This is a genomic window from Telluria sp. GW821-FHT07G12 (genome assembly GCF_059418525.1).
This window is the reverse complement of the sequence record NZ_JBWKQA010000001.1, coordinates 737,667-795,337: the sequence shown is the minus strand read 5'-3', so window position 1 is coordinate 795,337 and position 57,671 is coordinate 737,667. Positions and strand designations below refer to the sequence as shown.

The following is a 57,671-nucleotide window of genomic DNA, read 5'->3' as shown; positions in this document are numbered from 1 at the left end:
GCTGACGCCCGCCATCCTTGACGCCGCTTTCCTCGTCGGGTGCCCACCAGCCGGTCTGCGGGCAGGTGCGCCCGGTTGCGGCCAGTTCGCCTAAGGGCAAGCGCGGGCCGGCATCGGCGGACTTGATGGGGGTGGCGCTTGTCGGGCGAACGCGGATGGTGCTGGTGATTTTGTCCCAGACTGCGATGGCTTCTTCGTCAGTGAGGCTGGCCTTGGTGCTGCCAGCGGCGTTATTGCCGACGCCGGTCTGAAACTGGATGTCAGCGTAGGGTTTGTAGGGGTCGTGGGGGACGCCGGTGAATCTGACCTCGAAGTCATGGTAAGAGTGCACGCCTTCCTCATCGGGATTGCGCAAGAGAAGTTCGTATCCGGTTTTCCAGTCATATATTTCACGTGGGCTTTCACGGAAATATTTGATTTGGGCGAGTGCTTTTTTCTCTTCGGGAGTTGCTGGATCTTCGATGACGCGTTGCCATTGCCTCTTTAGTGACGTGCTTTCCGGATCGTGAGGATTCGATGGATGGGTTCGAATTGAAAAATGCGCGTCCGGGAACTCTTTCAGACGAAAGCCAATGCTGATCAGTTCGCCAGGATGATTTTTTTCGTCATCCGGCGAGTCTGGCAAAAAGAAATTCTCTATGCAGTTGCCCGGCTCAGTGGGGATTTCGTTTTCGGCACGTTGGCGCAGACGGCGTGCGATGCTTTTTATGTCTGCTATCGTTCCATCTCTGTCTGGACTCAAGGGTCTTGCGTCAATGACAACGCCATCGTTGTTTATTTTGAAGTATCCATTGATCTTTAGGTCATTGATTGACTGAAAATCTTCGTAGCCGGTCACAATCTTGCCTTCGGGCTCGGCCATATCTTCTACTGCCAGCAGTAAGGGGACATCATCGTGGTTGATGGCCTTGTCACTTTTGAGGTCATCGATGAACTTCCGTGCCAGGCCCTTCACTTCATCCACGCCGTCAGGGTAGACGGTCAAACCCAGCGGAATATCGCTACCACCCCATGCAACGGTGGCGGTTGCCGGAACATCGACTATGAAGCGCCCGAAGCAGACGGTCTTGGTTTTCGCAAACATCGGTTGTAGGCGGGGTGTAAGAGTCGTCATGTTCGGAGTCTTCCATTGTCCGGGATTGCGGTCACAGGCTGTAATCAACACCATCGTAGTCGCGATAGCAACAAGGGACAGGTGCTTCAAGGCGGTTATGTGCATGGGTAATCCTTTCAGCATTTCCAGGTTGCTTTCTGGGCGATGCGCACGATGCTGTACAAGGTCGAGGCAATCGCGCGGGGATCTTTATAGCTGGACTGATGTTCGTAGCCCGTCTGGCGGAACACGCCCTTGAATGCTCCGCTGTGCAGTTGATCGTCGGCGGATCTGGCGGGAACGGTCTGGTCGCCTGGCGCCGAAGGCGGAAGTATCGTCGCATGCAACGCATCGTCAAAGGGCAGGGCGCCGATATTGTCCTCCCGATGCTCGTCCCATGAGGTGAAGTCCAGCCGACCTTGCCGGCTATCGCTGACAATGGTCCAGTTTTGCCAGCCAGTTGGGTTCGCACAGTTCCGGATGTCCCATACCACTTCGCCGAAGCTCTGATGTCCAGGATCGGCGCCGTAGTGCCCGTAACTGTTGGGGTGATATGTGCCGGCAATCTGTCTATGAAAACTTTGGGCCTTGTCGAGATAGTTGCACGTCCGTGCAAACGTTCCACCCCCTTTCCTCTCGGTATAGTTGGAAGGGTTGATCCAGTCTTCCCGGAACAGCGCATACCATTTTCCCCTCACTTTGTAGATTTCCTTGTAGGGATCTCCCTGTTTCGGCCACGCTTCCAAGTCGTGTCCATTGTGCCGCACGCGCAGCCAACCGTTGCCATACGCCTCTGAGGGCAGTAACTCCAATCCACCTCGCGAATTGGCCAGCACCGCCGTAACCTCGTCGCCAAAATTGCCGAGCACTTTCGAAACGACGCTGGCTTCAATAATGCTCTTAGTGGTGTGCATCAGTCCGGGGTCCTCGAATCCCGCCCGCATGCGCTTGTAGGCCGCTGGGGCGCCGATGGCGGGCATTACGCCATGAACGATGCCCAGTATTTTGTCTTGCAAGTTGCCAATCTTTGGATGAACCAACGCCCGTCCGACCAGTCCACCCATGGAGTGAGTCACAATGATCACTTGGTTGCATTCATAGCCGGTCCCGTTAAGCTCGTCGATGACCTTGTTGATGCGAGCGGCGATGATGCGTGCGCTGTCACCGTTCGATTGCAGCCAGTTATAGCCGAAGGCGTACACAGGGAACCAGCAGCCGGTAGCCACCTTTTTGAACTCATCCTCCGTCATGGCCTGCTGGGGTAGTTTCGTTTCGGCGCCCCATGCCTGTGGGTTAACGCCAATAACATCACGCCACTCGGGACGCATTTTGCCTTCGGAGAAAGTGTTATTCAGACGGGATTCGAGGTGCTGGAGCAAAACGCCGTAACTTTTGAAGAAGACTTCACCCCAGCCGCGCGCCCGCGCTTTTTGTACTCGGCTACGCGAATTCGCTTTGACCAGCGGGTCGCTCGCCAACATTGGTGAATTGAAGTTTTCGTCAAGTTCGACATTGCCATGCCGTCTATCGCCGCTGACGTCGGACGGCCCAGAGGGATCGTAAATGTCGACCGTCGTCTGCAATGGATCGAGCCGCAGCTGGCGTTCATCTGGCGGACTCTTCGCATTCTTACTGACATTCGACGCCCCAAGCGCATCCGGCCGCCAAGCAATATTGTCCTTCTGCTTCAACTCCTTCTGCCGCTCCGCACTCATCCGCAGATTCGATCCCATAATCCCCGGCAGAAAAATAATCGGCAGCACCCGTTTGGGCAGCATCCGTGCGCACTGCGGCTTCTTGTCCTGCTTCGGTGTAACAAACCCTTCAGCCTTTCGAGCGGCTCCAGCACTCGGTTGCGCAGGCAAAGAATGTTCGGCAGTCGTCATCAGGTGCTCCCTTTAAAATCAGTCGTCCAGCGCCTCGATGCTGTAGCGGCCAAACGGAATCGCGCTGGTAAAACGCTCTGTCAAGCCATTGGCATCAGTGCGACCCTCGAAGGTGCGCCCGTCTTCGGTGGTGATGCGATAGCGCTGGTTCTTCATAGGCTCATCGGTTCCGATCCAGCGCAGCACGGTTTGCTGATCGTGGGCGGCCTCGCTTTTCGGCAGCGTGACGGCGGCCGGTTTGCCGTCTCCCGGTCCGACATGCGCGAATTTCGACGACTTGATGGTGTGATCGCCGCTGCTTTGCTGTGTGATGGCGCCGCCGCCGATATCTACCTGCGCACCCTGGGCGACAACGCGGACTTTGGGCGCCTGCAGCACGATCTCGTCGGTGGCGGTCAGGACGATGCGTTTGGAAGCGGTGACTTCGATATCGTCGCCGTGGGTTTGTAATTCGAGCTTGCCGCTGGCGGCAATGAGCTTGATGCCGAGCCGGTGGGCAAACAGGCTGATGCTTTCCGACGCACGGGCAAGCAGTTTCCTGCCGACCGACAGCTGGGTATTGCCGATGCTGAGAATATCGACATGCGTTTGCGCGCCGATCGCGATGTTGTCCTGGCTGGTCATGGCGACGCCTGCTGGCGCGGACAGCGCCACCACAGGATGGCCACCGGCGCCTTCCTTTTCGGTATTGCTGCCGGCTTCCCACTGTTTCAGGTAGCCGATCAGTTGCTCGAGCTCCTGGTGGTCGGTACCGTCCGCATGGTGCGTTGACGCCAGTTCAGCCAGTTGCTTCTGCACCCCCTGCAGAGCCTCGGCCAGGCCGAGGAGCTCGCTCCGGTCCAGCTGTTTGCCGCTGGCTTGTTGGCGCGACGCAGCGCTGATCAGGACACCTTGCGCGCCGCGGACCGCAACGGCGTGGTCGCTGCGCAGTTCAGCGCCTTCGCCGCGCGCTTCGCCCTTGCCATCCTTGCGTGGGTGGGTCAGCCAACCCAGGTTCAATTCACTGTGGCCGTGCTGCGAGGACAGCTGCGCATTGATCTGGCCAGGCGTGTCGTCCAGCCGCAGCTGGTTGTAGCGGATGCCGTCTACTTCCTTACTCTTGATGCCGGCCAGGTACTTGTTTCCCGGCAGTGCACCGACGTGATTGAATGCAGGTGGCGGTGCCATGCCGCCATAAACCTGCCCCACGATGATAGGCTTGTCCGGATCGCCGCCCAGGAAGCCGATCAGGACTTCATCGCCCACGCGCGGCAGCGTCATCGTTCCCCACTGATTGCTGGCCCAGGTGCTGGCGACCCGTATCCAGGCGGAGTCCCGGTCGCTGCCGCTGGCCCCGGCGCCTTGTGCATGGTCGTGGTCTTCCATTCGCGTGCCGGGAAAGCGCACCTTGACCCGCCCGTATTCGTCGCAATGCACTTCCTCGCCGGGTGGGCCGACCACGATCGCGCTTTGCAGTTGCGGATGCGGCAGATCGGTACGCGGATCGAAAGCCGGCACGATCGGAATGCTGCGGCGAACGCAGGCAAAGCGGTTCGTATAGCGCATGCCGCGATCCGCGCTTGCTTGCCGCAGGGTGGTGGCGGAATGGACTTCGTTCCATCGATTGAGCGCAAACAGGCGCTGTATCCGATCGTCGAGCGTCTTGGGTAGATTGTTCTCGGCATCGACCTCCAGGCTCGTGATGAGAAATTCCCGCTCTTCCGTCGAATGCATGTCGATTTCGGGATGGCCGCTTAAAGCGATCCATTCGCCGATACAAAGCGCACGCACACTGCCTTCACCGTAAAAGCACTTCGATTCATACTCATGGCGCTTCATGCGCAGTTCGCCAAGATTGCGGTAATCGTCGCCGTCTTCGCCCGCATGGGGGACGTCGATCAGGTAATCGTCGAGGCTGGCGGCGAAACGGTTCCCCATCGTCCCCTGGTCGATTCGCGAAGGTAGATGGCCCGTCATCGGCCGGCCTTGCAGGTAGTCGGAGCTAAGGCGGCTGACATTGCCGGGCCTGAGTCTGCGGACCGGGCTCCATGCGAAAATGGTGTCGCTCTGTTCGGTGCCGTCGTCCCGGTGATAGCGCACTAAACCGGCGGTATTTTGCGGCAGTGTGAATCCATCATCGAACAGCACCAGCGTATGCGTTGGAATGTCCTGGCTCTGCGCTTGACTGGCTTGGCCATGCCGCATGAACCAGGCAATGCCGCGCCGTTTCCACAAGCGGCGCAGGAAATCGGCATCCGATTCGTTGTGCTGCATCGTGAATTCCCGCGCGGGATAGGAACCCGTTAAATGCGACCAGTCCACGTCGAAAGCCTGGGCCAGTACGGGATTATTCCGGCGCCATTCATCGAGGATGACCTGGCTGACTTCCAGTTCATTCAGGTTGCGAAAGACGCGGGTATTGGTGCGGTATTCCATTAGCGACAAAGCATCGCGCAGCACCAGTTCGTAGGTCGCCAGGCCGCCATCGCTTTGTCCGGCCGACGCTTGCGCGACGATGCCGCAGACGGCGCGCATATCGCCGCAGTCGGTGACGAACTGCAGTTCGACCGGCAGAGCGATAAATTCCTTCAAAGGGAGATCGGCGCGGAGCGATACGCATAGGAGCCGGTATTCCAGGGCGCCGCATAGTGCTTCCGTTCCGGTGACGCGCTTGACCAGCAGGACGTCGCTGAGCACTTGCTGACCTTGTGAGAGCCGCACACGAATCGGGCGATTCGCCTCTGTCAGCTCGCCGAAGCCTGCAGCCAGATCCTTGAAATGCATTCAGATTCCCCAGATTACATTGAGCACAAAGCCCAATGCTAGGAACCTGAACATTCATCACATTGATATCAGTAAAAGTTTTGCTTGATACCAATAATGCATTTTTGACGCCGAGTCACAGATCGGGAAGGCAGAAGCTTCATACCAGCCCCTCGAACATCAGCACATCCACCATCTCCCCAGCCTGCACGCCACCCTGCTCATCGTGCAGCACCACCATGCAGTTCGCCTCCGACATCGAGCGCAGGATCCCCGAGCCCTGCGAACCGGTGATCTGCACTTCGGGTAGCCCGTCCGCACCACGCGACAGCACGCCGCGCTGGTACTCGGTACGCCCCGGCTTCTTGCGAATTGCAGCGACCGATCGGGCGCGAAGCAGAGGCAAAGGCGCCTCCGCCCCCATCATGCGCAGCAAGGCCTCGCGCGCGAAGAAGTAGAAGGAGACCATCACCGCCACCGGATTGCCCGGCAGTCCAAACAGGAAGGCACTGTGACCGTTGGAGGCGATGCGGCCGAAGGCCAGCGGGCGGCCAGGGCGCATGCCGATCTTCCAGAAGGTGACGTCGCCGAGGCGCGCCATGATCTGCTTGGTGTAGTCGGCGGCGCCGACCGAGACGCCGCCCGAAGTGATGATGGCGTCGGCGTTTTCGCAAGCCTCGCGCAGCGCGGCTTCCAGGGCGGCGGGGTCGTCGCGCACCACGCCCATGTCGATGATGTCGCAGCCCAGGCGCTGCAGCATGCCGTAGATGGTGTAGCGGTTGCTGTCGTAGACGCAGCCTTCGTCGAGCGGCTGGCCGATCGAGCGCAGCTCGTCGCCGGTCGAGAAGAAGGCGACGCGCAGGCGCCGCTGCACCGGCACCTCGGCCACGCCCAGCGATGCCAGCAGGCCCAGGTCGGCAGGGCGGACGATCTTCCCTTTGCGCAGGGCGGTGCTGCCGGCCTTCAGGTCTTCGCCGGCGAAGCGGCGGTTGTCGCCGGCGCGGATGGTGCCGGGGGCCATGAAGATGAGGCCGTCCTCTTCACGAACGAATTCCTGCGGCACCACGCTGTCGCAGCCGGCCGGCATCACGCCGCCGGTCATGATGCGCATGCATTCGCCTTTTGCAGGAACCGCAGAGGATGCACGGCCCGCATACACGGTATCGATCACGCGCAGGCGAACGTCGGCATCGAGCGATAAATCCTCGCCGCGCAGCGCATAGCCATCCATCGCCGAATTGTCGTGTGCCGGCACGTTGATAGTCGAGACGATGTCCGCCGCCAGCACGCGTCCCAGCGCAGCGCGCAGCGCCACCTGTTCCGTCGCGCGCACGGGCGCGACGAAATCGCGGATGATCTTCTGGGCGTCGCGCACCGGCAGGGCGTCCGGGTCGTAGGCGGAAAGGCAGCTCACGACTTCGGCCAGTTTCAGGGGCCGCGCGGGATCCAGCGCTTGCAGCTCGTCGCGGGTATTGATATTGCGGAAGGCCGCGGCATCCTCGAACAGCACCTCGGCCACCTTGATCTGCGGGTACCAGCCATCCATGCGGCGTCCGCCGGCCGCAAGATACGCCGATAAAACTTCCGCCTTGTCCGCCTTCACCAGGCAGAACACCGGATGCGGCTGGCGCAGGCCGTTCTCTTCGGTCACCGCCAGCGCCAGGTCGGCGCCGGCCGACTGCAGTCCAGCCAGCAGACGCTCGGCCAGGTCGACAGGCAGGAAGGGCGAATCGCAGGGCGCAGTCAGCAGATACTCGGTGCCGCAGCGGCGCAGGCCCGCTTCCAGTCCGGCCAGCGGACCGGCAAAGCCCGGCGTATCGTCCGGCCACACCGGTACGCCAAAGGCGCCGTAGGCATCCAGGTTCTGGTTGGCGTTGATGGCAACGCTGGCCACCTGCGGGCGCAGGCGTTCCAGCACGTGCGCCACCATGGTCGAGCCGCCGAAAGCCTGCAAGCCCTTGTCGACGCTGCCCATGCGCGTGCCGCGTCCGCCGGCCAGGACCAGGCCGCTGATCGATGCAGTGTTCATTTTATTTATTAACCACCGATGTAAGACATTTCGATTTTCTTCGCAGCGCCGTCGCGCGACAGGCCTTCCGTGTTGATCGTGCGCGTTTCGGAGTAGCGGTCCGCGCGCCGGCTCCACAGCTGAGCGATGGAAGACTGGATCTCGAGGTCGCTACGGCCCTCGCGCAGCAGGGCGCGAAGGTCGTGGCCGCGGGTCGCGAACAGGCAGGTGTACAGCTTGCCCTCGGTGGACAGGCGGATGCGCGAGCAGTCGTGGCAGAAGGCCTGGGTCACGCTCGAGATCATGCCAACTTCGCCGCTGCCGTCCACGTAACGCCAGCGCGCCGCGGTCTCGCCCGCGTAGTTGGCGTCGATCGGTTCGAGCGGCATCTCGGCGGAAATGCGTCGCACCACTTCGCTGGACGGGATCACCTCGTCCATGTTCCAGCCGTTCGAGGCGCCCACGTCCATGTATTCGATGAAGCGCAGGATGGTCGGCGAGCCCTTGAAGTGGCGCGCCATCGGCAGGATCTGGGCGTCGTTCATGCCGCCCTTGACCACCATGTTGACCTTGACCGGGCCGAGGCCGGCGGCATGCGCGGCATCGATGCCTTCGAGGACGTCGGAGACCGCGAAGTCGACGTCGTTCATGCGCTTGAAGACGTCGTCGTCGATGGCGTCGAGCGAGACCGTGACGCGGTCCAGGCCGGCGTCCTTCAGGGCTCTGGCCTTGCGCGCCAGCAGCGAGCCGTTGGTGGTGAGGGTCAGGTCGAGCGGTCGGCCGGAGGGCGTGTCCAGCGTGCGCAGTTGCGCAACCAGGCGCTCGAGGTCCTTGCGCAGCAGCGGTTCGCCGCCGGTCAGGCGGATCTTCTCGACGCCGTGGGCAATGAACAGGCGCGCCACCCGCGTGATCTCTTCGAAGCTGAGCAGCGAGGAGTGGGGCAGGTAGGCGTAGTTCTTGTCGAAGACTTCCTTCGGCATGCAGTAGACGCAGCGGAAGTTGCAGCGGTCCGTGACCGAGATGCGCAGGTCGTGCAGGGGCCGGCCGAGCGCGTCGGCCAGCAGCCCTGTCGGCGCCTGCAGATCCGCCGGGATCGGCATCGCCGGAGAGCGGGCGTCGCCGAGCATGATGATTTTTTCAGACATGCCAATACGATAGCACGAGGCCAGCCAGCGCACAGGCGAGGATCAGCGGGATAGTGCCGACCTTGTAGCGCAGCAGGGCGACCGTGGCAGTAATGCCGATCGCGATCGCCTGCCAGTGCGGCTTGCCGCCCGCCAGGAAGACCTGCCCGCCGAAGAACACGGCCAGGCTCGCAATCACGCCGACCACCGCCGCCGAGATCGCCGTCAGCGGCGCCGTCATGCGCACATTGCCGCGCGTGGACTCGACCAGCGGCCCGCCGGCCAGGATGAAGACGAAGGACGGCAGGAAGGTGAACAGGGTCGCCACCGCCGCTCCCGCCGCGCCGGCGGCGAACAGCGCATCCGGTCCGAACAGCGCATGGGTCCAGCCGCCGACGAAGCCGACGAAGGCCACGATCATGATCAAGGGGCCGGGCGTGGTTTCGCCCAGTGCCAGGCCGTCGATCATCTGGCCCGCGCTCAGCCAGCCGTAATGGTGAACAGCCCCTTGCACGACATAGGGCAGCACCGCGTAGGCGCCGCCGAAGGTCATCATCGCGGCCTTGGTGAAGAACCAGCCCATCCGGGCCAGCGCACCCGTGGGGCCGTAGAGCGCCGCCAGCAGCAGCCAGGCCGCCAGGCCGAGGCCGATGCCGGCCAGCGCCACCCGCGTCAGCCCTGCCCAGGAAAAGCGGGCGTGCGCGGGCGTGGGCGTGTCGTCGTCGATCAGTGCCGGCCCGTAGGACTTGCCGGCGCCGGCATGCGCGCCGCCGAGCTGGAACAGGGCGGGGCGCAGCCGTCCGCCAATCAAACCGGCGAGCGCCGCGCCCAGCACGATCAGCGGGAAGGGCAGCTCGAGCACGGCGATGGCGACGAAGGCGCAGGCGGCAATCGCGGCCAGCAGGCCGTTGCGGATGGTGCGGCTGCCGATGCGCCAGGCCGCGCCCAGCACGATGGCGACCACCGCCGGCTTGATGCCGTTCATGATCCCGGCGATGGCGGGCAGGTGACCGTAAGCCATGTAGGTCCAGGACAGCGCGATCAGGATCAGCAGCGAGGGCAGCACGAACAGCACGCCGGCCGCGATGCCGCCGGCCGTGCGATGCAGCAGCCAGCCGATGTAGACGGCCAGCTGGGTTGCCTCCGGACCCGGCAGCAGCATGCAGTAGTTGAGCGCGTGCAGGAAGCGCTGCTCCGAGATCCAGCGCCGCCGCTCGACCAGCTCGGCGTGCATCATCGCGATCTGGCCGGCGGGACCGCCGAAGCTGATGAAGCCGAGCTTGAGCCAGTAGCGCAGGGCGGTGCGAAAGGTGGGAGCAGGTGGCACGTCGATATGGATGAGCGTTAGGGTTGCTTATCTTACACGCAAAGAAAAGGGGAGCCGAAGCTCCCCCTTTCTCACAAGCTGCACGGCGGCAGCTCGAACCAGCTTACTGACGCGTCGTATCGACCTGGATCAGCGGCTCCTGCGCCGGCGGCGCCACAACCTTGCGGGCGCGGCCCAGACGGACCGGCTGCTGGGACTGGGCAGCCGCTTCCTGTGCGGCGCGCAGTTTTTCCGGATCGGTGGCAGCCAGTTGCAGGCCGGCCTGGGCGAGCACTTCACCCAGATCGGCGGCCGGCGCCTGTGCAACCGGCGCAACCGGTGCCGGCATCACGACAGGCTGCGGTGCCGGAGCGGCAACCGGAGCAGCGGCTTCAACCGGCGCCGGTGCAGCTGGTGCAACCGGAGCGGCGGCAACTGGAGCCGGAGCGGCAGCAACCGGAGCAGGGGCCGGGGCGACCGGAGCAGGAGCCGGAGCAGCCGGAGCAGCCGGCGCCTGAGCGGCAGCAGCACGGGCAGCGGCATCGGCCACCGACTGCGAGGTCGGGAACGGCCACGGACCCTGGCTCGATGCGGTCGCGATCTCGGCGGCAGCTTTTTCGGCAGCAGCTTGCAGCGCAGCGGCGGCAGCTTCCTCGGCACGCGCCTGGACGGCGGCCTGTTCGGCGGCAGCCTTGTCGGCAGCGGCTTTATCGGCAGCGGCTTTCACGGACGCAGCGGTCGGGAAGGGCCACGGACCCGGCGTGGCAGCCTTGGCCGGCTTGGCGCCCCTGGTCTTCGCAGCCTTGGACTCGGCCTGGAACTTGGCGGCTTCCTCGTCGGCCACCGGCGCGAAGGCCGGTGCGCCTTCTTCACCGCTTTCGTTGTCGACGATATCGTTGCCGTCGCGGTCGCGGCGGTTACGGTTGCGGCCACCACGACGACGGCGGCGGCGCGGCTCGTCGCCACCTTCGGCGTCAAGCTCCTCGCCGCTCGGACCGGTCGAGGCGACAGTCTTCATGGCTTGATCCTGAGCGGTTTCCTGCTCGCCGGTCGGGCCGGTCGATGCGACCGCGACGCCGGTGGCGGCGGTCGCCTGGACCACGTTCAGTTCGTCGGTTTTCACCTCGGCAACCGGCGCGCGCTCGGCACGCTCACGCGGCTGGCGCGGCTGGCGTTCGGCACGCTCGGCGCGTTCCGGACGCTCGGCTTTTTCCGCACGCTCGGCGCGCGGCGCCAGCTGGGCTTGCAGCTCGGCTTGTGCCTGATCGCGGGTCTCGCGCGGCTCGCGGGCTTCGCGCGGTTCACGCGGCTTGCGCGGCTGGCGTGCCGGCTTGCCTTCGGCGTCGACCGGCTTGGCGGTCTCATCGACCGGTGCGCCTTTCGCGACCTGTTCGCGGTCCTCGCGCTCACGGCCCTTGCCGGTGCCGGTGCGGCCGCCACGGCCGTTGCGCTGGCCACGGTTGCGTTCGCCACGCTCGGCTGCCGGTGCCGGTTCGGCCGGCTTGACCGGCGCTGCGGCCGGGGCCGGCGGCGGGGTCATGGCAACCGGGGTGCCGAAGAAGAAATTACGCAGCTTGGCAAAGAAACCTTGTTCCGCCGGCGGCTGCACGATAGGCGCGGCCGGAGCGGCGGCAGCGGCAGGGGCTGCCTCGGCCTTGACGGCCTGGCGTTCGACCACCGGCGCCGGCTGGGCCGGGGTGATGGTCTTGACCACGGCTTCCTGGCGCGGCTTGGCTTCTTCCTTCTGGCGCTTGGCGTAGGCCATGTCGGTATCGGCCGACTCCGCCATCGTGTAGCTGGAGGCGGCGTCTTCCAGGCGCGGATCGTCGTGCTTGATGCGCTCGAGCTTGTAGTGCGGGGTCTCGAGGTGCTTGTTCGGGATCAGGATGACCGTGATGCGGTGACGGTTCTCGATCTTCAGCACTTCGCCGCGCTTTTCGTTCAGCAGGAATGCGGCGACGTCGACCGGCACTTGCACGTGGATCGCGGCCGAATTCTCCTTCATCGCCTCTTCCTGGATGATGCGCAGGACTTGCAGGGCGGAGGATTCGGTATCGCGGATGTGGCCGGTGCCCGAGCAGCGCGGGCAGGTGACGTGCGAGCCTTCCGACAGCGACGGACGCAGGCGCTGGCGCGACAGTTCCATCAGGCCGAAGCGCGAGATCTTGCCCATCTGGACGCGTGCACGGTCATGGTGCAGGGCGTCCTTCAGGCGCTGTTCGACTTCGCGCTGGTTCTTGGCGACTTCCATGTCGATGAAGTCGATCACGATCAGGCCGCCCAGGTCACGCAGGCGCAGCTGGCGGGCCACTTCGTCGGCCGCTTCGCAGTTGGTGTTGAAGGCGGTGGTTTCGATGTCCGAGCCGCGGGTCGCGCGCGCCGAGTTGACGTCGATGGAAACCAGGGCTTCGGTGTGGTCGATCACGATCGCGCCGCCCGACGGCAGCGGGACGGTACGCGAGTACGCGGTCTCGATCTGGTGTTCGATCTGGAAACGCGAGAACAGCGGGACATCGTCGGTGTAGCGCTTCACGCGGTGCGCCATGTCGGGCATCACGTGGCTCATGAACTGCTGGGCCTGGTCGAAGATCTCGTCGGTGTCGATCAGGACTTCGCCGATGTCGGGCTGGAAGTAGTCGCGGATGGCGCGGATGACCAGCGAGGACTCTTGATAGATCAGGAAGGGGCCGGGGGCCGATTTGCCGGCGCCTTCGATCGCGCGCCAGAGTTGCATCAGGTAGTTCAGGTCCCACTGCAGTTCTTCGACCGTGCGGCCGATGCCGGCAGTGCGGGCAATCACCGACATGCCTTGCGGCAGGTCCAGCTTGTCCATGGTCTCGCGCAGTTCCTGGCGCTCTTCGCCTTCGACGCGGCGCGAAACGCCGCCGCCACGCGGATTGTTCGGCATCAGGACCAGGTAGCGGCCGGCCAGCGAAATGAAGGAGGTCAGTGCCGCGCCCTTGTTGCCGCGCTCCTCTTTCTCCACCTGGACCATGATTTCCTGGCCTTCGCGCAGTGCCTCCTTGATGGTGCAATTGCGGACATCGACACCATCACGGAAATAAGAGCGGGCGACTTCTTTAAAGGGGAGGAAACCGTGGCGGTCTTCGCCGTAGCTGACGAAGCAGGCTTCAAGGGAGGGTTCGATGCGGGTAATGACACCTTTGTAGATATTCGATTTGCGCTGTTCGCGACCAGCGGTTTCGATATCGATGTCGATCAGTTTTTGGCCGTCGACAATCGCTACGCGCAGCTCCTCTTGCTGCGTAGCGTTAAACAACATACGTTTCATTTTTATTAACTCCGCGGCCCGTAGACCGTTGTAATTGCTAGAAACGTACGCGGGGAGGGGAGTGTTGGCGGTGGTATGCCCGGGGTGTGGCACGGCATTGCCGGCCACAGGGCGCAAATGGCATCGAACGTCATTGTCGCGCGCACGCCGCAACCTTGTTCGGCCGGCGCGGCCCGGTCAGGGCGGCGCAAGGGCCTGGGGGGCGGGTGCTAACAGCGACCTCAGCCAGACCGCGAGGCGGCCGGATCGGGAACCTGGACCAGGCGATCTATCAGCCTTGGCCTGCGGGTTCCTCGAGGGCACCTTACAGCGGGTCCGGCGCAAACGACAAGCGTTATCGACGCCATCACCCGGCGAGCCGAAAAAGCCGGCTTGCCGGTACTTATCCTTAAGATTCCAAACAATCCAATCCTGCAGTCCTGTGCGCTACCCGATTACAACTGCGGTGCAACCCTGATACTCACAAGACCGTGCGTACACTTTTTCTTCATCGAATTCGCATTATTGCGGGGCCGACGAAGGCGCCCCTGTGTAAAATATCGTTTTAATTCTTACACCTGCAGAGGTTTGACCGCCGCCTGTCGATTATATATTCAAAATGAAGGACTTAGAGAAGAATTCTGTCCAGCTTGTAACGATCGCCGAAGAAGAAGCTGGACAGCGCATCGACAACTACCTGCTGCGCGTCTGTAAAGGTGTCCCGAAAAGCCATATTTACCGCATCCTCCGCTCCGGCGAAGTGCGTGTGAACAAAGGACGTATCGATCAGTTGTACCGCCTGCAAGCCGGCGATGTGGTGCGGATTCCGCCGATCCGCATTGCCGAGAAGGCTGCCGGCAGCGTCCCCGTGCCCGGCGCCGAGTTCGCCATCGTCCATGAGGACAGCCACCTGCTCGTCATCGACAAGCCGGCCGGCGTTGCCGTGCATGGCGGCTCGGGCGTGTCGTACGGCGTCATCGAACAGCTGCGGGCGGCGCGTCCGCAGGCCAAGTTCCTGGAACTGGTGCACCGCCTCGACCGCGAAACTTCGGGATTGCTGTTGCTGGCCAAGAAGCGTTCGGCCCTGACCCACCTGCACGACCAGATGCGGGAAGGAACGACCGACAAGCGCTACCTGACCCTGGTGAGCGGCAACTGGACCAATCCGCGCCAGCACGTCAAGCTGCCCCTGCACAAATTCACGACCGCTGACGGCGAGCGCCGCGTGGTGGTGCAGGCCGGTGGCCAGGAAGCACATACCGTGTTCAACCTGCTGCGCAAGTGGCAGGACTTCGCCCTGCTCGAAGCCGAGCTCAAGACCGGGCGCACGCACCAGATCCGCGTGCACCTGGCCTCGAGCGGTTTCCCCATTCTAGGGGACGAGAAATACGGCGATTTTGCATTGAACAAGCAGCTTCAGAAGGCAAACGACGCGCGCGGCGCCCTCAAGCGCATGTTCCTGCACGCGTACCGGATCACCTTCCAGCACCCGGAAACCGGCAAACCGATGACCCTGACGGCGCCGCTTCCGGCGGAGTGCGAGCGTTTCTTGGTAAGCTTGGGGCAACCAACAGGCAAACACTCATAATGTCACGCAAGCAATTCGATCTGATCGTCTTTGACTGGGACGGCACGCTGATGGACAGCACCGCCACCATCGTCAAATGTATACAGTCGGCCGCCAAGGACCTCGGCCTCGGCGTTCCCAGCGATGCCGCGGCCGCGCATGTGATCGGGCTCGGCCTGTCGGAAGCCATGCAGGCGGTCATGCCGGACATCGATCCGGCCCTGTATCCGCGCATGGTGGAGCGATATCGCTACCATTTCCTGACAAAAGACCACGAACTGGTCCTGTTCAAGGGCGTGCCGGCCATGCTGGAAGAGCTCTCGCAGCTCGGCTATTTCCTGGCGGTCGCGACCGGCAAGAGCCGGGTCGGCCTGAACCGTGCGCTGAACGCTTGCAGCCTGCTATCGACCTTCGATGCGACCCGTTGCGCGGACGAGACATTTTCCAAGCCCCATCCTGCAATGTTGCAAGAATTGACAAGGGAACTGGGGCAGGACATGCGTCGTACCGTTATGATCGGCGACACAACGCATGACTTGCTCATGGCCAACAATGCAGGCGCTGCCGGCATCGCGGTCGAGTACGGCGCGCATCCTGTGCAGCAACTGCAGGCATGTCACCCGATCTTCACGGCAAAGAACGTGCCGGAACTCCATCAGTGGCTGATCGAGAACGCATGAGCGAGGCGAGCGAAGTCTTCATCTGCGGCTCCGATGCCTTGGTCGACGGCGGCAATGGCGTGCGCTTTCCCGTCCTCGCGTATGGAGATGAAGCGACCGGTTTCGTGGTGCGTTATGGCGGCAAGGTCTATGGCTACCTGAACCGTTGCGCCCACGTTCCGATCGAGCTGGACTGGTTCAAGGGTGAGTTCTTCGAGTCGAGCAAGCTGTACCTGATGTGTTCGACGCATGGCGCGATTTATGTGCCCGAAACCGGCGTCTGCACCGGTGGGCCATGCAGGGGCGGCAGGCTGCGCCCGATCGCCGTGCGCGAAGCGGGGGATGGCGTCTATTGGCAGCCGGACCAGCATTTCCAGCCGCCGAAGTAAATCAAGCAGACATTTATGAGCGAAAACAACAGCAACGAGAATCAGAAAGCCAACGACGGCCCGGGCACCGTTCGCAACTGGGAGCGCGAAACCCTCGAACGGCTCGTGTTCGCCACGGTGCGGGAGCAGCGGGCTGCGCGGCGCTGGGGAATCTTCTTCAAATTTTCCTTCTTGCTGCTGGCATTGTTCGCGATCTGGGCCTATTTCGACTTCAACACCGGCTCCGACATCGAATCGCTGGGCCGCCACACCGCCCTGATCGAGATCGACGGCACCATCGACGATGAAGGCAGCGGCGCCGCCGACACCGTGATCCCGTCCCTGAACAAGGCCTTCTCCGATGCCGGCTCGGCCGCGGTGGTGCTGCGCATCAACAGCCCGGGCGGCAGCCCGGTGCAGGCCGGCATCATCGTCGACGAGATCCAGCGCCTCAAGAAGGGTTATCCGAACAAGCCGCTGTACGTGGTGGTGGACGAGATCTGCGCCTCGGGCGGCTATTACATTGCGGCGGCGGCCGATAAGATCTATGTCAACAAGGCGAGTATCGTCGGCTCGGTCGGCGTGCTGATGGACGGCTTCGGCTTTACCGGCCTGATGGACAAGCTGGGCGTCGAGCGCCGCCTGCTGACGGCCGGCGAGAACAAGGGCTTCCTCGATCCGTTCAGCCCGCAATCGGACAAGCAGAAGCAGCACGCGCTGGCCATGCTGAACGAAATCCACGAGCAATTCATTTCCGTGGTGCGCGCCGGCCGCGGCAAGCGCCTGAAGGAAAACCCGGAAATCTTCTCCGGTCTGTACTGGACCGGCGCCAAGGCGGTCGAGATGGGCCTGGCCGACGGTTTCGGCACGGTCGACACCGTGGCCCGCGACGTGGTCAAGGCCGAGGACATCATCGACTACACCGCCCACGAAGGCCTGCCTGAGCGCGTGCTGAAAAAATTCGGCGCTTCGGTCGGCGCGGGCGCAGTGAAGTCGGTTTACCGTGGAGCTGTTCCCAGCCTGCGCTGATCAATCAATATTCGCCTTGAAACTTCGGGAGTGTCGTCTATAGTTGTTTTGTAGCTTACAACTACAGACCCGCATACGTGCGGTATCGAGTGAACTTCATTCCTCAGGTTGGATCCCGCAATGGGAGGAAACGACGGCGAAAGCCGTCGTTTTCATTTACTCAGCATGAAAACCGCCATCCTCGAGCCAGGCCTGGAACTGGCGCTGGGCCTGGGCATACCACGCGGCACGCATGGATATGTGTCGGGTGGACGAGAAGACATGCGGGATGTCGCCGCCCCGCGTCCAGCGCGCAAGGGCGAGGCGGGTCGGAAACACGGCGGCGTACTCTTCTGCGGGCCGGTAATAGCGGCTCGGGCTCGTCCTCAGCGGGTAGGGTTCGCGGTTTGGATGCTGATCGATATGCACTTTATCCTCATTTCTCTTATGTAGTCGTAGTCCTACGCTTAAAATTTGTAGGTCGATTCCTAATGAGGTTTCAGTGTAACAACAGGATTCGCGACGCTCTTGAGCTGTGTCAAACGTGTTCTTGCCGCTGATTCAAACTGTGGAACCAACTGAGCTTTGCCATACACATCGGTTCTGTTAAAGTCGCGGCCCATGAGCAAATTATCCCTAGACCGCATCCTGCAATCGCAAGGCTTCGGTACGCGCAAATACTGCCGCGCCCTGATCGAGGACGGCGACGTCGCCATCAATGGCGAAGTCCTGGACAATTACAAGACGACGGTCGAGACCGACGGCCTGGTCCTGACCGTATTCGACGAGGAATGGGTGTACCGCGAACGCGTCTACATCGCCCTCTACAAGCCGGCCAACTTCGAATGTTCGCGCAAGCCCAGCCACCATCCGGGCGTGCTGACCCTGTTGCCTGAGCAATTTACCTGGCGCGAAGTGCAGCCGGTCGGCCGCCTCGACCACGACACCACCGGACTGCTGCTGATGTCGGACGACGGCCCCTTCATCCACGCCCAGTCCTCGCCGAAACGCCACGTGCCCAAGGTCTACCAGGCAACGACCCAGGAGCCGGTGACGCAGGCTCTGGTGGACCAGCTGCTGGGCGGCGTCCAGCTGCACGACGAGCCGGCGCCGCTGGCGGCCGTGACCTGCATCCAGCGCGGCGAGCACCAGCTCGAGATCGTGCTGGAGCAGGGCAAGTACCACCAGGTCAAGCGCATGCTGGCGGCTGCGGGCAATCATTGCCTGGCACTGCATCGTTCGCAGATCGGCGGCCTGACGCTGGAGGCGCTGGGCTTGAAGGAAGGGGAGTGGTGTTTCCTGGAGCAGGCGCAGCTGGATCTGCTGGTGCCAGCATAAGTCACGCCGGAGGCTGCCGTGCGACGTAGTTGAGGCATTTCCGCGACACTCGTCATCTCAGTGCTTGTCACCAAGATAACGACTCATGCCTACGAAATCATATAAATATCTCTCCGTTTTAACACTCCTCGTCATCAATCCGGCCCTGGCCCAGCAGGGCGCTCCCGACATCTCCGGCTGCGCACGCATCGCGGACGCCGTCGTGCGCCTTGCCTGCTATGACCGCCTGGCCGGGGTCAACACGACCCCGGCCACCGATGCGGCAACGGCGCCCGCGGTCGCCAAAGTTGAGGTCGATCGCGAAGTCCAGGCCTCGCTCGACCTGTCGCCGGAAAAGATTCGCGGCTTCAGCCTGGCCGACCACTGGGAGTTGGACCAGGAGCACCGACGCGGCGTCTTCAATTTCCGGCCGCACAACGTGAACTACCTGATGATCACGCGCACGGCGCATCCGAACAACGAGCCTTACCGGCCCTTCCGCGACCTCGCCGACTTCAACACCGACCTGGCGCACAACGAACTGGTGTACCAGCTGAGCTTCAAGGCCAAGCTGGTGGAAGGCATCGCGAAGAAGCCGGTCGACCTCTGGTTCGGCTACACCCAGAACAGCTTCTGGCAGGCCGGCAACCGCCAGGCTTCCAGCCCCTTCCGCGAAACCAATTACCAGCCCGAGCTGATGGCGGTGACGCCGCTGAACTTCGACGTGCTCGGCATGCACGCGAGCTTCCTCAACCTCGGCGTGGTGCACCAGTCGAACGGGCAGGCGTCGACACTGTCGCGCAGCTGGAACCGGTATTACGCCCAGGTCGGCCTGGAACGCGCCGGCTTCACGGTGCTCGGCCGCGTCTGGAAACGGGTCAACGAATCGGCCAGCGAGGATAACAATCCGGATATCGTCGACTACATGGGCCGCGGCGACCTGAACGTCACCTATCGCAACAATGGCCACGATTATTCGGCCCTGCTGCGCCGGAACTTCTCGACCAACCGCGGCGCCGTCCAGCTCAGCTGGGCATTCCCGCTGGCCGGCCACTTCAAGGGCTATGCGCAGTACTTCTCGGGTTACGGCCAGAGCCTGATCGACTACAACTACTACCAGAACGTGGTCGGTATCGGCCTGCTCGGTACATTCTGAGCTGCATTACAATGGCGAGATGAAACTTGCCACCATCAAGGATGGATCGCGCGACGGCCAGCTGGCCGTCGTCTCGCGTGACCTGAAAACCGCCCATATCGCCGACGGCATCGCGCCGACCCTGCAAGCCGCCCTCGACGACTGGGCCTTCATCGCCCCGCAATTGCAGGCGCTGTACGAGGAGCTGAATGCAGGGCGCACCCGCCGTCCCTTCGACTTCGACCCGGCGCGCTGCATGGCGCCGCTGTCGCGCGCTTACCAGTGGGCGGACGGATCGGCCTACGTCAACCACGTCGAACTGGTACGCAAGGCGCGCGGCGCCGAGATGCCGGCCTCGTTCTGGGAAGACCCGCTGATGTACCAGGGCGGCAGCGACGACTTTATCGGCCCGACCGACGACATCGTGCTCGCGCACGAGGAGTGGGGCATCGATTTCGAGGCGGAAGTGGCGGTGATCACCGGCGACGTGGCGATGGGCGCGACCCCGGATGAAGCGCACCAGCAGATCCGCCTGCTGATGCTGGCAAACGACGTCTCGCTGCGCAACCTGATTCCGGCCGAGCTGGCGAAGGGCTTCGGCTTCTTCCAGTCGAAGCCGGCGACCGGCTTCTCGCCGGTAGCGGTGACGCCGGACGAACTGGGCGATGCCTGGAAGGGCGGCAAAGTCCACCTGCCGCTGCGCTCGACCTGGAACGAGCGCCTGGTCGGCCAGCCGGATGCCGGCGTCGACATGGTCTTCAACTTCCCGCAGCTGATCGCCCACCTCTGCAAGACCCGCAACGCGCGCGCCGGCAGCATCATCGGCTCGGGAACGGTGTCGAACAAGGACACATCGCGCGGCTACTCGTGCATCGCCGAACAGCGCTGCCTGGAGACGATCGAGTTCGGCCAGCCAGTGACGCAGTTCATGCGCTTCGGGGACACGATCCGCATCGAGATGCTGGACGAGAAGGGCAAGTCGATTTTCGGGGCGATCGAGCAAAAAGTAAAACGTCTGGAACGCTAATGTAGGGTGGGCACCCCGTGCCCACGCGATTCACTCCAAAACTCGCCGCTCACTTCTTCGCCCCGTAAATCCACCTCCACTGGCCGTGAAATCCTGCGCGCCGCATCCGCGATGCGCAGCGTCCCATCCGGCTCGTGCACCCGGTACCAGAGGAAGGCCACGCCGGACAGTCGCAGTTTCTGCCCCGTGAACAGCGAATCCTTCACGATCGTCATCCCCTCCAGCCGCAAATCGAAATCCAGCAACAGCATGCCCTCGGTGCGTGCCGCATAGCCCAGGTAGCGCGCGGCGTTATATAAAGGGCTACGATCACCGGTCTCGCCGGCATTGAGCGAATCGATGAAGGCGTCGACGGTCTTCAGCAGCGCGCCGGCGCCCGACGCCACCGCCGCCAGCTCGCGCTTCTCCTCGCCCTTGGTCGCATCCGCCAGGCGGTCGACGGCGCCGATCCGCTGCGCGAACTCGCCGCGCTGAGCCGCCAGCGCACGTACGCGCGAGAGCAGGGAGGTGTACTGCCTGCCATCCAGCTCACCCAGGTAGCCCGCGCCTAGTCTATTGATCTTGCCTGGACATGCACGCGCCAATAGGGTCGCGAACAGGCTCCTCGCGCCCTCGCCATAGGCCATGCCCTGCACGGACACATCGCTCTTGAACAGCGAGGACAGGTCGGCGCCCGCTTTGAGCGTGGCCGGCACCGCCGTAAGCAGGGTAAAGGCGATGGCGGCGCTGCTGCCCTGCGGCGTGTGCGCCTCGATCACCTGCTGCAGCGCCTTGTTCTGCTTCGTCAGGTCATCCTTCAGGCGCTCGATGGCATCGACGACCTGGCGCGCGGCCAGGATGCCCTGGGTGGCGGCGGGTTCATAGATGGCGGTCTTGCGGTCGGCGGGGAGGGCGGTGCAGATCTCGTGCGCCAGGTCTTTGGCCAGATCGAAGGCCTGGACCAGGCCGGCGGCGCCGAACTGCTTCGTGTCGATGCTGCCCTGGAGCGGCTTGATGGAGGAGGGCGGCAGGCGGGCGAGGAGTTCGGCGCGTTCGGCTTCGGCGATCGCGGCTCGGGCTTCGGCGTTATCGCTTGCGCCATATGCCGAGTGTGAAATTGTTGCAAATGCTAGGCAAATCGAAATAAATTTCTTTATATCAGATCGTCTATTCATATTAATTAGATTTCAACGTATGTGGTGTTCTGTTAATTGGAGTGTGATTATGGTAATTGTTCACAATCTCACCAAAAGTCACGCGGTGTTGCATCTGCAGGTTCAATCTATCCATAGGTAAACAAAGAGTGTTTTGCGCTCTTGCCAATCCCCCATCGAAGGGGTATTTCGATTGTGGTGAATATGCCGAATTCCACATCCATGGCGACGAATTGAGTGGAAACGGAGACAACAAAAGGGTTCCTATCCCCATTGCCCTCGGGTAAAATGGCAGGCTGTTTGAATCGCGTCCACGCCCCATCCCTTCCAAGACCAATGTTCAAGTTCAACAAGAGTTTTACAGCCGCCGCGCTGGCAGTGACCGCTATTACCGCTTCTGCACAGGAGGCCAGCAAGGCCGATATGTTTAGCCAGGAGACGCCCTCGTCCGTTGCTGACTCGGCAGTCGCGCCCGCGTCTGCGGCGCCCCGCAAGCTGTCGATCACCAACACGGCGGCAGGTCTGGCAAGCGGTCAAGCTCAGGGGCAAGGCCGTGCGGCAGCGAATGGTATGAACCAGGCCGGCCGTTTTGAGGCGCCGGCCAATGGTGTGGATGCTCGCCAGCTTCAGAAGCAAATGGCTGAGCAAAACGCGCCCTTGAGCGAATTCCAGAAATTCATCGCAGATAATACCGGCAGGGTATTGCCGATTTTCGGTTCCGAATTCTTCGCCAATGCGCCGTCGACTTTCGCGCCTATCCTGAATTCGCCGGTCCCCAGCGATTATCCGCTGGGTCCGGGCGACGAATTGATGATCCGCGGCTGGGGTACGATCGATATCGATTTCCGCGCCACCGTCGACCGTAATGGCACGATCAATATCCCGACCATCGGTTCGGTGGTGCTGGCAGGCGTCAAGGCCGGCGATGCCGAAAGCGTGATCCGCAATGCCGTGGCGCGCTTGTACAAGGGTGTGACGGTCAGCGTCAATTTCGGCCAGTTGCGCGCGATCACCGTGTACGTCGTGGGCCAGGCCAGCCGTCCGGGCACCTATACCGTGTCGAGCCTGTCGACCCTGGTGACCGCGCTGTTTGCAAGCGGCGGTCCGAACGCCAACGGCAGCATGCGCCGCGTGCAGGTCAAGCGCGGCGGCAAGGTCGCGGCGGAGCTGGACCTGTATTCCTTCATCGCCAAGGGCGACAAGTCGGCCGACATCAAGCTGCTGGACGGCGACACTATCTACATCCCACCGGCGGGCGGCTATGTGGCGCTGGTCGGCAAGGTCAACAGCCCGGCGATCTACGAACTGAAGAACAGCAGCGACAGCGTCGCTTCCCTGCTGGATGTCGCCGGCGGCTTGCCGGTAGTGGCCGATCCGCGCCGTGCCTACCTCGAGCGCATCGATCCGACCAGGAGCCATCCGCGCAGCGTGGAAGAGTTTGCGCTGAACACTGAAGGCCTGCAGCGTCCGCTGAAGAATGGCGACGTGCTCAACGTGACCTCGATCACCCCGGATTTCTCGAACGCCGTGATCCTGCGAGGTAACGTCGACCAGCCGGTGCGCGCGCCGTTCAAGCAGGGCATGCGCGTCAGCGACTTGATCCCCAGCCGCGAATACTTGATTACCCGCGAGTCGACCAGGCGTCAGAACAATGTGGTGGCGGCCGGCGACCTCGAAAAGGACACGACCGAAGACGCGGAAAAGATCGCTTCGCGCATCGGCAACCTGATCGCCCCGATCAACTGGGATTACGCCGTCGTCGAGCGCGTCAACCGCGCCGACCTGAGCACCAAGCTGATCCCGTTCAACCTGGGCGCCGTGTTCAGCAACCCGAACGGTGCGGACAACGTCCAGCTGCAGCCGGGCGATACTGTGACCATCTTCTCGCAGGAAGATGTGGCGGTGCCGATGGACAAGCGCCAGGTGTTCGTGCGCGTCGAAGGCGAGGTCAAGGTGCCGGGTGTGTATCAGATGACTGCCGGCGATACGCTGCAGAGCCTGATCGCCAAGGCGGGCGGCCCGACAGGCAATGCCTACCTGTTCGGTACCGGCTTCTACCGTGAAGATGTGAAGAAAGAGCAGCAGGCGAACCTGCAGCGCGCGGCAGATCGCCTGGAAACCCAGCTGCGCAGTGAACAGTCGCGCCAACTGGCGAACTTGCGTGGCGCGAACTCGGCCGAGGCTGCGGCCCTGACCGCCCAGTTCGAAGGCGAGCGCCGTACTGCCGAAGAGCGTATCGCACGTTTCCGCAAGCTGCAGCCGACCGGCCGTATCGCTTTCGGTCTCGATCCGAAAGAGCGCTCGTTTGCCCGTCTGCCGCAGGTGACACTGCAGAACGGCGATCGCCTGGTGGTGCCGTCGAAGCCGGCGTTCGTGCATGTGTTCGGTGCCGTCAATGTCGAAGCTTCGCCGCTATGGAAGCCGAATAGCCGCGTCAAGGATTACCTGAAGCTGGCCGGTACGACGGCGGATGCCGACATCGACAATACCTTCGTGCTGCGGGTCGACGGCACCGTAGTGTCGGAGGACTCGCAAAGTTGGTTTTTCGGCAAGATCGGTGGTCTTGAGGTCATGCCGGGAGACACGATCGTGGTGCCTGAGAAGCTGGACAAGCAGACTGCCTGGACGAAATTTACGCAAGGTGCGCGCGAGTGGACCCAGATTCTTGCGAACTTTGGACTTGGCGCAGCCGCAATTAAAACGCTTCGCAATTAACCCGATTAGCCCAATCAATTACGGCATCTATATAGCATGAATCAAATAGGTAACATGGATCGTCAACACGATGCTTCAGCGCTTGAAGGTGAGAGCGCGATGATCGATTTGCTGATCGCTCTGGCGAAACACAAGAAAGCAATCATAGCCGTGACCTTCGGCGCCGCGGTTCTTTCCGCGGCCGTGAGTATGGCGCTGCCCAATGTCTACAAAGCCACTACTAAACTTTTGCCACCCCAGCAGAGCCAGTCGAGCGCAGCCGCCCTGTTGTCTCAATTGGGTGGTGTTGCCGGTGCGGCAGCGGGCGCTGCTGGTGTAAAAAACCCGAACGAACTTTACGTCGGCATGTTGAGGAGTAGGACGGTTGCCGATCGCCTGATCGCGCAGTTTTCCTTGAAGAAAGCTTACGACACCGATTCGCAGGAAAAAGCGCGAAAGTTGCTTGAAGCAGGTACGAGTATCACGACCGGAAAGGACGGGTTGATCGTCATTGAATTCGAAGACACCAACAGGCAACTGGTCGCACCTTTGGCGAATGCGTATGGGGGCGAACTGTTCCGCTTGATGAAGCTGATGGCCGTAACCGATGCTTCGCAGCGGCGCCTGTTCTATGAACGCCAGCTTGAAACCGCCAAGGATAATCTTGCGAAAGCCGAGATGGCGTTGAAAGGCAGGCTCGATACACGCGGTGTGATCAGTGTCGACATCGAGAGCAAGGGCATCGTCGAAACCATCGCCCGGCTGAAAGCGCAACTGTCTGCGAAAGAAATTCAGCTTGCTTCGATGCGTGCGTTCCTGACTTCTAACAATCCGTCATATCGTCGGGTAGAGGAAGAGTTGAACGAAATGCGCGCTGAACTTTCGAGGCTCGAAAACGGCAGTGGTTCCGAGTTGACCACCTCGGAGAAACAAGGCGGGCTCGAAAACATCAAGCTGCTGCGCGACCTGAAGTATCAACAGATGCTGTACGAGGCGATCGCAAAACAATACGAAGTTGCGCGCCTCGATGAGGCAAAGGATCCTTCGATCATCCAAGTTCTGGACACTGCTGTCGAACCGGAATTTAAAACAAGGCCAAAACGTGCTTTGATGGTTCTGCTGGCCACGCTGACTGCCGTGATTGGTGCCATGTGCTGGGCGCTGGTGGTCGAGGCCAAGAAAAAGGCACTCATCTCGTCTAAAAATGCTGCGAAATGGGCGGAATTGAAAACCCAACTCGGACGCGTAAAACGCTGAAAAGCCGGGAGTTTACAGTATTGTCAACAGAGTGCTGCGATGTGAAATCGAGCGCATAAAGAAGAAAATTAGCGGCTTTAAATATGAAAATCGCCATTGCCGGTACCGGTTATGTAGGTCTCTCAAATGCCATCTTGTTGGCGCAGCATAATCAGGTTGTTGCGCTCGACATCGTTCCCGAAAAAGTTGCCATGCTCAACAGGCGGCAGTCGCCGATCGAAGACAAGGAAATAGAAGAGTACCTGGCTTCTAAAAACCTCGATCTCCGAGCTACGATGGACCAGAACGAGGCTTATGGCGGGGCAGACTTCGTCATTATTGCCACGCCTACCGACTACGATCCGGAAACCAATTTCTTCAATACTAAATCGATCGAATCGGTGATTCGCAGCGTTCTCGCTATCAATAAAACGGCAACGATGGTGATCAAGTCCACGGTTCCAGTCGGCTACACGGAGAGGGTGCGGCAGGAATTCGGTGTCGATAATATCATTTTCTCGCCTGAATTTTTGCGGGAAGGCAAGGCTTTGTTGGATAACCTTCACCCTTCGCGTATTGTGGTGGGTGAGCGCTCCAAGCGGGCACAGGTTTTCGCAGCGTTGCTGCAAGGCGGTGCAATCAAGCAAGACATTCCAACGCTGTTCACCGACAGTACCGAAGCCGAGGCAATCAAGCTGTTCGCCAATACATTCCTGGCGATGCGCGTAGCCTACTTTAACGAACTCGATACGTATGCATTGACACACGGACTGGATACTCGCCAGATTATTGATGGGGTCTGCCTGGATCCTCGCATCGGCAGTCACTACAATAATCCCAGCTTTGGTTATGGCGGCTATTGCCTGCCTAAAGACACCAAGCAGCTCCTCGCAAACTACCAAGACGTTCCGCAAAACCTGATTCACGCCATTGTCGAGTCGAATACGACGCGCAAGGATTTCATCGCGGCGGATATCCTCAGGCAAAAGCCAAAAACCGTTGGAATTTATCGTCTGGTAATGAAAACCGGTTCGGACAATTTCAGAGCCTCCAGTATCCAGGGCGTGATGAAGCGATTGAAAGCCAAGGGCGTCGAAGTCATCATTTTCGAGCCGGCTTTGCAAGAGGACAGTTTCTTCAATTCGCCGGTCGTGCAAAATCTGGGTGCTTTCAAGGAACGAGCGGACGTGATTATCGCAAACCGGCAAACAGACATGCTGGACGATGTTCAGCACAAGGTTTACACCCGCGATTTATTCGGCAGCGACTGAGACGACATCGCAGAATCGCGATTTGTCAGTTCGAAAAAATTTAATAATTGAAAGGACGTAACATGCTTAATTTTGCTCTCGTGGGTTGCGGCAGGATCGCCAAGAGGCATTCTGAATTGCTTGGACTGGGACAAATCGAGGGAGCGCGTCTCGCTGCCGTGTGCGATCTTGTCGAGTCGAAAGCCAAGGCGATCGGCGAACAGTTCTCCGTGCCTTATTACACCGACATGCACGAAATGATGTTGGCCGGCGGTATCGACGCCGTGGTGGTGCTGACCGAGAGTGGAAATCACGCCAAGAACGTTGTCGAACTGGCCCGGCATGGGAAACACATCATCGTTGAAAAGCCGATGGCGCTCACGCTGGACGATGCCGATGCGATGATTCGCGCCTGCGACGATGCCGGCGTCAAACTTTTCGTCGTCAAGCAGAACCGTTTTAATGTGCCGGTCGTAAAACTGCGCAGCGCCATGGAAGAGGGCCGTTTTGGCAAACTCGTGCTGGGTACCGTGCGCGTGCGCTGGTGCAGGACGCAGGAATACTACGACCAGGCTCCTTGGCGCGGTACCTGGGCAATGGACGGCGGCGTGCTGACGAATCAGGCCAGCCACCACGTCGATATGCTCGAGTGGATGATGGGCGAAGTGGACAGTGTTTTCGCGCGCAGTGTTAACGCCTTGGCCCGCATCGAAGCGGAAGACACGGCTGTGGTCACGCTCAAGTTCCGTAACGGTGCCCTTGGCGTCATCGAGGCCACTACTGCTGCACGACCGAAAGACCTGGAAGGATCGATTTCCATCCTCGGCGAGGGCGGGACGGTAGAGATCGCCGGCTTTGCGGTAAACAAGATGAAGACCTGGCACTTCGTCGAGCCGCAAGCTGGCGATGAACACGTCATGGAGCAATATTCGGTCAATCCGCCGAATGTATATGGCTTCGGGCACCAGGCGTATTACGAACATGTGGTCGACAGCATCAGCAATAATAGCCGCCACCTGGTGGATGGTCTCGAAGGCCGGAAGAGCCTCGAACTGATCAACGCAATTTACGAGTCGATCGAAACCGGCAAGGAAGTCCACCTCCGTTTCCGTCCTCAGCATTGCAAACTGGGGGGGAACAATTGACCGCGCCGACGATTCGCGAGGCTGGCATCCATAACGTCTCGTTCGGCGAAAACGTTACCATCGTTAATCCAGTCAACATGTACGGATGCTCGATCGGCAACAACGTCTTCGTCGGTCCGTTTGTCGAAATCCAGCGCGACGTGAGCATCGGCGACCGGACCAAGTTGCAATCGCATGCGTTCATCTGCGAACTCGTGGATATCGGCAAGGATTGCTTTATCGGGCATGGCGTCATGTTCATCAATGATTTGTTCGCGACAGGTGGTCCTGCACGCGGTAACAAGTCGCTCTGGAAGAGCACGAAGATCGGCGACAACGTGTCCATCGGCAGCAACGCGACCATCCTGCCGGTCACGGTGTGCAACAACGTAGTAATCGGTGCCGGCGCTGTCGTCACTAAAGACATTAACGAAGAGGGCGTCTACGCGGGAAACCCGGCACGTCTGATCAGGAAAGCTAATTGGTAAATATATGAATACTTCAGTTCCTTTCGTCGACCTTCACGCTCAATATCTGACCATCAAGAGCGACATCGATGCTGCAATCAGCGACGTCATCGAGAAATCCTTGTTCATCCGCGGCCCATATGTGGAAAAGTTCGAGCAGATGTTCGCTCAGGCCATGGAGCGCAAATATTGCGTCTCGTGCGCCAACGGCACCGACTCGCTCTACATCGCAATGGTGGCGCTCGGCATCAAGCCTGGAGATGAGGTCATCGCTCCAGCCCATTCTTGGATTTCGACGACCGAAACGATTACCCAGGCGGGCGGCAAAGTCGTGTTCTGCGATACCGATCCGGACACGATGACGATCGACCCGCGAGCGATCGAAAGCAAGATCACGAAGAATACCGTTGGCATCATCCCGGTGCACCTGTACGGTCAAGCGGCAGATATGGGCGCTATCATGGATATTGCCAACAAACACAAGCTGTGGGTTCTGGAAGATTGCGCCCAAGCCCACTTGGCTCGCTACAAAGGCCAATTGGTAGGCACCTTCGGCAATGCCGCGTCCTTCTCTTTCTATCCCGGCAAAAACCTCGGCGCCATGGGCGACGCCGGTGCGGTCGTGACAAACGATGTAGCGTTGGCGGAAAAAATGGCGATGTTCGCCCGGCATGGTGGTTTGAAAAAAGGCGATCACCAAATCGAAGGCATCAATAGCCGGATGGACGGACTTCAAGCGGCTATCCTCTCGGTCAAGTTGCCGCATCTCCCGGCATGGACCCGTGCCCGTGCAAATCTGGCGAACAACTATACCGAAGCACTTTCCAATACGCCTGGGTTGACCACGCCTTATGTCGCTGAGGGCCGCGATCCAGTCTGGCACCTGTACGTCATCCGCCACGAAAAGCGCGACGAATTGGCGAAGTTCCTTGGGGCCCGTAGTATCCAAACTGTGATCAATTACCCTGTCGCGCTGCCGTTCCTTCCGGCGTACAAGCACTTCGGGCATGTGCCTGATGATTTCCCGAATGCGCATCAACATTCGTCGGAAATCCTGTCGCTTCCGATTTTCCCGGAACTGACGATCACCCAGTTCGACACGGTGGTCAGCGCGGTTCGCGAATTCTGCAAGGATTGCTAAGTCGTCGCCCGGCCTATGATTTCTATACTCTCTTATGGTTGCGGGAACATCAGCTCGATCGCCAACATGTTTCGTGTATTGGGTATCGAGACGCGTATCGTCCAGACGCCAGAACAGGTACTGCAAGCCGACAAGTTGATCCTTCCCGGTGTCGGAGCATTCGACTATGGCATGGGGCGTCTCGATGAAGCAGGCCTGATCGATGCTTTGAACAACGTAGCTCATCAGAAGCGTATTCCAATCCTGGGAATTTGTCTGGGTATGCAATTGATGTGCCGCATGAGCGAGGAAGGAAAACGGCCGGGCCTGAACTGGATCGATGCTGAAGTAAAGCGCTTTGTTTTCCCTGAACAGCAACAGCACCTCAAGGTGCCGCACATGGGGTGGAACAATCTGCAAATCGCCCGTGAAAATCCGATCGTTGTGCCGGAAGACGAGCGTCAGCGTTTTTATTTTGTGCATTCGTACTTTGTCCGCTGCAACGACGCAAGCGACGTTTTGGCGACGTCTCACTACGGCCATGATTTTGTTGCTTCTTTCAAAAAAGAAAATTTGTACGGCGTACAGTTCCATCCTGAGAAGAGCCATCGTTACGGTCTCGCACTCATGAAGCGTTTCGGAGAACTTTGAACATGCTTCGACAAAGAGTAATCCCGAGCTTGTTGCTCAGCCGTGGCGGCCTCGTCAAGACCAAGAAGTTCGCGAATCAAAAGTACGTCGGCGATCCGGTCAACGCGATCCGAATATTCAACCAGAAAGAGGTCGACGAACTGATCGTGCTCGACATCGACGCGAGCAGAACCGGAAAGGGCCCGGACTACGCGCTGATCGAGCTGTTCGCAGCGGAGTGCTTCATGCCGCTTTGCTACGGCGGCGGTATCGCAACGGTCGACCAGGCGCGCATCCTGTTCGAGATGGGGGTCGAAAAAGTCAGCATCCAGACCGGCGCTTTTCAGGATCTGAATCTCATCGGCGATATTGCGAGCCGCTTCGGCAGCCAAAGCGTCGTCGCCTCGATCGATATCAAGAAAGACCTGTTCGGCAGGTTGCGCCTTTACGAAGCCAGTACCGGCAACGTGCGGCGCCAGAACTGGCAAGAACACTTGAAAGCGGTTGAGCAGGCTGGCGCCGGCGAAATCTATCTCAACTCTGTGGACCGCGATGGCATGATGGCCGGAATGGACACGCAATTGATTTCGACTGCCACCGCCCAGTCTTCTGTCCCGATCATCGCGTCCGGTGGGGTGGGAAGCCTTGCCGACATTTCTGCAGGTTTGCGAAGCGGCGCGAGTGCGGTCGCGGCAGGTGCGTTTTTCGTTTTCCATGGTCCGCACCGTGCGGTACTTATTACTTACCCGAGCCCCGACGAAATCGATAGTGTGCTTGGAATCTCATAATTCATAATGAATCAACATTACAAGATGTGCACTCGCTGTGTTATGGACAGTACAGCGAGCGATATTCAATTCGACACCCAAGGGACTTGTAATTACTGCAGCGAGTTCGCATCCAGCGTTCACGGCATGCTGACCCGCACTCAACAGGACCAACGGGCGGTCTTGGACCAGTTTGTCGCTACGGTAAAACACGAGGGGCGCAACAAACCCTACGATTGTATCGTCGGGGTATCCGGTGGCCTGGATAGTTCCTGGACGCTGGTGCAGGCCAAGCAACTGGGCCTGCGTCCGCTTGCGGTGCACATGGATAACGGCTGGAATTCCGAGCTGGCACAGAGCAACATCGAAAATCTCGTTAAAAAACTCGGTGTCGATCTTTACACACACGTGATCGATTGGCACGAATATCGCGGCCTGATGCAGGCATTTTTCGACGCTGATGTGATCGATGTCGAACTGCTTTACGACAATGCAATGCTGGCAGTGAACTACCAGCAAGCCTTGGCTCACGGTGTGAAATACATCTTGGCCGGCACCAATCAGTCCACAGAAGGCCTGCGGATGCCCTCGGAGTGGAACTGGTTCAAGTTCGATGCGCGTAACATTCACGGCATTTCGCGGCAGTTCAATGGTCCGGCGCCGAAAACCTTCCCGTCGCTCGGGGCATTTAGGCATTTCTGGTACCAGAGCATCCGGCGTTACCGCTGGGTATCGTTCCTCGACTTCCTTGACTATACCAAGGCGGGGGCGCTGGCAGAGCTGCAGGCGAATTTCGGCTACAAACCGTACCCATACAAGCATTACGAGTCGGTTTTCACCCGCTTCTACCAAGGCTACATCTTGCCGCGCAAGTTCAAGGTCGATAAGCGGCGCGTTCATCTCAGCGCTCTGGTAGTAACTGGCCAGATGTCTCGCGACGACGCCATCAAGATGCTGGAAGAGATTCCGTATCCTTCCGAGGCCGATATGGCAGCAGACGTCGACTATTTCCTGAAAAAGATGGGTTGGACCCGCGTCGACCTGGACGAATACCTGCGGCGCCCGGTGAACTCCCACGCCGGCTACCCTTCCGAACGGGAAGCCTGGAACTCGTTCGCGAAGCTGTACGGCCAAATGAGGCAAGTCGTCCGCAAAGCCCATGCGTAATACCTCTGCGAATCACTAATGGTCTTTGTTAGACGCCTTTCTTCGTTTCGGCAGATGCTCAAAGGGGCACCAGCCATCTTTCTTGGCGCCATCTCTGCGCAGGCGATCGCGTTCCTTGCCAGTCCGGTACTGACACGCGTATACGCGCCTGAACAGATGGGAACGTTCGCAATCTACACGTCTGCGATTGCGGTTCTCGCGCTCGTGTCGACGGCCCGCTACGACTTCGCCATCATCAGCCCGAACACCGATGCAGTCGCTCGTGCCTTGGTTGCCGTCGTCAACGGCGTCGCATTGGCCATGTTCGCAGTAAGCATGACGGTTGTGACGGTCGGTTTGGGCGTCGGATTCTGGCGTGGCGACGCGCTTCAGCATCTCTGGATGCTGGCAGTCCCGGTCGGCGTATTCTGCACGGCCGTTCAACTCGGCTACTCGGCTTACCTAATGCGGCACGTCCGGACCGGAGCAATTGCTATCGTTCGCATTTCGACGGCATTATGTTCCTCCGTCCTGGCAATCGCGTTCGGTCATTTCGGCTTCGGCACGTGGGGCCTGCTTTCCTCGTCTCTTGTCGCGCTTGCGATCGCAGCCCTGCTGGCGTGGAGCATGTCCGGACTGAGCATTGGTGCGGATATCCCGCAGCACCGCGTGCTAAGTGCCGCAAAACGCTACCTGGACTATCCCAAGGTCGATCTGCCTTCCTCGCTGTTCGGCGTGGTTGGTGGCCAATTACCGACCTTACTGCTCGGCAGTTTCTTCGGAACCTCGTTCTTGGGATTTTATGCACTTGTAGACCGTGTGCTGGCAGCCCCCCTCAATATTATTGGCAGCGCCATCGGTTCTGTGTACCGGGTACGGGCAACCCAAAGCAATGCGGCAAACGGGAATTTTCGTAAAGAATTTCTCCGGACCTTTTTCCAGCTCTTACTTGCAGCATGCTTGTTTTTTTTGCCAATGATGATTTTAGGGGAAGAAATTTTCAGTTTCGTTTTCGGCGCCAAATGGCGCGTTGCCGGAAAAATTGCACAAATGCTTTCGCCGCTTTATTTCATCAGGTTCGTTGCCTCACCTCTTTCCATGAGCCTTTATGTTCGCAATAAGATGAAATTCGACATGAGGGGGCAGATGGCGCTATTGTTCACGGCTGCGATATCGATGCTGGCTGGATGGAAGCTCAACAATCAATGGCTTGCATTGAAAACCATGGTTCTGCTTAACAGCATTTTGTATCTCTTGTATTTAGTGTATGCCTACCGGCTTTCTGGCGGTGAGATGAAGGAAATTTAAAATGGGAATCAAGCGTAAAATCGCCGATCTGTTGACCTTCATCCCCATCATACGCGCCGTACTGGAAACGCGAGAGACCCATACGCCGGTCACTTTGCGGATGTGGGTCATTCAAAAGCTGTTCGGTGAGAATCGCAGCGCATATTGGCCAGTGCACCATTCCAGTATGGTTACGTCACCTCACCGCATACTCGCCGGTATCGAGACCTCGCCGGGTATTATGCCCGGCTGTTACATTCAAGGACGCGGCGGAATCCTCATCGGCGATTACACGCAAATCTCGTGCAACGTCGGTTTGATCAGCGCAAACCATGATGTGTACGATTGCCGAATTCATCATGAGGAAACATTTCCAAGCGTGGAAATCGGTTCGTACGGCTGGATCGGTATGAATGTGATGATTCTTCCCGGCGTCACTCTTGGCGACTTTACGGTCGTTGGTGCCGGCTCCGTGGTCACCAAATCCTTCCCTGAAGGTTATTGCATCATTGCCGGAAATCCTGCAAAAGTCATTAAAAAGCTCGATCCGGAAAAGTGTGTCCGTTATCGAAGCCAGCATGAGTATCGGGGCTATATACCTGAAGCCGAATTCGATGAGTTTCGCCGGAAGAATCTGGAAATTTGATGGTAAAGAATGCGTTATCGGGGTTGTCCCAAAGCAGGTCACTTGACTTCGCCTCGGCACTTCAGGTCTTCGTATTCGTCGACCTGCTGTTCCTGCCTCGCCTCCTTTTTGCATTCGGCATTCCGCTGTCGTTGCTTTTCGTCATCTTCAGTCTGGCAAAAGGAAAAATCCCGGTGCCGCGGCTGCTTTGCGCCTTGCTTCTGTTCGCAATCATGACTGCAAGCGCGCTTTATGGCGCCTACAGCGGAAAAAATGTAGTTCCCGAGGAAAGCCTGAAACGCGCCATTCAGTTGTTCTGTATTCTCCTTTATTCCTTCCTGCCGATTAATACGGAGGTGGTTCGCCCGGTACTCGTAAAAGTTTTCAGGGCCTTTTATTTCTGGGTTTTCCTCACGATGCTGGTATTTTTCTTCCAGCCTGCGCTTTTTGGTGAACTCGCCGCACGAATTTATCCGGAAACGCTCGATATGCTCGAGGCTACTCTGGAAATTTTCCGGTTTGCCTACCTTTATTCGGATCCTAATTCCGCAGGTTACATGATTTGCCTGACGTTGGTCGGATACCTGTTCCTGGAATACGAGTTCCGCTGGTCTGTAATTTGCACCACATTGGCGATCGCGGTCATTTTGGCCACGCAGTCTCGTGGCGCGTATATCGGTGTCGTTTTTATTCTGCTTTACCTCTGCTTCGTTTCGAAAGCATCGGTTTTCAAGAAAAGCATGGTGCTGCTCGGCTTCGCAACAGTATTGGCGGGTTTGGCGGCCTATTACAGCGAAGACATCGACCAGGCATACACGGTCTTCGAAGCGCGCTTCGATCAGGAAGAAGACCTCGGCGGTGGTCGCTCTGGCAAGTATAAATACATGTTCGAAAACTTCAACCTGCTTCCTTTCGGTACCGGCTATCATTTGAGGCGGGGCGGCGAAGAATTCAGACCGCACTCGGATTTCATTCGTATCAACCTTTCGTATGGAATTCTCGCATTCCCTCTGCTCATGTATTTTGTGTTCCCTAGGCATAGACGACAACTTCTGTTGTTTGCGGTGTTCCTGATTCCGTTCCTGATCAATACAGTAATTGACGACTTCCGCTTATTCGGACTATATTTGCTCCTTTTCGAGATATTGGCACAGCCTTCCTTTGCCATGCCGAGAACTGGTCAGACCTCTCCGGCTCAGGTTGTAAGAAACGAAAGACAACTCGACCATGAATAACTTCGATTCAAGCCGGCAGGGCGTTGTCATATTAACGATCAGCGATTGGGATGAGCCCAAGCGTCTTCGCAAACAATTGGCGGAGGTTCTTGCGCTCGACATGAATGTGACCTATGTAACCCTTCCGATCGGGTTTCGTAATCCGCAGGTCGATTCCGACCGCATGGACGGGAACATTCGCGTTATCAATCTCGCAGGGCCACATATTCCTTTTCGTTTGCTGCATCGATTCGGCGTCGTACGCTGGTTGTATGAACGCCTGCTTGCCCACCGTCTGAGCAGCTTCCTGAAAGGGAGCTCCGTCGATTCGGTGTTCTGTTTCACCCAGATGCATCCAGGCTTGGTGGCTCTGTTCCCACGCGAGAAGGTGATTTATGTCGCGAACGATGACCATGCATCCATGGCGCCGAACGAGCGTGTCGCAAACCAGATCGCCCGCGACGAAGCTCGCGCCATCGCGTCGAGCAGCCGTGTCCTGAGCGTTTCTGAAGTCATTGCACGACGACTTTCGCAGTTCGGCAGACCGGTGCATGTGATGTATCCAGGCCACGATAGCGATGTCCTTCCGCTTGCGCGATTTAAGTCCGACGTACGCTTGCCACGTTCGGCATGTTTTTTCGGTTACATAGACTGGAGAATCGACTTCGATCTGTTGGCAGAAATGCTGGAAGCCGGGTGGGTAGTCAGTCTTATTGGCCAGGTAGTGTCCACGGGCAAACAGATTGCAGAGCTGGCGTCCAGGTTTCCGCGACAGTTCGAAGTTCATCAACCGGTGCCGAGTGAACTGGCGCCGGAGATGCTTGCACGTTACCAAGTTCTGATCATGCCTTATCGCTATCGGAATGCGGCGCAGGCGGCGGTCATGGAACTTCCGAACAAAACCTTCGTGTACTTGTGTGCCATGCGTCCTGTTGTTACGACTTGGATGCCGAATCTCAAGCTGGTAGAGCCTGGCCTCATTTATCGCTCGAGAACGCACGAGGAATTCATCGAAGCTTGTGAGCGCGCGGTCCGGGAAGATAATGAAGAGCATGCGATCCGTCGCAGCGAAATTGCGCGTCAAAATCGTTGGGATGGACGTCGATCGTTGTTGAAGGATCTTGTGGATGGCAAGGCCGTCGTATTTGGAGAGGGTGCCCGATGAAGTCCGTATTCATCGGCCACTTTTCGCCTGCTGAACAGGCCGGCGGGAACGCGAGTTCCGCCGCAGGTAACCAGGTCCAACGGCAGATTCTGAAAGAATTGCGAGATCAGGGCGAAGACGCGCTTTGCTATGCAATGCAACCCCTGCCGGCCTGGCCCAAGGGGCCGTTCCTGGCGAAGTCCTTGCGTGAACAAGGTACTGAATTCATCGGGTATATCAATGTTCACCTGATCAAGCATATCGTGTTTTCGCTGTGTGTCCTGGCGCGGCTCCTGGCAACGCGTCCGCGCCTGTGTGTGCAATACAACTCATACTTGTTCGAGAATCTGGCGCTCTTGTTGTTCCGGATCTTGAGCCCTCGTGCTTTCCTTGTCATCCTGATACAGGATATTCATGCGGAAATCACGGCTTCGTTGTTGTCCAGGCGAAGCATGCGTGGATTGTCGGAGCGTCTCTCGATTTTCCTGTCGCGGGAATTCGATCTTGTTGTTCCGATCAGTAATGCGATTGTTAGCGATTTTGGCTTTGCACCGAAAAAATGCATTTTGTTCCAGGGCGGGGTGACTGCGTTCGCCGAAAAACTCATATCCGCCGAGCCTGTGCCGCTGGAAAATATTGGCGTGTTTGCAGGCGCGTTGGAGCTGCATAACGGTATCGACCGTCTTGTCGACCAATGGATCGCCTGCGGCACCGAGCACACGCTGCATGTGTTCGGACGCGGCTCGCTCCAGGAGCATGTGGCTAATGCTGCCAAACGTTCGCAGCGCATCATCTATCATGCGCAGCAGCCGGAAGAGATCATCCTGCAATGGCAGGCCAGAGCGAAATGGAATTTCTGTCTTCGCTACAGCGCGGGTCTCAACCAGCAATATTTTTTCCCGTCAAAAATGTTCAATGTCGTCTGCGCACCAGGCACCGTGATCGTGAATGACTTTTACGCACTTCCAGACGCGCTTCGCGAGTATCTTGATATCGTGGCAGACGACCTGTCCGATCTTGGCAGCGTGCTGGAAAACAGTAAGCAGAGATGGGCGATCGAGCGTGTAAGGAATCGGCGCGAGATTGTGCGGTCCAGCCATAGCTGGCGCGCCTGCGTCGGACGGATCATCGCACGTGCAGGCCTGACCGTCAGAGAAGCAACATGATCGATATAAACGACGCGTTGACCGAGCAGATCGATGCCGATTTGACCCCTTGCAGGTTCATGGCCGGGCCGGGAAAACTGATGGTGTTGGTTTTTGTCAGGTATTACTTGCCGGGCTATAAGGGTGGTGGTCCGATCCGGACGATCGAGAACATGGTAAACCGGCTGTCGGACCATTACGAATTCCTAATCGTGACGTCCGATCGGGACCTCGGCGATGCACAGCCATATAAAGGCATAACGACCGACGCCTGGAATCGGGTCGGAAAAGCAAAAGTTTTCTATGCGAGCGGCGGCGCAGGATTTTTATCGCGCATGCAGCGCCTGGTCCGTGATACGCCGCATGATGTTGTGTACCTCAACAGTTTTTTCGATCCGCAATATACACTGACCCCCCTGTTGGCGGCGAAAATGCGGAGTTTGCGATCGAAGAAGCCAACCATCGTGGCGCCGCGCGGCGAATTTTCGAGAGGCGCTTTCGCAATCAAGACTTTCAAAAAGAAAGTGTACTTGTGGGTGGCGCAGCAGCTCCGCTTGTTTGAAGGCGTGATCTGGCAGGGATCTACCGATTGCGAGATAGACGACGTAAAACGCATGGCGCCGAACCGCGATATCGTCAGTGCCCGGGCAGGAAACCTGCTTGTGGTGCCGGATCTGGCTGCGCGTACCAACAAGATGGGGCCGGCGCAAAGCGGCGAGCGGGGCGGCAGAGCCGAGTGCTTGCGCGTCTGTTTCGTAGCGCGAATCGCGCCGGTAAAAAATCTCGATTTTGCATTACGCGTCCTGGCGAAAGTAAAAGTCCCGCTGCATTTTTCGATCTACGGACCGAAGGAATCGCCGCAGTATTGGGACGAATGCGCTGCGCTGATTCGGGAGTTGCCGGATCATGTGAAAGTCGAGTATCGGGGCGGCTTGCAAAACACGCAGGTTTGCAAGACCATCTCCGACTATGATTTGTATTTTGTGCCAAGCCGCGGAGAAAACTTTGGACACGGTTTCATAGAGGCGTTCTCGGCAGGCGTCCCGATCCTCGTGAGCGACCAGACACCGTGGCGAAACTTGAAGCATCAGGGCTTGGGCTGGGATATTTCGCTCGACACGCCCGACGAATTTGTCGCTGCGATCGAAGAGGCCGAGGGCTTCAAAGATCCGGAGCGTAAAGAAATGCGTTCGCGCTGTATTGAATTTGCTTATCAAATCGCGAACGATTCCGAAGCATTGCAGGCGAACGAAGCTATGTTTCGCAAAGCGATTGAGATTTTTCATCAACAAAATTCTGGAAGATAAATGGACCGTTTTACCGGCAAGACTTTATTGATTACTGGCGGCACGGGCTCGTTCGGTAACGCAGTTCTCGAGCGATTCCTGGACACCGATATTTCGGAAATTCGCATTTTCAGCCGCGACGAGAAGAAGCAGGACGACATGCGAAAGAAGTACCATAGTCCGAAGCTGAAGTTCTACATCGGCGACGTGCGCGATTTCTCGAGCCTACTCAACGCTACCCGCGGTGTCGACTACATTTTCCATGCTGCCGCGCTGAAACAGGTGCCGTCCTGCGAATTCCACCCGATGGAAGCAGTCAAGACCAATATCATCGGTACCGACAATCTGCTCGAAGCCGCGATTCAGAACAGCGTCCGGCGCGTCGTCTGCCTGTCGACCGACAAGGCGGCCTATCCGATCAATGCGATGGGCATTTCCAAGGCCATGATGGAAAAGGTCATGGTGGCGAAGTCGCGCGGCTTGGACGACAACAAGACTGTCATCTGCGGCACGCGTTACGGCAACGTGATGGCTTCGCGCGGTTCGGTCATTCCGCTGTTCGTCAGCCAGATCAGGGCTGATAAGGCGATTACCGTCACCGATCCTGAGATGACGCGTTTCATGATGACGCTAGAAGACGCGGTGGACCTGGTGCTGTATGCTTTCGAGCACGGCCGTAATGGCGACCTGTTCGTGCAAAAGGCACCGGCTGCGACCATCGAAGTGCTGGTCGAGGCGTTGTTGTCGATCATGGAAAAGCCAAAGCATACGGTGAACGTGATCGGCACCCGCCACGGCGAAAAACTGTATGAAACCCTGCTCAGCCGCGAGGAAATGGCGGCTGCAGAAGACCTCGGCGAATACTACCGCGTACCGCCGGACCTGCGCGACCTGAACTACGGCAAATTTGTCGAGGAAGGCGAGCAGGAAATCTCGAAGCAGGAAGACTACAACTCGCACAATACCGAGCGTCTCGACAAGGACGGCATGAAGCGCTTGCTGATGAAGCTCGAGTTCATCCGTTCGATTTCGAACGGCGAAACGCCGGATTTGCGGGACGCTTGATCGATGAAGGCCCTCGTTACCGGCGCCAATGGTTTCATTGGCAAAAACATCATCGTCCACCTGCAGGAACGCCCTGAAATCGAGGTTCTGCGTTTCGTTCGCGGTGAATCTTTCGACGACCTGTCCGCCAAAGTGGCGCAGGCCGATATCGTCTTCCACTTGGCAGGTGTGAACCGGCCCCAGAACGACGCCGAATTCGAACAGGGGAACTGCGCGTTGACGGAGGCATTGTGCGATGCGATCCGCGCGGCCGGCAGGCCGGTCCCGGTCGTGTACACGTCCTCGATCCAGGCCGAACGCGAGAACCCCTATGGCGTCAGCAAGCGCGGTGCGGAAGATGCCTTGCGTGCGCTGGCAGATCAGACTGGCCAGCCGGTCTGGATCTACCGCCTGCCGAACGTATTCGGCAAGTGGTGCCGCCCGAACTATAACTCGGCGGTGGCGACCTTCTGCCATAACATCGTGCACGGGCTACCGATCAGCATCAACGACCCGGATGCACAGCTGCGCCTGGTGTATGTGGACGACGTCGCCCGCGCCTTCCTGTCGCACCTTGGGCAGGATGCGCAGGGCGTCAGTGACGCCGCCGTCGAGCCGGTTTACGAAACCACCGTCGGCAAGCTGGCGGACCAGTTGCATGCGTTCAAACGCAGCCGTACCGACATGGTGACCGAACCCGTGGGCGAGGGACTCGTGCGCGCGCTGTACGCGACCTACATCAGTTACTACCCGCCCGAGCAGTTCGCCTATCCGCTGGTGAAGCATGAAGACCCGCGCGGCAGCTTTTCGGAAATGCTGAAGACGCGCGACTCCGGCCAGTTCTCCTACTTCACGGCCCATCCGGGCGTGACCCGCGGCGGCCATTATCATCACACGAAGAACGAAAAGTTCCTGGTCGTCCACGGCAAGGCATCCTTCAAGTTCCGCCACGTCGTCACCGGCGAGGAGTACGAACTTTTCACGAACGGCGACGAGCCGCAGGTGGTCGAAACCGTCCCCGGCTGGTCGCACGACATCACCAACATCGGCGAGCACACGATGGTCGTGCTGCTTTGGGCGAATGAAATCTTCGACCGCGAACGCCCGGATACCAAGAACTATAAGGTGAGAAATTGAAAAAACTTAAGATCATGAGCGTCGTCGGGACGCGACCCGAAATCATCCGCTTGTCGCGCGTGCTCGCCGCACTGGATGAGCACTGCGAGCACGTGCTGGTCCACACCGGCCAGAACTATGACTACGAGCTTAACGAGATCTTTTTCCAGGATCTCGGCGTGCGCCGTCCGGACCGCTTCCTGAACGCCGCCGGCCCCAATGCGGCCGAGACCATCGGCAACATCATCATCGCCGTCGACGGCGCGCTGGCCGAGATCCAACCGGACGCCATGCTGGTGCTGGGCGATACCAACAGCTGCCTCGCCGCGCTGCCCGCCAAGCGCCGCAAGGTCCCGATCTTCCACATGGAGGCCGGCAACCGCTGCTTCGATCAGCGCGTGCCAGAAGAGACCAACCGCAAGATCGTCGACCATATCTCCGACATTAACCTGACGTACAGTGACATCGCACGCGAATACCTGCTGCGCGAAGGCTTGCCGCCGGACCGCGTCATCAAGACCGGCAGCCCGATGTACGAAGTGCTGACCCACTACCGTCCGGGCATCGACGCCTCGGACGCTCTCGACCGCCTGGACCTGCAGCAAGACGGCTATTACGTCGTCAGCGCACACCGCGAAGAGAATATCGAGTCGGATTACAACTTCAATCGCCTGGTGGGCATCCTCAACGCCGTGGCCGAGCAGTTCGGCAAGCCGGTAATTGTTTCTACCCATCCGCGTACGCAAAAGCGTATCGATGCGATTGGGGCGACCTTCCACCCGCTGGTGCGCCTGCTCAAGCCGATGGGCTTCAAGGACTACGTCAAGCTGCAACTGGAATCGACGGCCGTGCTGTCCGATAGCGGCACGATCAATGAAGAATCGTCGATTCTGAATTTCCCGGCCTTGAACTTGCGCGAAGCGCACGAGCGACCGGAAGGAATGGAAGAAGCGGCCGTGATGATGACGGGACTCGAGGTCGAACGCGTCCTGCAAGGGCTCGCGATTCTCGCGACCCAGTCGCGCGGCGGCGAGCGCAGCCTGCGTCTGGTTGCGGACTACAGCATGCCGAACGTGTCCGATAAAGTTGTGCGAATCATCCACAGCTACACCGACTACGTGAATCGGGTGGTCTGGAAGAAGCACTAAGGAGAAGCCTGTGCGCTTGCTCGTCGTCACACAGTATTTTTGGCCCGAGAACTTCCGCGTCAACGATCTGGTCGCGGAACTCGTCCGCCGTGGGCATGAGGTCACCGTGCTGACTGGCCACCCGAACTATCCTGCCGGCGAGTTCTTTTCGGAGTTCGTTGCCGATCCGGCGAAGTTCAACAGCTATGCTGGCGCGGCTGTCGTGCGCGTGCCCCACACCGCGCGCGGCAAAGGCGGCATTCGGCTGCTGACGAACTACTTCACCTTCGCCGCGAGCGCTACGGTGCTGGGGGCATGGAAGCTGCGTGGTCGCGGGTTCGACGCCATCTTCTGCTACGAGCCATCGCCGATTACAGTGGGCCTGCCGGCGGCTTTCTTACGTGCCTTGAAGAAAGCGCCGCTGGGCTTCTGGGTGCTGGACTTATGGCCGGAAACGCTGCACGCCATCGGCGTCGTCAAGTCGGCTTCGGTTCTCAAGCTGGTCGGCAAACTGGTGTCCTTCATTTACCGTCGTTGCGACCTGATCCTGGCGCAGTCGCGCAGCTTCATCCCCCAGATCAGGAAGTACGCTGGTCCGAACAGCCAGGTGGAATACTTCCCTAGCTGGGCTGAAGCATTGTTCGACATGGGTGGCGTCGCTCCAGCACCGGAGCTGGACGCCGCGCTGGACAAGTTCACGGTGATGTTTGCAGGAAACGTCGGCGACGCCCAGGACTTCCCGGCGATCCTTGCCGCTGCCGAAGAGTTGAAACACGACAAGCGTATCCGCTGGGTCATCGTCGGCGACGGCAGGATGAGCGACTGGCTGGCGCAGGAAGTCGCCAAGCGCGGCCTGTCCGAATGTTTCCTGCTGAAGGGTCGTTATCCGGTCGACCGCATGGCCAGCTTTTTCAAGCATGCCTCGGCCCTGCTCGTGTCCCTGAAGGATGAACCGATCTTTTCGATGACGATTCCGGGCAAGCTGCAGTCCTATCTCGCCGCTGGCATTCCTCTGCTTTGCATGCTGAACGGCGAGGGCGCGGATGTGGTCGACAGAGCCGAAGCGGGAATGACCTGCAGGGCCGGCGATTCGCACGGACTGGCTCAGGCAGTGCTGCGTCTGGCCGCGATGACGCCGCAGGAGCGCGAAGTCATGGGCAACAATGGACTGGCTGCCAGTGCGGCACAGTTCGACCGTGACCGCCTGATCACGCATCTGGAATCGATGTACGCGCGGCTAACCGACTGCGGCGCCGCATCCAAGATAGAGATGGCTCAATGATTCTTGTCACTGGAAGTAATGGGTTCGTCGGCCGCGAACTGTGCCAGACCTTGGCGCAGCGCGGCATCCCCTTCATGGCCGCCGTTAGAACTGCGGCAACGCAGGGACAGGTTGCTGTCGGCAATCTCGACGGTTCGACGGACTGGCGCGAGGCGCTAGCCGGCTGTTCGGCGGTCATTCACCTGGCGGCGCGCGTGCACGTGATGTCCGATACCGTCGAGGATCCCCTGCGCACCTACCGTGAAGTCAATCTGGACGGCACGCTCCGCCTTGCGCGCCAGGCCGTGGATGCCGGTGTCAAGCGCTTCGTCTTTGTCAGCAGCGTCAAAGTCAACGGCGAGGCCACCGGCAGTAAGCCGTTCAGCGCCGCCGACCGTCCCGCGCCATGCGACCCTTATGGTCAGTCCAAGATGGAAGCGGAAAGCGCGCTGCTGGCGCTGGGCCGCGAAACCGGACTGGAAGTCGTGATCGTGCGTCCGCCTCTTGTCTATGGGCCTGGCGTGAAAGCCAATTTCCTCAACCTCGTTAAGCTGGTACGGCTGGGCCTGCCGCTGCCCTTCGGACTGGCAAATGGCTACCGCAGCATGGTTGCCGTGGAAAACCTGGTCGACCTGCTCATCACCTGCACCACGCATCCGGCTGCGCCGGGGGGCGTGTTCATGGTATCTGACGGGCAGGACATGCATGTCGGCGACCTGGTCCGGATGATAGGGAAGGCGATGGGGAAAAACGTGTTCCTTCTGCCGGTTCCACCCGTGCTGCTGCGCTCGGCAGCGCGACTGGCCGGGAAGTCGGCGGTTGCCGACCGGCTGTTTGGTTCGCTACAGGTGGACATCGGCGCGACGTGCGAGCGCCTGCAATGGAAACCGCTCGTCCCGCCGCAGCTAGCCATTGGCAGAACCGTCGACCATTTCTTGACGTAGCCGTTCAGCCCGCGGGCAGACGGATCCAGAAAAAGACTGGGGCGCATCGAGCACCCCAGTCTTTTTGCTTTTCAGTGCGTCACGCCTTCGCGCCGTGCCACTTTGATGAAGGTAAGGAACATTACCTTTGCATCGAAGAACAGCGATTGCATGCGCAGGTAGTCGGCATCGAGGCGGACCTTGTCAGGAATCGGCAGTTCGTCGCGGCCGTTGATCTGCGCCCAGCCTGTCAGGCCGGGACGGATCGTGTGCACGCCATGCTCGGTGCGCAGTTCGATCAGATTCTGCTGGTTGTACAGGGCAGGGCGCGGACCCACCACGCTCATGTCGCCGGCCAGGATGCACCACAGCTGGGGCAGCTCGTCCAGGCTGGTACGGCGCAGGAAGCCGCCGACCGGGGTCAAGTACTGGTTAGGATCGTTCAGCAGATGGGTCGCCACCACCGGCGTGTCGGTGCGCATGGTGCGCAGCTTCGGCATCGAGAAAATGCGGTTTTCCCTGCCGACGCGATCCGACCAGTACAGCACCGGGCCTTTCGAAGTCAGCTTCACCACGACCGCGAGCACGGCCAGCAGGGGAAGGAAAATCAACGATGCGATCAACGCCAGTACAAAATCAACTACACGTTTCATGTGATACCAACCTTTAACTCTTGATGTTCAGGCACGCGCTTCTTCGAGCGGTTCATCGATGCTGGGGGACGCCAGGTCCTCGCTGCGGGTCTTCCAGAAGTGGTCGTCGATCTCGGATGACGGCACAAACTCCGGCACGATCTTGCGCAGCTGCGCACGGATCGCCGCCTGGTCGCCGCGGATGCAAGCCTCGTCCAGGTGTTTCAGCATGATTTCCAGGAAAGGCCAGGCGATCTCGGCTTCCTGGGCGCGCATGATCAGTGGATGGTCGGTGCCGCTCACGTTGTCGCCGATGAGCAGTTCTTCATACAGCTTTTCGCCCGGGCGCAGGCCGACATAGCGGATCTCGATACCGCTCTCGGACATGGGCGAGCGCACTTCATTGCCACTCAGCTGGATCATCTTCTTCGCAAGATCGGCGATCTTCACGGGTTCGCCCATGTCGAGCACGAACACGTCGCCGCCCTGGCCCATCGAGCCCGCCTGAATGACCAGCTGCGCTGCTTCAGGAATGGTCATGAAGTAACGCGTGATTTCGGGGTGGGTCAGGGTGACCGGGCCGCCGGCGGTGATCTGCTTGCGGAACAGCGGGACGACCGAGCCGGACGAGCCGAGCACGTTGCCGAAGCGGACCATGCAGAATCGGGTGCTGCTGTGCTGGCGCGCGAAGGCTTGCAGGATCAGTTCGGCCAGGCGCTTGGTCGAGCCCATTACATTGGTCGGGCGCACCGCTTTGTCGGTGGAAACCAGCACGAAGCATTTCACCTTGGCCGCCACCGCCGCGCGGGCGAAACTGAGCGTGCCGAACACATTGTTGCGAATGCCTTCGACCGGATTCTGCTCGACCAGTGGCACGTGTTTATAGGCCGCCGCGTGGTACACAGTGTCGATTTCGAAATGCTGGAAGATGTCGTGCGCCTTGTCGAAGTTCAGCACGGAGCCGATGAAGGGCACGATGTCTGTCCCCTGGCCGCTAGCTGCCACTGCGGCGCGCAGTTCCTGGTCGATCGCGTACAGGGCGAATTCGGAGATATCGAGAAGGACCAGGCGACGCGGCTTCAGCTTGATGATCTGGCGGCACAGTTCCGAACCGATCGAACCGCCGGCGCCGCTCACCGCGACGGCCTTGCCGGCAATGCAGACGGAGAGCAGGGCCTCGTCGGGTGCAACCGGGTCGCGGCTGAGCAGATCCTCGATTTCGACCTGGCGTACATCGTCGACGCGCAACATGCCTTTGACCAGGTTCTTGACCGGCGGCGTGACCTTGATCTTCACCTTGAGGGACGCGAGGCGGTCAATGATCTGCTTCTGTTCGCCGCGGCTGAGAGAAGGCATGGCCATTAAGACGGTGCCTACTTTATGACGCTGGACGAGATCGGCAATGCGCTCCGAGGCATACACTTTGATACCGGTAATCGTCGCCTTGTGCAACTGAGGATTGTCGTCCACGAAGGCGACCGGAAGGTACTCTTTTCCAGGGAGCAGGGCATTGGCCAACTGGACGCCAGCATCTCCTGCACCGTAGATGATCACATTGACGCGGTCCGCTGTACGGCGGTCGCCGAGAAAGAACCCGCGCGCCAGGAAGCGGCTTGCCAGCAGGTACAGGACCAAGTTAGCGGCAAAGATCACAAAGGGAGTGGGCGAGAACGCATTGCCGAGCGACAACAGCGCCAGAAGGCCCAGCATTCCAACGGACACGGCTGCACCTTTTACTACTGTCGCGACGATCTGATGGTCGATATAACGGATGATCGCGCGATAGAGCCCGATCCGCGCATAGACGGGAATGGATACGATCGGGGCAGCCAGGATCAGCCACGTGTACGCACCGATTTCAGCCGTTTGAAAGCCGTTGAAGTGTAGCGCCAGCGCTACAACAAAAGTCAGTGGCACAAAAAATAAATCTGCCGCGGCCGCGACTGCCTGCTTTTGACGACGAGGTAGGTCGAGAAATGTTTTCTTCATATTTGTATAAAGATGACTTTTTGTTTCACCTAAATGTCATCAATTATTCGGCGCAGCGCTTTTTTGAATAACCAACCGATTCTTTCGGCGAGCGCTGTGGATTTTTTTATTCCTGAAGTCGGGTGCATTCTCACCATTTGTAACGGTTTTGCGAGTGCAGACTTGGAAGTTTGTTGCAGTACTTGATGTACTCAGAATGATACTTTATTGCTGAGGAAAAAGGCAGGCTGGAGTAGGAATATTCCTGGCTCAGTGGGGGGATTTTGAGGCTTGCATGAGAGTCAAGTAGAATGGTCTTTTTGACGATGACTAATGTGTTTCACTAGGGAGGGAAGTCACACTAATGAGGTTCTGATTACCGAAACTCAAGGTGAATATTGCTGTTCCTGAAAGACCCGTAAGCAGGAACAGTCTTATCGAACTGTTGCGCTGGCGCGTCAGCGGAATTTGAACGAATCACAGAAATGGAATGACTCGTTCTGTCTAGACATCATGAACGCCGCGCATTCACGAATTATACGATTCCGTGTTGTCTGTTATTCACCGGCCGGCTGCGCGCGTAGTTGGCTCCTCATGGTTGAGCTGATAAACTCTTACATTTGCGATTGTCATTTGGACGAGATTTCGGGTTAGAGGTCGATCGCGTCTTTGCCGGACTATTTGATGATCGCTACCGCATTCAGAAACCCATTCAAGCTTTCCCTGTGCAGTTCACTGGTCCTTGCCGCCACCAGCGCCTTGGGCGCGACGCCCACAGTGCAGGGCCAGTCGGGTTATATCAACATGCCAAGTGCCTGGGTCGAGCCGGACGGCACCTTCAGTACGGGCTATGGCTATGACAGCCCCTACGGCAGCACCTGGGTTTCGGCGACCTTCCTGCCGTTTCTCCAACTGACCGGGCGTTACGTATCGATCACTGGTACGCCAGCGTTCACGTCGATCGACGATCCGAGCTACGGCAAAGGATACGGCCGCTTCAAGGACAAGGTCTTCGACGCCAAGCTCAACGTCTGGAAGGAGTCCGGCTGGATGCCGGCCATTTCCGTTGGCGCGACCGACCTGCTCGGCACCGAGCTGTTCAAGGGCCAGTACGTCGTTGCCTCCAAAATCTTTGGACCGGCAAGGAATTTCGAAGCCAGTATCGGCTATGGACGCAAACGCCCGCACGGCGTGTTCGCTGGTGCCCGCTGGGCCCCCACCTCGCTGCCCGGCTGGGCAGTGGTTGCCGAATACGACGCCAACGAATACAAAAACGATTTTCATGCCGCTGAAACCGGCGCCGCCCTGCGTGAAAAAAGCCCTGTCCTCGGCCTCGAATACCGTTGGGGCTGGCTAGGCGCCCAAGTCGCCCGCCACCGCGACCACTTCAGCGCCAACGCCTACATCAGCATCCCGTTCTCGGAACGCGAATTCATCCCGAAACTGTACGAACCGGCGCCTTTCGACCCGAAAAAAGCGCCGCCGCGCGCTACCGCCGCCGAGTGGCAGCAGGACGGCAGCCGCGGTGCGGCGCTGGCGCAGGCCCTGGTCAAGCAGGACTTCAAGAACGTGCGCGTCGAACTCGACAGCAACGTTCTCAAGCTCACACTGACCAACAACCGGATCTCGAACATGGGCCGCGCCATCGGCCGTGCGGCGCGCACTGCGCTCGCATTTGCGCCGGAAGGCACGCGCGCGATCCACATCACGTATACGAAGCTCGAACAGCCGATCGCCACCTACGAGTTCCAGGACCTGCAGCGCCTCACCGACTATCTGACCGGCCTGGTGAAGCGCGAAGATTTCCTGCAGACGGTGGCGGTGCGCTACGCGACCCCGGCGGACCGCATCGACGACCAGCAGGGCCTGCTCGCCGCAGTCCGCGAGGAGGGCAACGGCCTGGCGGTGCAGGTCGGCCAGGACGGAAATATCGTCCAGGTCGTGTCCGAAGACCGCGAGGCAAACCGCTTCAAGACCATTCCGAAGATTTCCTTCTTCTTCAACGACCCGAGCGGCGCGTTGCGCTATGAAGTCGCGGCCGCAGCCAACTATGACAAGCGTCTGGGTCAGGGCACGTATCTGAACAGCGCATTCAAACTGAACATCCTGGAAAACGTCTCGGGCGTGACCCAGAAGTCCAACAGTCTGCTCCCGCACGTGCGTACCGATGTTGCGGAGTATAAGCGCGGCAGCCGCCTCAAGCTGAATCGACTGCTGCTCAACCAGTACCTGACCCTGGACGAAGGCCTTTACGCGCGCGCCTCGGCCGGCTTCTATGAAGAGATGTACCGCGGCCTGGGCGGCCAGGTCCTGTACCTGCCGAAGGACAGCCGCTGGGCGGCCGACCTCAGCGTCGATGCCGTACAGCAGCGCGGTTACAAAGGCTGGTTCGACAAGCTCGATTACCAGACCGTCACCGCGCTGGGCGCGCTGCACTACAAGCTCCCCTACGACGTCACCGCGACCGCACGGGCAGGGCGCTTCCTGGCGAAGGACGCAGGCGTGCGCCTCGAATTCAAGCGCCGCTTCCAGTCCGGCGTCGAAATCGGCGCCTGGTACACGAAAACCAACGGCAAGGACATCACTAACCCCGGGACCCCGGCCAATCCTTACAACGACAAGGGCGTGTTCCTCTCTGTCCCGCTGAACATCATGCTGCCGATGGATTCTCAGGCCAATGCCGGCATCGGCCTGTCCCCATGGACCCGCGACGTCGGCCAGATGGTCGCCAGCCCCGGCGACCTGTACGACCTGTTCGAGCAGCCGCGCCGCGACCTGACCACCTACGACGGCCTCGGCAACTTCGCCGAGCGCCGCGACGAGCAGAACCTGCCTGCGGTGAACCCGCCGGTTCGGCCGATGCCGAACATGTGGCCGATCTTCCGCTATCGCGTGGAGCAGTCCTTCTCGAACACGCCGACCCTGCCGCAGTGGGCCAACGGCACCATCCTGGGCGGCGGCGCGATCCTGGCCGGCGCGCTTCTCGACAAGCCGGTCGACCGCTTCATGCAGAAGCATGCAGGTTCGCGCGTTGCGCGCGCCTGGGATAGCGTCGGCAAGGGCATGCCGGTGGTGCTGGCCGGCGCCGCTGCCGGTGCGGTCGTATTTGGCGATGCGCGCGCCCAGAACATGGGCATCATTTCGCTCGAGTCGATCGCCGGCGCGGTTGCGGTGTCAATGGCCACCAAGCGCATCGTCGGCCGCGCGCGTCCCAACGAAGGGATGGGGCAGTGGAGCAAGACGTCGGACCGCTCGAACGCGTCCTTCCCGTCGAATCACAGCACGGTCGCGTTCGCGGCGGTGACGCCCTTCGCGCAGGAGTACGATGCGCCCTGGCTGTATGGTCTCGCCGCCGCCAGCTCGATGGGCCGCGCCGCGGGCCGCGAGCATTGGGTGTCCGACGTGGTCGCCGGCGGCGTGCTTGGTTATGCGATGGGCAGCTGGCTGTGGCAGAGCCAGCGCAATAACACGGGTTCGAGCTTTTCCGTCGCCCCGGGACCGAAGTCGGTCAGCGTGGCCTGGAGCGGCAGCTACTAAGGGCCCTCATGTGGCGCGTACAATACTGTCCATGTACGCGCACACAGGAGCACCATTTCCATGATCTTGACGACCGGCGGCGCCGGCTTCATCGGCAGTAACTTCGTGCTGGACTGGCTCGCCGGCTCGGACGAGCCGGTTGTCAACCTGGACCGGCTGACCTATGCCGGCAATCCCGAGAATCTCGCCAGCCTGCGCGGCGACCCGCGCCACGTCTTCGTGCAGGGCGATATCGGCGACGCCGCGCTGGTAGCCAGGCTGCTGGCCGAGCACCGGCCGCGCGCGGTCATCAACTTCGCGGCCGAAAGCCATGTCGACCGCAGCATCCACGGCCCGGAAGACTTCATTCAGACGAACATCGTCGGCACCTTCCGCCTGCTGGAAGCGGTGCGCGCGTACTGGAGCGGCCTGCCGGCGCCGGAACAGGCGGCCTTCCGCTTCCTGCACGTGTCGACCGACGAAGTCTACGGTTCGCTGGGCAAAGACGATCCTGCCTTCCGCGAGTCGAATCGCTACGAACCGAACAGCCCTTACTCGGCCAGCAAGGCTGCCAGCGACCACCTGGTACGCGCCTGGCACCACACCTACGGGCTGCCGGTGCTGACCACCAACTGCTCGAACAACTACGGGCCCTGTCACTTCCCGGAAAAGCTGATCCCGCTGTGCATCCACAACGCGCTGACCGGCAAGCCGCTGCCCATCTATGGCGACGGCCAGCAGCGGCGCGACTGGCTGTACGTCGGAGACCACTGCGCGGCGATCCGGCGCGTACTGGAGGCAGGACAGCCCGGTGAGGTCTATAACGTCGGCGGCTGGAACGAGAAGGCGAACCTGGAAGTCGTGACGACGCTCTGCGATATGCTCGACGCCTTGCGCCCGCGCGAGGATGGCCGATCCTATCGCGAGCAGATCACCTTCGTGGCCGACCGCCCCGGCCACGACCGCCGCTATGCGATCGACGCCGGCAAGATCGAGCGCGAGCTGGGCTGGAAGCCGCGTGAAACCTTCGAGAGCGGCATCCGCAAGACCGTGCGCTGGTATCTCGACCACCAGGACTGGGTGAAGAACTTGACCAGCGGCGCTTACCGCGACTGGGTCGGCAAGCACTACGGAGAATGAATGAAAATTCTGTTGACGGGGAAGGACGGGCAGGTCGGCTTCGAGCTGGTGCGCGCGCTGGCGCCGCTGGGCGAGATCGTCGCCGTCGGCCGTGCCGATTGCGACCTGGCCGACGCTGAAGCGCTGCGTGCGCTGGTGCGCCGTGTCGAGCCCGGGCTCATAGTCAATCCGGCTGCTTACACCGCCGTCGACAAGGCCGAATCCGAGCCGCAGCCGGCCTTTGCTGTCAACGCACGCGCGCCAGGCATCCTGGGCGAGGAAGCCGCGCGGCTTGGAGCGCTGGTCGTTCACTACTCTACCGACTATGTATTCGACGGCGCCGGAAACATGCCCTGGACGGAAGCCGATACGCCGGCGCCGCAGAGCGTCTACGGCAGCACCAAGCTGGCCGGCGAGCGCGCACTGGCCGAAGCGTGCCCGCGCCACCTGATCCTGCGCACCAGTTGGGTGCTGGGTGTCCACGGCGGGAACTTCGCCAAGACCATACTGCGCCTGGCGGCCGAGCGCGAGCGCCTGAGCGTCGTCGACGACCAGTTCGGCGCGCCCACCTCCGCCGCCTTGCTGGCCGACCTCACGGCCCACCTTGTCCGCCAGTATGCGCGCGAGGGCGCGCAGGCTTTCCCCTACGGGACCTATCACCTCGCGGCGGCGGGCGAGACCAACTGGCACGATTACGCGCGCTTCGTACTCGAGGCCGCGCAGCGGGCCGGCATGCTGCTGCGGGCAGGACCCGCGGACGTACTGCCGGTGCCGACGGCGGCCTATCCTACCGAGGCCAGGCGTCCCGCCAACTCGCGGCTCGACACCAGCCTTTTCGGCCATACCTTCGGCCTCCGGCTGCCGCCCTGGCAGGACGGCGTACACGAGGTATTGCGGCACCTTCTCCGGAGAGACAACGATGCTTGATCCCCAACGCAAAGGCATTATCCTGGCCGGCGGCACCGGCACCCGGCTGTATCCCGCGACCCAGGCCGTCAGCAAGCAGCTGATGCCGGTCTACGACAAGCCGATGGTGTACTACCCCCTCAGTACCCTGATGCTGAGCGGGATCCGCGAGGTTCTCCTGATCAGCACACCCCAGGACGCGGCGCGCTTCAGCGAACTGCTCGGCGACGGCAGCCAGTGGGGCATGAACATCCAGTACGCGGTGCAGCCGACGCCGGATGGCTTGGCCCAGGCCTTCATCATCGGCCGCGATTTCATCGGCAACGGCCCGTGCGCGCTGGTCCTCGGCGACAACATCTTCTATGGTCACGAACTGGCGACCCACCTGAAGCGCGCCAACGAACAGGTCGACGGCGCCACCGTGTTCGCCTACCACGTGCAGGACCCGGAACGCTACGGCGTGGTCGAATTCGACGCCGAACGCCGTGTGGTCAGCATTGAAGAAAAGCCGAAGGCGCCGAAGTCGAACTATGCGCTGACGGGCCTGTACTTCTATGACAAGAACGTGTGCAACATCGCCGCCGATATCAAGCCGTCCGCGCGTGGCGAACTGGAGATCACGGATGTTATCCAATCCTATCTCGATCAGGGCAACCTGAACGTCGAGATCATGGGGCGCGGCCTGGCCTGGCTCGATACCGGCACCCATGACAGCCTGCTGGAGGCGGCCAGCTTCATCGCCACGCTGCAGAAGCGTCAGGGCCTGCAGGTATGCTGCCCGGAAGAGATCGCGTATCGCCAGGGCTGGATCAGCGGCGCCGACCTCGAACGGCTAGCGTCTCCTCTATCGAAAAACTCCTACGGCGACTATTTATTAAAGCTGCTGAAATCTTCCTGAAACCCGACACCGAAACATGCCTTACACCGTAACACCCACCGCGATCCCCGATGTGCTGCTGCTGGAGCCCAAAGTCTTCAGCGACGACCGCGGTTATTTCTTCGTCAGCCATAACGCACACGATTTCCGGGAAGCGACCGGCTTAAATGTCGAATTCGTGCAGGATAACCACAGCATGTCCGAGAAAGGCGTGCTGCGCGGCCTGCACTATCAGATTCAGCATCCCCAGGGCAAGCTTCTGCGGGTAGTGCAGGGCAGCGTGTTCGATGTCGCCGTCGACCTGCGCAAGTCCTCGCCGACCTTCGGCCGCTGGGTGGGCGCGCTGCTCAGCGCGGACAACCGCAGGCAATTATGGATTCCACCCGGCTTCGCGCATGGCTTCCTGGCTCTGAGCGAGAAGGCCGAAGTGCTCTACAAGATCACCGATTACTGGCATCCGGAGCATGAGCGCACGCTGTTGTGGAAAGACCCGGTCTTAGGCATCGAATGGCCCATCGACGGCGAACCGCGCCTGGCGGCCAAGGATGTGGAAGGGAAGCTATTCGGGGAAATAGAAGTGTTCGAGTAAAAAAATCGGCTGCCCTTGAGCAGCCGATTTCTTTGCAACCAGGCGCACGAGGCGCCCACGCACCGATTAGTGGTGGGTGGTGGTCGAGTGGTTGGTGGTCGAATCGTTGTCCGAAGCGGCAACGGCGACAGCAGCAACAGCGGCGCCAACGGCGACCAGGGTGCCGGTCGACAGGCCAGCGATGGCGCCGGTGCCCAGGAAGCCGCCCGACGAAGCAGCACCAGCAGCGGTACCGGTAGCACCGGTCGATGCAGCGCCGGTCTGGCCAGCAGCAGCGTTACCTGCGTTCGACGTAGCCGATTGAGCGGATTCTTGTGCCAGCACTTGTGCCGACATCAGGGCCAGGATTGCGCCAGCAGCGATGATTTTTTTCATGATGGGTCCTTGTTCAAATAGGGGCGATGCAGCAATACTCTGTCGCTACGCGATTATAACAACGAAATGTTGCCTTGATTCATTAGAAACCTGCTTGTACGGCAACTCCCGCGAAAAGTGTGAGTAATTTTCCACTTGTCCGCGACACAATAGTCTACAGCAAATATTTTTGAACAATCTCACGTTTTCTAACCACAACGTCCACCGTTTGAAGGGGAAAAGCTACACCTTTCCCCTCCTGTTCCCCGTATAGCCCTACGGCAACATCTGGAATAATCCTATCCTGAACCAAAGCCGGTAGCGCAGCCGGCCAACAGGAGCGGGGAATGGCGGAAGCAAGCAACGCAGAAAAGACAGAACCAGCGTCAGCCAAACGGTTGCGCGACGCACGCAACAATGGCGACGTTCCCCGTTCGCGCGAAGTCGCCACCTTCACCGTCCTGATGACTGCGGGCGCCGGCCTGTGGATGCTGGGCGGCGGCGTCGTCAACAAGCTGTCCAGCGCGCTGGAGCGCGGATTGTCGCTCGACCGCGAGCAAATCTACAACCCCAACGTCCTGATCGAACGCATCGCCGCCGACATCGCGGGCGTGATGCTGGCCTGCCTGCCGCTGGCGATTGCGATCATGTTCGTCGCCGTGGGTTCCTCGCTGCTGATCGGCGGCTGGAACTTCACCGCCAAATCCTTCATGCCGAATTTCGCCAAGCTCAATCCCATGAATGGCCTTGGCAACATGGTCTCGAGCCATGCGCTGGTCGAGCTGCTGAAAGCCTTTGCCAAGACGCTGCTGGTCGGCGCCGTCGCCTGGTACGTGGTGATGAGCGAAAAGGATGCCGTGGTCGGCCTGGCGGTCGAGCCGCTCGGCGTCGCCATGTCGCACACGGCCGGCCTGGTCGCCCGCGCTTTCCTCATCATGACCGCCTCGCTGGGTGCGATCGCCGTGCTGGACGGTCCGTATCAGAAATGGCACTACGCCAACAAGCTGAAGATGACGCGTCAGGAAGTGATCCAGGAATCGAAGGAATCGGACGGTAACCCGCAGATCAAGGGCAAGATCCGCCAGATGCAGCGCGAGATGGCGCGCAAACGCATGATGAGCAACGTCCCGACCGCCGACGTGGTCGTGACCAACCCGACCCACTTTGCGGTGGCGCTGAAGTACGCCGAAAACGGGCGTGGCGCGCCGCGCGTGGTGGCCAAGGGTACCGACGAAGTCGCGGCCAAGATCCGCGAGATCGCGAAGGAAAACAAGGTCGCGCTGCTGGAAGCGCCGGCCCTGGCCCGTGCGCTGTACAAGCACACCGACATCGACGACGAGATCCCGGAAGCCCTGTACTCGGCCGTGGCCGAAGTGCTGGCCTACGTGTATCAGCTGCGCGCCTACAAGAAGGGCACCAGCGACCACTATCCGGACCGTCCGAACAAGCTGCCGGTGCCGCCGGAGATGGATCCGTTCAACCCGGCTTCGCAGCAAAAACACTAAGAGTAAGCAAGGAATCACGCAATGAACGGTTTCAAACTGCCGGCCTGGGCCAAGGCGATTCTCGGACGCGGCAACGCGCTGGCTGCGCCTATCCTCATCATCCTGCTGTTGTCGATGATGATCCTGCCGCTGCCGGCGTTCGCACTCGACCTGTTCTTCAGTTTTAACATTGCGATGTCCGTCATCGTGCTGCTGACCGCCCTGTACACGGTCAAGCCGCTCGACTTCATGGCCTTCCCGGCCGTGCTGCTTGTGACGACCCTGCTGCGCCTGGCGCTGAACGTGGCCTCGACCCGCGTCGTGCTGACCGAGGGCCATACCGGCGGCGCCGCGGCCGGTAAAGTGATTGAAGCCTTCGGCCACTTCCTCATCGGCGGCAACTACACCGTCGGCCTGGTGGTGTTCATCATCCTCACCATCATCAACTTCATGGTCGTCACCAAGGGTGCCGGCCGTATCGCCGAAGTGGGCGCGCGCTTTGCCCTGGACGCGATGCCGGGCAAGCAGATGGCGATCGACGCCGACCTGAACGCCGGCCTGATCGCCGAAGCGGAAGCCAAGCAGCGCCGCTCGGACGTGGCGATGGAAGCGGAATTCTACGGCGCGATGGACGGTGCCTCGAAGTACGTGCACGGCGACGCCGTGGCCGGCATCCTGGTTACGCTGATCAACGTGATCGGCGGCCTGATCGTCGGCATGATCCAGCACGACATGGCTTTTGCCGACGCCATCAAGAACTACACGCTGCTGGCCATCGGTGACGGCCTGGTCGCGCAGATCCCGTCGCTGATCATCTCGATCGCGGCCGGTATGGTCGTCTCGCGCGTGGCCAGTGACCAGGACGTCGGCGACCAAGTCGTCGGCCAGCTGTTCGGCCGTCCTATCGTCATGTACATCACAGGCGGCATCATCGGCGGCATGGGCATGATCCCGGGCATGCCGAACCTGGTGTTCCTGCTGCTGGGCAGCGCCCTGTTTGGCGCCGGCTACCTGGTGGAAAAGCGCCAGAAGAACGCGCCGGCGAACGGTGCACCGGGCGCGGCGGGTGCGGCCGGGCAGGGCGGTGCCGCGGGCGCCGCGGGTGGGGCAGGCGGCGCCGCTGCCGCTACCACGCCGGCCGAGCAGGAAGAAGCGACCTGGCAGGACGTCATGCCGGTCGATACCCTAGGCCTGGAAGTGGGCTATCGCCTGATTCCGCTGGTCGACAAGGGCCAGGCCGGCGAGCTGCTCAAGCGCATCAAGGGCATTCGCAAGAAGTTCGCGCAGGAAGTCGGCTTCCTGGCGCCGCCGGTGCACATCCGCGACAACCTGGAGCTGAAGCCCACCGCCTACCGCATCTCGCTGAAGGGCGTGGAAGTGGGCAGCGGCGAGGCCATGACCGGCCAGTTCCTGGCGATCAACCCGGGCATGGCGAGCGGCACGCTGCCGGGCCTGGTGACCACCGATCCGGCCTTCGGCCTGCCGGCGATCTGGATCGATGCCGGCCTGAAGGATGAGGCGCAGAGCATGGGCTATACCGTGGTCGACGCCGGCACCGTGATCGCCACCCACCTGAACCACCTGATCACCACCCACGCCTCGGAATTGCTGGGCCGTATGGAAGTGCAGGCACTTCTTGACCATTTGGCAAAAGATGCACCCAAGCTGGTCGAGGACCTGGTGCCGAAGGTCGTGTCCCTGTCGACCTTGCAAAAAGTGCTGCAGAACCTGCTGCAGGAAGGCGTGCACATCCGTGACATGCGCACCATCATCGAGACGCTGTCGGAGCATGGCGGTTCGACCCAGGATCCGAACGATCTGACGGCACTGGTGCGTATCGCGCTGGGCCGCGCCATCGTCCAGCAGCTGTTCCCGGGCACCAATGAGCTGTCGGTGATGACCCTGGACAACCGTCTCGAGCGCCTGCTGGTTCAGGCCCTCAACGCCGGTGGTGACGGCACCGGCATCGAGCCTGG

The 57,671-nt window shown here is 60.1% G+C and carries 47 protein-coding genes (2 of these 47 cut by a window edge); 34 read left to right on the top strand and 13 right to left on the bottom strand.

All coding sequences use genetic code 11. The features are described from left to right. The 7 genes from AC07PE_RS03815 to AC07PE_RS03785 form a co-directional block, all read right to left on the bottom strand. A protein-coding gene (locus tag AC07PE_RS03815) for a T6SS immunity protein Tli4 family protein (RefSeq protein WP_498761739.1) crosses the window boundary here: on the bottom strand, window positions 1-1,219 show its 5' portion. The gene continues 209 nt to the left of window position 1, outside the view; 1,219 of the gene's 1,428 nt are visible here — the first part of the coding sequence; the start codon lies at window positions 1,217-1,219; its stop codon lies off the left edge, out of view. A gap of 11 nt (window positions 1,220-1,230) precedes the next feature. Beyond that, window positions 1,231-2,979, bottom strand: coding sequence for an esterase/lipase family protein (locus AC07PE_RS03810; RefSeq protein ID WP_498761737.1), 1,749 nt, complete (start codon window positions 2,977-2,979; stop codon window positions 1,231-1,233). An 18-nt stretch (window positions 2,980-2,997) separates the two neighbouring features. Next, window positions 2,998-5,742 carry a type VI secretion system Vgr family protein gene (locus AC07PE_RS03805; protein WP_498761736.1) on the bottom strand — a complete coding sequence of 915 codons (2,745 nt, stop codon included), beginning with the start codon at window positions 5,740-5,742 and terminating at the stop codon, window positions 2,998-3,000. Window positions 5,743-5,881: 139 nt separating this feature from the next. Then, entirely contained in the window at window positions 5,882-7,750 is a 1,869-nt protein-coding gene (gene moeA, locus AC07PE_RS03800; protein WP_498761734.1) for a molybdopterin molybdotransferase MoeA, read from the bottom strand. Between the two features lie 8 nt (window positions 7,751-7,758). Continuing rightward, window positions 7,759-8,874, bottom strand: coding sequence for a GTP 3',8-cyclase MoaA (moaA, locus tag AC07PE_RS03795; protein ID WP_498761733.1), 1,116 nt, complete (start codon window positions 8,872-8,874; stop codon window positions 7,759-7,761). Continuing rightward, window positions 8,867-10,180, bottom strand: a complete 1,314-nt coding sequence (gene chrA, locus AC07PE_RS03790) for a chromate efflux transporter (RefSeq protein ID WP_498761730.1) — start codon at window positions 10,178-10,180, stop codon at window positions 8,867-8,869. Before chrA ends, moaA begins: the two co-directional genes overlap by 8 nt. 103 nt (window positions 10,181-10,283) lie before the next feature. Next, a complete protein-coding gene (locus AC07PE_RS03785; RefSeq protein WP_498761728.1) occupies window positions 10,284-13,451 on the bottom strand; it encodes an Rne/Rng family ribonuclease in 3,168 nt (1,055 codons plus the stop codon). A 598-nt stretch (window positions 13,452-14,049) separates the two neighbouring features. Between AC07PE_RS03785 and AC07PE_RS03780 the strand changes: the two genes are divergently transcribed. From AC07PE_RS03780 to AC07PE_RS03765, 4 genes are read left to right on the top strand one after another with little or no spacing between them, the layout of a single operon-like run. Continuing rightward, complete coding sequence (locus tag AC07PE_RS03780; RefSeq protein WP_498761726.1) at window positions 14,050-15,018, top strand: RluA family pseudouridine synthase; 969 nt, start codon at window positions 14,050-14,052, stop codon at window positions 15,016-15,018. Further along, window positions 15,018-15,677: an HAD-IIIA family hydrolase gene (locus AC07PE_RS03775; protein WP_498761724.1), complete on the top strand. Its 660-nt coding sequence runs from the start codon at window positions 15,018-15,020 to the stop codon at window positions 15,675-15,677. Before AC07PE_RS03780 ends, AC07PE_RS03775 begins: the two co-directional genes overlap by 1 nt. Beyond that, window positions 15,674-16,045, top strand: a complete 372-nt coding sequence (locus tag AC07PE_RS03770; protein WP_498761723.1) for a Rieske (2Fe-2S) protein — start codon at window positions 15,674-15,676, stop codon at window positions 16,043-16,045. The genes AC07PE_RS03775 and AC07PE_RS03770 overlap by 4 nt, the downstream gene beginning before the upstream one ends. 15 nt (window positions 16,046-16,060) lie before the next feature. Next, entirely contained in the window at window positions 16,061-17,053 is a 993-nt protein-coding gene (locus AC07PE_RS03765) for a S49 family peptidase (protein WP_498761721.1), read from the top strand. A gap of 156 nt (window positions 17,054-17,209) precedes the next feature. On the opposite strand, the gene AC07PE_RS03760 is transcribed toward AC07PE_RS03765, so the two are convergent. Continuing rightward, entirely contained in the window at window positions 17,210-17,461 is a 252-nt protein-coding gene (locus AC07PE_RS03760; RefSeq protein WP_498761720.1) for a hypothetical protein, read from the bottom strand. Between the two features lie 192 nt (window positions 17,462-17,653). Here AC07PE_RS03760 and AC07PE_RS03755 point away from each other — a divergent pair, with 192 nt between their 5' ends. The 3 genes from AC07PE_RS03755 to AC07PE_RS03745 all read left to right on the top strand — a co-directional run bounded on the left by AC07PE_RS03755 (window position 17,654) and on the right by AC07PE_RS03745 (window position 20,511). Then, complete coding sequence (locus AC07PE_RS03755; RefSeq protein WP_498761715.1) at window positions 17,654-18,370, top strand: pseudouridine synthase; 717 nt, start codon at window positions 17,654-17,656, stop codon at window positions 18,368-18,370. An 85-nt stretch (window positions 18,371-18,455) separates the two neighbouring features. Next, a complete protein-coding gene (locus AC07PE_RS03750) occupies window positions 18,456-19,505 on the top strand; it encodes a phospholipase A (protein ID WP_498761711.1) in 1,050 nt (349 codons plus the stop codon). Between the two features lie 19 nt (window positions 19,506-19,524). After that, window positions 19,525-20,511 carry a fumarylacetoacetate hydrolase family protein gene (locus tag AC07PE_RS03745; protein WP_498761709.1) on the top strand — a complete coding sequence of 329 codons (987 nt, stop codon included), beginning with the start codon at window positions 19,525-19,527 and terminating at the stop codon, window positions 20,509-20,511. Here AC07PE_RS03745 and AC07PE_RS03740 read toward each other — a convergent pair. Both AC07PE_RS03740 and AC07PE_RS03735 read right to left on the bottom strand, forming a co-directional pair. Then, entirely contained in the window at window positions 20,508-21,665 is a 1,158-nt protein-coding gene (locus tag AC07PE_RS03740; RefSeq protein WP_498761707.1) for a hypothetical protein, read from the bottom strand. The genes AC07PE_RS03745 and AC07PE_RS03740 overlap by 4 nt on opposite strands. A 107-nt stretch (window positions 21,666-21,772) precedes the next feature. After that, window positions 21,773-22,156, bottom strand: coding sequence for a hypothetical protein (locus AC07PE_RS03735; RefSeq protein WP_498761705.1), 384 nt, complete (start codon window positions 22,154-22,156; stop codon window positions 21,773-21,775). A 124-nt stretch (window positions 22,157-22,280) separates the two neighbouring features. Here AC07PE_RS03735 and AC07PE_RS03730 point away from each other — a divergent pair, with 124 nt between their 5' ends. The 20 genes from AC07PE_RS03730 (at window position 22,281) to AC07PE_RS03635 (ending at window position 44,271) form a co-directional block, all read left to right on the top strand. Next, window positions 22,281-24,359, top strand: coding sequence for a polysaccharide biosynthesis/export family protein (locus tag AC07PE_RS03730; RefSeq protein ID WP_498761703.1), 2,079 nt, complete (start codon window positions 22,281-22,283; stop codon window positions 24,357-24,359). A 54-nt stretch (window positions 24,360-24,413) separates the two neighbouring features. Then, entirely contained in the window at window positions 24,414-25,595 is a 1,182-nt protein-coding gene (locus AC07PE_RS03725; protein WP_498761701.1) for a Wzz/FepE/Etk N-terminal domain-containing protein, read from the top strand. 83 nt (window positions 25,596-25,678) lie between these two features. Then, window positions 25,679-26,845, top strand: a complete 1,167-nt coding sequence (locus tag AC07PE_RS03720; protein ID WP_498761699.1) for a nucleotide sugar dehydrogenase — start codon at window positions 25,679-25,681, stop codon at window positions 26,843-26,845. 62 nt (window positions 26,846-26,907) lie between these two features. Continuing rightward, the gene (locus AC07PE_RS03715) at window positions 26,908-27,969 is read left to right on the top strand and encodes a Gfo/Idh/MocA family protein (protein WP_498761697.1); all 1,062 of its coding nucleotides are present in this window, start codon (window positions 26,908-26,910) and stop codon (window positions 27,967-27,969) included. Continuing rightward, the gene (locus tag AC07PE_RS03710; protein ID WP_498761695.1) at window positions 27,966-28,436 is read left to right on the top strand and encodes an acyltransferase; all 471 of its coding nucleotides are present in this window, start codon (window positions 27,966-27,968) and stop codon (window positions 28,434-28,436) included. The genes AC07PE_RS03715 and AC07PE_RS03710 overlap by 4 nt, the downstream gene beginning before the upstream one ends. Window positions 28,437-28,440: 4 nt before the next feature. After that, window positions 28,441-29,556, top strand: coding sequence for a DegT/DnrJ/EryC1/StrS family aminotransferase (locus tag AC07PE_RS03705; protein ID WP_498761693.1), 1,116 nt, complete (start codon window positions 28,441-28,443; stop codon window positions 29,554-29,556). A 15-nt stretch (window positions 29,557-29,571) separates the two neighbouring features. Continuing rightward, entirely contained in the window at window positions 29,572-30,186 is a 615-nt protein-coding gene (gene hisH, locus AC07PE_RS03700; protein WP_498761691.1) for an imidazole glycerol phosphate synthase subunit HisH, read from the top strand. A gap of 2 nt (window positions 30,187-30,188) precedes the next feature. Continuing rightward, the gene (locus AC07PE_RS03695; protein ID WP_498761689.1) at window positions 30,189-30,953 is read left to right on the top strand and encodes an AglZ/HisF2 family acetamidino modification protein; all 765 of its coding nucleotides are present in this window, start codon (window positions 30,189-30,191) and stop codon (window positions 30,951-30,953) included. Between the two features lie 6 nt (window positions 30,954-30,959). Further along, on the top strand, window positions 30,960-32,099 hold the full coding sequence (locus AC07PE_RS03690) for an N-acetyl sugar amidotransferase (protein WP_498761687.1): 1,140 nt from the start codon (window positions 30,960-30,962) through the stop codon (window positions 32,097-32,099). A 54-nt stretch (window positions 32,100-32,153) separates the two neighbouring features. Further along, entirely contained in the window at window positions 32,154-33,386 is a 1,233-nt protein-coding gene (locus AC07PE_RS03685; RefSeq protein WP_498761685.1) for a lipopolysaccharide biosynthesis protein, read from the top strand. Between the two features lies 1 nt (window position 33,387). Continuing rightward, on the top strand, window positions 33,388-34,011 hold the full coding sequence (locus tag AC07PE_RS03680) for an acyltransferase (RefSeq protein ID WP_498761683.1): 624 nt from the start codon (window positions 33,388-33,390) through the stop codon (window positions 34,009-34,011). Then, window positions 34,011-35,225 carry an O-antigen ligase family protein gene (locus AC07PE_RS03675; protein ID WP_498761681.1) on the top strand — a complete coding sequence of 405 codons (1,215 nt, stop codon included), beginning with the start codon at window positions 34,011-34,013 and terminating at the stop codon, window positions 35,223-35,225. Before AC07PE_RS03680 ends, AC07PE_RS03675 begins: the two co-directional genes overlap by 1 nt. After that, on the top strand, window positions 35,218-36,369 hold the full coding sequence (locus tag AC07PE_RS03670; RefSeq protein ID WP_498761679.1) for a glycosyltransferase family protein: 1,152 nt from the start codon (window positions 35,218-35,220) through the stop codon (window positions 36,367-36,369). Before AC07PE_RS03675 ends, AC07PE_RS03670 begins: the two co-directional genes overlap by 8 nt. Next, window positions 36,366-37,514 carry a hypothetical protein gene (locus AC07PE_RS03665; RefSeq protein ID WP_498761677.1) on the top strand — a complete coding sequence of 383 codons (1,149 nt, stop codon included), beginning with the start codon at window positions 36,366-36,368 and terminating at the stop codon, window positions 37,512-37,514. The genes AC07PE_RS03670 and AC07PE_RS03665 overlap by 4 nt, the downstream gene beginning before the upstream one ends. Further along, on the top strand, window positions 37,511-38,800 hold the full coding sequence (locus AC07PE_RS03660) for a glycosyltransferase family 4 protein (RefSeq protein ID WP_498761676.1): 1,290 nt from the start codon (window positions 37,511-37,513) through the stop codon (window positions 38,798-38,800). Before AC07PE_RS03665 ends, AC07PE_RS03660 begins: the two co-directional genes overlap by 4 nt. Next, entirely contained in the window at window positions 38,801-39,844 is a 1,044-nt protein-coding gene (locus tag AC07PE_RS03655) for a polysaccharide biosynthesis protein (protein ID WP_498761674.1), read from the top strand. It begins immediately after the preceding gene. A 3-nt stretch (window positions 39,845-39,847) separates the two neighbouring features. After that, entirely contained in the window at window positions 39,848-40,960 is a 1,113-nt protein-coding gene (gene wbjC, locus AC07PE_RS03650; protein ID WP_498761672.1) for a UDP-2-acetamido-2,6-beta-L-arabino-hexul-4-ose reductase, read from the top strand. Beyond that, a complete protein-coding gene (locus AC07PE_RS03645) occupies window positions 40,957-42,087 on the top strand; it encodes a UDP-N-acetyl glucosamine 2-epimerase (RefSeq protein WP_498761670.1) in 1,131 nt (376 codons plus the stop codon). The genes wbjC and AC07PE_RS03645 overlap by 4 nt, the downstream gene beginning before the upstream one ends. 10 nt (window positions 42,088-42,097) lie before the next feature. After that, window positions 42,098-43,348, top strand: coding sequence for a glycosyltransferase family 4 protein (locus AC07PE_RS03640; RefSeq protein WP_498761668.1), 1,251 nt, complete (start codon window positions 42,098-42,100; stop codon window positions 43,346-43,348). Further along, complete coding sequence (locus tag AC07PE_RS03635; protein ID WP_498761666.1) at window positions 43,345-44,271, top strand: UDP-glucose 4-epimerase family protein; 927 nt, start codon at window positions 43,345-43,347, stop codon at window positions 44,269-44,271. Before AC07PE_RS03640 ends, AC07PE_RS03635 begins: the two co-directional genes overlap by 4 nt. A 71-nt stretch (window positions 44,272-44,342) precedes the next feature. Here AC07PE_RS03635 and AC07PE_RS03630 read toward each other — a convergent pair whose 3' ends face one another. Then, window positions 44,343-44,903, bottom strand: a complete 561-nt coding sequence (locus tag AC07PE_RS03630; RefSeq protein WP_498761664.1) for a sugar transferase — start codon at window positions 44,901-44,903, stop codon at window positions 44,343-44,345. A 27-nt stretch (window positions 44,904-44,930) separates the two neighbouring features. Beyond that, entirely contained in the window at window positions 44,931-46,871 is a 1,941-nt protein-coding gene (locus AC07PE_RS03625; protein WP_498761660.1) for a polysaccharide biosynthesis protein, read from the bottom strand. 663 nt (window positions 46,872-47,534) lie between these two features. Here AC07PE_RS03625 and AC07PE_RS03620 point away from each other — a divergent pair. From AC07PE_RS03620 to rfbC, 5 genes are read left to right on the top strand one after another with little or no spacing between them, the layout of a single operon-like run. Continuing rightward, complete coding sequence (locus tag AC07PE_RS03620; RefSeq protein ID WP_498761657.1) at window positions 47,535-50,387, top strand: YjbH domain-containing protein; 2,853 nt, start codon at window positions 47,535-47,537, stop codon at window positions 50,385-50,387. A 60-nt stretch (window positions 50,388-50,447) separates the two neighbouring features. Next, a complete protein-coding gene (gene rfbB, locus AC07PE_RS03615; RefSeq protein ID WP_498761655.1) occupies window positions 50,448-51,506 on the top strand; it encodes a dTDP-glucose 4,6-dehydratase in 1,059 nt (352 codons plus the stop codon). Continuing rightward, complete coding sequence (rfbD, locus tag AC07PE_RS03610; protein ID WP_498761653.1) at window positions 51,507-52,412, top strand: dTDP-4-dehydrorhamnose reductase; 906 nt, start codon at window positions 51,507-51,509, stop codon at window positions 52,410-52,412. Beyond that, window positions 52,405-53,289, top strand: coding sequence for a glucose-1-phosphate thymidylyltransferase RfbA (gene rfbA / locus AC07PE_RS03605; RefSeq protein ID WP_498761651.1), 885 nt, complete (start codon window positions 52,405-52,407; stop codon window positions 53,287-53,289). The genes rfbD and rfbA overlap by 8 nt, the downstream gene beginning before the upstream one ends. A 16-nt stretch (window positions 53,290-53,305) precedes the next feature. Beyond that, the gene (gene rfbC, locus AC07PE_RS03600; RefSeq protein WP_498761649.1) at window positions 53,306-53,857 is read left to right on the top strand and encodes a dTDP-4-dehydrorhamnose 3,5-epimerase; all 552 of its coding nucleotides are present in this window, start codon (window positions 53,306-53,308) and stop codon (window positions 53,855-53,857) included. 66 nt (window positions 53,858-53,923) lie between these two features. Here rfbC and AC07PE_RS03595 read toward each other — a convergent pair whose 3' ends face one another. Beyond that, complete coding sequence (locus AC07PE_RS03595; RefSeq protein WP_498761647.1) at window positions 53,924-54,232, bottom strand: hypothetical protein; 309 nt, start codon at window positions 54,230-54,232, stop codon at window positions 53,924-53,926. A gap of 326 nt (window positions 54,233-54,558) precedes the next feature. On the opposite strand from AC07PE_RS03595, the gene flhB reads away from it, so the two are divergent. Both flhB and flhA read left to right on the top strand, forming a co-directional pair. Then, the gene (gene flhB / locus AC07PE_RS03590) at window positions 54,559-55,716 is read left to right on the top strand and encodes a flagellar biosynthesis protein FlhB (protein ID WP_498761645.1); all 1,158 of its coding nucleotides are present in this window, start codon (window positions 54,559-54,561) and stop codon (window positions 55,714-55,716) included. A 21-nt stretch (window positions 55,717-55,737) separates the two neighbouring features. Continuing rightward, window positions 55,738-57,671, top strand: the 5' portion of a protein-coding gene (gene flhA / locus AC07PE_RS03585) for a flagellar biosynthesis protein FlhA (protein WP_498761643.1). Its footprint extends 211 nt past the window's final position; the window shows 1,934 of its 2,145 coding nt (coding positions 1-1,934); it begins with the start codon at window positions 55,738-55,740; the stop codon falls past the right edge of the window.

Coding starts and splice junctions, on each gene's coding strand:
- AC07PE_RS03810 (WP_498761737.1), bottom strand. CDS start 2,979: ATGACGACTGCCGAACATTCTTTGCCTGCGCAACCGAGTGCTGGAGCC.
- AC07PE_RS03805 (WP_498761736.1), bottom strand. CDS start 5,742: ATGCATTTCAAGGATCTGGCTGCAGGCTTCGGCGAGCTGACAGAGGCG.
- moeA (WP_498761734.1), bottom strand. CDS start 7,750: ATGAACACTGCATCGATCAGCGGCCTGGTCCTGGCCGGCGGACGCGGC.
- moaA (WP_498761733.1), bottom strand. CDS start 8,874: ATGTCTGAAAAAATCATCATGCTCGGCGACGCCCGCTCTCCGGCGATG.
- AC07PE_RS03785 (WP_498761728.1), bottom strand. CDS start 13,451: ATGAAACGTATGTTGTTTAACGCTACGCAGCAAGAGGAGCTGCGCGTA.
- AC07PE_RS03780 (WP_498761726.1), top strand. CDS start 14,050: ATGAAGGACTTAGAGAAGAATTCTGTCCAGCTTGTAACGATCGCCGAA.
- AC07PE_RS03775 (WP_498761724.1), top strand. CDS start 15,018: ATGTCACGCAAGCAATTCGATCTGATCGTCTTTGACTGGGACGGCACG.
- AC07PE_RS03770 (WP_498761723.1), top strand. CDS start 15,674: ATGAGCGAGGCGAGCGAAGTCTTCATCTGCGGCTCCGATGCCTTGGTC.
- AC07PE_RS03765 (WP_498761721.1), top strand. CDS start 16,061: ATGAGCGAAAACAACAGCAACGAGAATCAGAAAGCCAACGACGGCCCG.
- AC07PE_RS03755 (WP_498761715.1), top strand. CDS start 17,654: ATGAGCAAATTATCCCTAGACCGCATCCTGCAATCGCAAGGCTTCGGT.
- AC07PE_RS03750 (WP_498761711.1), top strand. CDS start 18,456: ATGCCTACGAAATCATATAAATATCTCTCCGTTTTAACACTCCTCGTC.
- AC07PE_RS03745 (WP_498761709.1), top strand. CDS start 19,525: ATGAAACTTGCCACCATCAAGGATGGATCGCGCGACGGCCAGCTGGCC.
- AC07PE_RS03740 (WP_498761707.1), bottom strand. CDS start 21,665: ATGAATAGACGATCTGATATAAAGAAATTTATTTCGATTTGCCTAGCA.
- AC07PE_RS03730 (WP_498761703.1), top strand. CDS start 22,281: ATGGCTGAGCAAAACGCGCCCTTGAGCGAATTCCAGAAATTCATCGCA.
- AC07PE_RS03725 (WP_498761701.1), top strand. CDS start 24,414: ATGGATCGTCAACACGATGCTTCAGCGCTTGAAGGTGAGAGCGCGATG.
- AC07PE_RS03720 (WP_498761699.1), top strand. CDS start 25,679: ATGAAAATCGCCATTGCCGGTACCGGTTATGTAGGTCTCTCAAATGCC.
- AC07PE_RS03715 (WP_498761697.1), top strand. CDS start 26,908: ATGCTTAATTTTGCTCTCGTGGGTTGCGGCAGGATCGCCAAGAGGCAT.
- AC07PE_RS03705 (WP_498761693.1), top strand. CDS start 28,441: ATGAATACTTCAGTTCCTTTCGTCGACCTTCACGCTCAATATCTGACC.
- hisH (WP_498761691.1), top strand. CDS start 29,572: ATGATTTCTATACTCTCTTATGGTTGCGGGAACATCAGCTCGATCGCC.
- AC07PE_RS03695 (WP_498761689.1), top strand. CDS start 30,189: ATGCTTCGACAAAGAGTAATCCCGAGCTTGTTGCTCAGCCGTGGCGGC.
- AC07PE_RS03690 (WP_498761687.1), top strand. CDS start 30,960: ATGAATCAACATTACAAGATGTGCACTCGCTGTGTTATGGACAGTACA.
- AC07PE_RS03685 (WP_498761685.1), top strand. CDS start 32,154: ATGCTCAAAGGGGCACCAGCCATCTTTCTTGGCGCCATCTCTGCGCAG.
- AC07PE_RS03680 (WP_498761683.1), top strand. CDS start 33,388: ATGGGAATCAAGCGTAAAATCGCCGATCTGTTGACCTTCATCCCCATC.
- AC07PE_RS03675 (WP_498761681.1), top strand. CDS start 34,011: ATGGTAAAGAATGCGTTATCGGGGTTGTCCCAAAGCAGGTCACTTGAC.
- AC07PE_RS03670 (WP_498761679.1), top strand. CDS start 35,218: ATGAATAACTTCGATTCAAGCCGGCAGGGCGTTGTCATATTAACGATC.
- AC07PE_RS03665 (WP_498761677.1), top strand. CDS start 36,366: ATGAAGTCCGTATTCATCGGCCACTTTTCGCCTGCTGAACAGGCCGGC.
- AC07PE_RS03660 (WP_498761676.1), top strand. CDS start 37,511: ATGATCGATATAAACGACGCGTTGACCGAGCAGATCGATGCCGATTTG.
- AC07PE_RS03655 (WP_498761674.1), top strand. CDS start 38,801: ATGGACCGTTTTACCGGCAAGACTTTATTGATTACTGGCGGCACGGGC.
- wbjC (WP_498761672.1), top strand. CDS start 39,848: ATGAAGGCCCTCGTTACCGGCGCCAATGGTTTCATTGGCAAAAACATC.
- AC07PE_RS03635 (WP_498761666.1), top strand. CDS start 43,345: ATGATTCTTGTCACTGGAAGTAATGGGTTCGTCGGCCGCGAACTGTGC.
- AC07PE_RS03630 (WP_498761664.1), bottom strand. CDS start 44,903: ATGAAACGTGTAGTTGATTTTGTACTGGCGTTGATCGCATCGTTGATT.
- AC07PE_RS03625 (WP_498761660.1), bottom strand. CDS start 46,871: ATGAAGAAAACATTTCTCGACCTACCTCGTCGTCAAAAGCAGGCAGTC.
- AC07PE_RS03620 (WP_498761657.1), top strand. CDS start 47,535: ATGATCGCTACCGCATTCAGAAACCCATTCAAGCTTTCCCTGTGCAGT.
- rfbB (WP_498761655.1), top strand. CDS start 50,448: ATGATCTTGACGACCGGCGGCGCCGGCTTCATCGGCAGTAACTTCGTG.
- rfbD (WP_498761653.1), top strand. CDS start 51,507: ATGAAAATTCTGTTGACGGGGAAGGACGGGCAGGTCGGCTTCGAGCTG.
- rfbA (WP_498761651.1), top strand. CDS start 52,405: ATGCTTGATCCCCAACGCAAAGGCATTATCCTGGCCGGCGGCACCGGC.
- rfbC (WP_498761649.1), top strand. CDS start 53,306: ATGCCTTACACCGTAACACCCACCGCGATCCCCGATGTGCTGCTGCTG.
- AC07PE_RS03595 (WP_498761647.1), bottom strand. CDS start 54,232: ATGAAAAAAATCATCGCTGCTGGCGCAATCCTGGCCCTGATGTCGGCA.
- flhB (WP_498761645.1), top strand. CDS start 54,559: ATGGCGGAAGCAAGCAACGCAGAAAAGACAGAACCAGCGTCAGCCAAA.